Annotated in this window: 57 protein-coding genes and 1 other annotated feature; of the genes, 5 read left to right on the top strand and 52 right to left on the bottom strand. The window is 34.2% G+C overall.

Going from position 1 to position 57,671, the window contains the following annotated elements; all coding sequences use genetic code 11:
• Positions 1-64: 64 nt before the first annotated feature.
• Both COC46_RS06910 and COC46_RS06905 read right to left on the bottom strand, forming a co-directional pair.
• Positions 65-1,753 carry a DAK2 domain-containing protein gene (locus COC46_RS06910; protein ID WP_098809011.1) on the bottom strand — a complete coding sequence of 563 codons (1,689 nt, stop codon included), beginning with the start codon at positions 1,751-1,753 and terminating at the stop codon, positions 65-67.
• Between the two features lie 22 nt (positions 1,754-1,775).
• Entirely contained in the window at positions 1,776-2,138 is a 363-nt protein-coding gene (locus tag COC46_RS06905) for an Asp23/Gls24 family envelope stress response protein (RefSeq protein WP_098809010.1), read from the bottom strand.
• Positions 2,139-2,487: 349 nt separating this feature from the next.
• Between COC46_RS06905 and rpmB the strand changes: the two genes are divergently transcribed.
• Positions 2,488-2,676, top strand: coding sequence for a 50S ribosomal protein L28 (gene rpmB / locus COC46_RS06900; RefSeq protein ID WP_025568947.1), 189 nt, complete (start codon positions 2,488-2,490; stop codon positions 2,674-2,676).
• 91 nt (positions 2,677-2,767) lie between these two features.
• Here rpmB and spoVM read toward each other — a convergent pair whose 3' ends face one another.
• The 16 genes from spoVM to COC46_RS06820 all read right to left on the bottom strand — a co-directional run bounded on the left by spoVM (position 2,768) and on the right by COC46_RS06820 (position 20,976).
• Complete coding sequence (gene spoVM / locus COC46_RS06895) at positions 2,768-2,851, bottom strand: stage V sporulation protein SpoVM (protein WP_088000358.1); 84 nt, start codon at positions 2,849-2,851, stop codon at positions 2,768-2,770.
• A gap of 94 nt (positions 2,852-2,945) precedes the next feature.
• Positions 2,946-3,587, bottom strand: coding sequence for a thiamine diphosphokinase (locus tag COC46_RS06890; protein ID WP_176545082.1), 642 nt, complete (start codon positions 3,585-3,587; stop codon positions 2,946-2,948).
• Positions 3,588-3,679: 92 nt separating this feature from the next.
• On the bottom strand, positions 3,680-4,324 hold the full coding sequence (gene rpe / locus COC46_RS06885) for a ribulose-phosphate 3-epimerase (RefSeq protein WP_098809008.1): 645 nt from the start codon (positions 4,322-4,324) through the stop codon (positions 3,680-3,682).
• Between the two features lie 2 nt (positions 4,325-4,326).
• Complete coding sequence (rsgA, locus tag COC46_RS06880) at positions 4,327-5,208, bottom strand: ribosome small subunit-dependent GTPase A (protein WP_098809007.1); 882 nt, start codon at positions 5,206-5,208, stop codon at positions 4,327-4,329.
• A 20-nt stretch (positions 5,209-5,228) separates the two neighbouring features.
• Positions 5,229-7,193 carry a Stk1 family PASTA domain-containing Ser/Thr kinase gene (gene pknB, locus COC46_RS06875; protein WP_098809006.1) on the bottom strand — a complete coding sequence of 655 codons (1,965 nt, stop codon included), beginning with the start codon at positions 7,191-7,193 and terminating at the stop codon, positions 5,229-5,231.
• A gap of 8 nt (positions 7,194-7,201) precedes the next feature.
• Positions 7,202-7,954: a Stp1/IreP family PP2C-type Ser/Thr phosphatase gene (locus COC46_RS06870; RefSeq protein ID WP_098809005.1), complete on the bottom strand. Its 753-nt coding sequence runs from the start codon at positions 7,952-7,954 to the stop codon at positions 7,202-7,204.
• Between the two features lie 4 nt (positions 7,955-7,958).
• Positions 7,959-9,026: a dual-specificity RNA methyltransferase RlmN gene (rlmN, locus tag COC46_RS06865; RefSeq protein WP_369700024.1), complete on the bottom strand. Its 1,068-nt coding sequence runs from the start codon at positions 9,024-9,026 to the stop codon at positions 7,959-7,961.
• A gap of 35 nt (positions 9,027-9,061) precedes the next feature.
• Positions 9,062-10,408 carry a 16S rRNA (cytosine(967)-C(5))-methyltransferase RsmB gene (gene rsmB, locus COC46_RS06860; RefSeq protein ID WP_098809003.1) on the bottom strand — a complete coding sequence of 449 codons (1,347 nt, stop codon included), beginning with the start codon at positions 10,406-10,408 and terminating at the stop codon, positions 9,062-9,064.
• A gap of 1 nt (position 10,409) precedes the next feature.
• The gene (gene fmt, locus COC46_RS06855; protein ID WP_098809002.1) at positions 10,410-11,354 is read right to left on the bottom strand and encodes a methionyl-tRNA formyltransferase; all 945 of its coding nucleotides are present in this window, start codon (positions 11,352-11,354) and stop codon (positions 10,410-10,412) included.
• An 8-nt stretch (positions 11,355-11,362) separates the two neighbouring features.
• The gene (gene def, locus COC46_RS06850; RefSeq protein ID WP_098809001.1) at positions 11,363-11,836 is read right to left on the bottom strand and encodes a peptide deformylase; all 474 of its coding nucleotides are present in this window, start codon (positions 11,834-11,836) and stop codon (positions 11,363-11,365) included.
• 489 nt (positions 11,837-12,325) lie between these two features.
• A complete protein-coding gene (gene priA / locus COC46_RS06845) occupies positions 12,326-14,725 on the bottom strand; it encodes a primosomal protein N' (protein WP_098809000.1) in 2,400 nt (799 codons plus the stop codon).
• Positions 14,725-15,927: a bifunctional phosphopantothenoylcysteine decarboxylase/phosphopantothenate--cysteine ligase CoaBC gene (gene coaBC, locus COC46_RS06840; protein ID WP_098808999.1), complete on the bottom strand. Its 1,203-nt coding sequence runs from the start codon at positions 15,925-15,927 to the stop codon at positions 14,725-14,727. The genes priA and coaBC overlap by 1 nt, the downstream gene beginning before the upstream one ends.
• Positions 15,928-16,303: 376 nt before the next feature.
• Complete coding sequence (gene rpoZ / locus COC46_RS06835; protein ID WP_098808998.1) at positions 16,304-16,516, bottom strand: DNA-directed RNA polymerase subunit omega; 213 nt, start codon at positions 16,514-16,516, stop codon at positions 16,304-16,306.
• A 3-nt stretch (positions 16,517-16,519) separates the two neighbouring features.
• Entirely contained in the window at positions 16,520-17,137 is a 618-nt protein-coding gene (gene gmk / locus COC46_RS06830; protein ID WP_098808997.1) for a guanylate kinase, read from the bottom strand.
• Between the two features lie 154 nt (positions 17,138-17,291).
• Positions 17,292-18,161 (bottom strand): YicC/YloC family endoribonuclease, encoded by an 870-nt coding sequence (locus COC46_RS06825; RefSeq protein ID WP_098808996.1) that lies wholly within the window; start codon positions 18,159-18,161, stop codon positions 17,292-17,294.
• A 145-nt stretch (positions 18,162-18,306) separates the two neighbouring features.
• Positions 18,307-20,976 carry a calcium-translocating P-type ATPase, SERCA-type gene (locus COC46_RS06820; protein ID WP_098808995.1) on the bottom strand — a complete coding sequence of 890 codons (2,670 nt, stop codon included), beginning with the start codon at positions 20,974-20,976 and terminating at the stop codon, positions 18,307-18,309.
• Between the two features lie 501 nt (positions 20,977-21,477).
• Between COC46_RS06820 and COC46_RS06815 the strand changes: the two genes are divergently transcribed.
• Positions 21,478-23,175 (top strand): Rqc2 family fibronectin-binding protein, encoded by a 1,698-nt coding sequence (locus tag COC46_RS06815; protein ID WP_098808994.1) that lies wholly within the window; start codon positions 21,478-21,480, stop codon positions 23,173-23,175.
• Positions 23,176-23,474: 299 nt separating this feature from the next.
• Here COC46_RS06815 and COC46_RS06810 read toward each other — a convergent pair whose 3' ends face one another.
• From COC46_RS06810 to COC46_RS06800, 3 genes are all read right to left on the bottom strand, one after another.
• Positions 23,475-23,663, bottom strand: a complete 189-nt coding sequence (locus tag COC46_RS06810) for a hypothetical protein (protein ID WP_098808993.1) — start codon at positions 23,661-23,663, stop codon at positions 23,475-23,477.
• Between the two features lie 124 nt (positions 23,664-23,787).
• Positions 23,788-24,561, bottom strand: a complete 774-nt coding sequence (gene murI / locus COC46_RS06805) for a glutamate racemase (protein WP_098808992.1) — start codon at positions 24,559-24,561, stop codon at positions 23,788-23,790.
• A gap of 190 nt (positions 24,562-24,751) precedes the next feature.
• Complete coding sequence (locus COC46_RS06800; RefSeq protein WP_098808991.1) at positions 24,752-25,270, bottom strand: GNAT family N-acetyltransferase; 519 nt, start codon at positions 25,268-25,270, stop codon at positions 24,752-24,754.
• A 121-nt stretch (positions 25,271-25,391) separates the two neighbouring features.
• On the opposite strand from COC46_RS06800, the gene COC46_RS06795 reads away from it, so the two are divergent.
• The gene (locus COC46_RS06795; RefSeq protein WP_098808990.1) at positions 25,392-26,018 is read left to right on the top strand and encodes an NUDIX hydrolase; all 627 of its coding nucleotides are present in this window, start codon (positions 25,392-25,394) and stop codon (positions 26,016-26,018) included.
• Positions 26,019-26,083: 65 nt separating this feature from the next.
• On the opposite strand, the gene COC46_RS06790 is transcribed toward COC46_RS06795, so the two are convergent.
• The 8 genes from COC46_RS06790 to COC46_RS06755 form a co-directional block, all read right to left on the bottom strand.
• Positions 26,084-26,518 (bottom strand): GNAT family N-acetyltransferase, encoded by a 435-nt coding sequence (locus COC46_RS06790; RefSeq protein WP_098808989.1) that lies wholly within the window; start codon positions 26,516-26,518, stop codon positions 26,084-26,086.
• A gap of 22 nt (positions 26,519-26,540) precedes the next feature.
• Positions 26,541-28,316, bottom strand: coding sequence for an ABC transporter ATP-binding protein (locus COC46_RS06785; RefSeq protein WP_098808988.1), 1,776 nt, complete (start codon positions 28,314-28,316; stop codon positions 26,541-26,543).
• Positions 28,313-30,052 (bottom strand): ABC transporter ATP-binding protein, encoded by a 1,740-nt coding sequence (locus tag COC46_RS06780; protein ID WP_098808987.1) that lies wholly within the window; start codon positions 30,050-30,052, stop codon positions 28,313-28,315. The genes COC46_RS06785 and COC46_RS06780 overlap by 4 nt, the downstream gene beginning before the upstream one ends.
• A 294-nt stretch (positions 30,053-30,346) precedes the next feature.
• Complete coding sequence (locus tag COC46_RS06775) at positions 30,347-30,892, bottom strand: DUF1572 family protein (protein ID WP_098808986.1); 546 nt, start codon at positions 30,890-30,892, stop codon at positions 30,347-30,349.
• Between the two features lie 225 nt (positions 30,893-31,117).
• Complete coding sequence (locus tag COC46_RS06770) at positions 31,118-31,621, bottom strand: SMI1/KNR4 family protein (protein ID WP_098808985.1); 504 nt, start codon at positions 31,619-31,621, stop codon at positions 31,118-31,120.
• A 225-nt stretch (positions 31,622-31,846) separates the two neighbouring features.
• Entirely contained in the window at positions 31,847-32,719 is an 873-nt protein-coding gene (htpX, locus tag COC46_RS06765; protein ID WP_098808984.1) for a protease HtpX, read from the bottom strand.
• A gap of 17 nt (positions 32,720-32,736) precedes the next feature.
• On the bottom strand, positions 32,737-33,183 hold the full coding sequence (locus tag COC46_RS06760; protein WP_255294838.1) for a DUF6376 family protein: 447 nt from the start codon (positions 33,181-33,183) through the stop codon (positions 32,737-32,739).
• A 46-nt stretch (positions 33,184-33,229) separates the two neighbouring features.
• Entirely contained in the window at positions 33,230-33,364 is a 135-nt protein-coding gene (locus COC46_RS06755; protein ID WP_369700023.1) for an FbpB family small basic protein, read from the bottom strand.
• A gap of 244 nt (positions 33,365-33,608) precedes the next feature.
• On the opposite strand from COC46_RS06755, the gene COC46_RS22130 reads away from it, so the two are divergent.
• Positions 33,609-33,752 (top strand): hypothetical protein, encoded by a 144-nt coding sequence (locus COC46_RS22130; RefSeq protein WP_176545081.1) that lies wholly within the window; start codon positions 33,609-33,611, stop codon positions 33,750-33,752.
• Between the two features lie 205 nt (positions 33,753-33,957).
• On the opposite strand, the gene COC46_RS06750 is transcribed toward COC46_RS22130, so the two are convergent.
• Positions 33,958-34,188, bottom strand: a complete 231-nt coding sequence (locus COC46_RS06750; protein ID WP_098808982.1) for a hypothetical protein — start codon at positions 34,186-34,188, stop codon at positions 33,958-33,960.
• Positions 34,189-34,545: 357 nt separating this feature from the next.
• Between COC46_RS06750 and COC46_RS06745 the strand changes: the two genes are divergently transcribed.
• The gene (locus COC46_RS06745; protein ID WP_098808981.1) at positions 34,546-35,031 is read left to right on the top strand and encodes a PaaI family thioesterase; all 486 of its coding nucleotides are present in this window, start codon (positions 34,546-34,548) and stop codon (positions 35,029-35,031) included.
• A gap of 482 nt (positions 35,032-35,513) precedes the next feature.
• Here the strand turns inward: COC46_RS06745 and pyrE are convergent, their stop codons facing one another.
• From pyrE to COC46_RS06635, 22 genes are all read right to left on the bottom strand, one after another.
• Entirely contained in the window at positions 35,514-36,152 is a 639-nt protein-coding gene (gene pyrE, locus COC46_RS06740) for an orotate phosphoribosyltransferase (RefSeq protein WP_098808980.1), read from the bottom strand.
• Complete coding sequence (gene pyrF / locus COC46_RS06735) at positions 36,149-36,859, bottom strand: orotidine-5'-phosphate decarboxylase (RefSeq protein ID WP_098808979.1); 711 nt, start codon at positions 36,857-36,859, stop codon at positions 36,149-36,151. Before pyrF ends, pyrE begins: the two co-directional genes overlap by 4 nt.
• Positions 36,834-37,772 (bottom strand): dihydroorotate dehydrogenase, encoded by a 939-nt coding sequence (locus COC46_RS06730; RefSeq protein WP_098808978.1) that lies wholly within the window; start codon positions 37,770-37,772, stop codon positions 36,834-36,836. Before COC46_RS06730 ends, pyrF begins: the two co-directional genes overlap by 26 nt.
• Positions 37,769-38,539 carry a dihydroorotate dehydrogenase electron transfer subunit gene (locus tag COC46_RS06725; RefSeq protein WP_098808977.1) on the bottom strand — a complete coding sequence of 257 codons (771 nt, stop codon included), beginning with the start codon at positions 38,537-38,539 and terminating at the stop codon, positions 37,769-37,771. Before COC46_RS06725 ends, COC46_RS06730 begins: the two co-directional genes overlap by 4 nt.
• Entirely contained in the window at positions 38,536-41,748 is a 3,213-nt protein-coding gene (gene carB, locus COC46_RS06720; RefSeq protein ID WP_098808976.1) for a carbamoyl-phosphate synthase large subunit, read from the bottom strand. The genes COC46_RS06725 and carB overlap by 4 nt, the downstream gene beginning before the upstream one ends.
• On the bottom strand, positions 41,733-42,833 hold the full coding sequence (locus COC46_RS06715; RefSeq protein WP_098808975.1) for a carbamoyl phosphate synthase small subunit: 1,101 nt from the start codon (positions 42,831-42,833) through the stop codon (positions 41,733-41,735). The genes carB and COC46_RS06715 overlap by 16 nt, the downstream gene beginning before the upstream one ends.
• Complete coding sequence (locus COC46_RS06710; protein ID WP_098808974.1) at positions 42,830-44,116, bottom strand: dihydroorotase; 1,287 nt, start codon at positions 44,114-44,116, stop codon at positions 42,830-42,832. Before COC46_RS06710 ends, COC46_RS06715 begins: the two co-directional genes overlap by 4 nt.
• Positions 44,100-45,011, bottom strand: coding sequence for an aspartate carbamoyltransferase catalytic subunit (locus COC46_RS06705; RefSeq protein ID WP_098808973.1), 912 nt, complete (start codon positions 45,009-45,011; stop codon positions 44,100-44,102). Before COC46_RS06705 ends, COC46_RS06710 begins: the two co-directional genes overlap by 17 nt.
• Before the next feature lie 82 nt (positions 45,012-45,093).
• A complete protein-coding gene (locus COC46_RS06700; RefSeq protein ID WP_098808972.1) occupies positions 45,094-46,401 on the bottom strand; it encodes a solute carrier family 23 protein in 1,308 nt (435 codons plus the stop codon).
• 130 nt (positions 46,402-46,531) lie between these two features.
• Positions 46,532-47,074: a bifunctional pyr operon transcriptional regulator/uracil phosphoribosyltransferase PyrR gene (pyrR, locus tag COC46_RS06695; RefSeq protein WP_098808971.1), complete on the bottom strand. Its 543-nt coding sequence runs from the start codon at positions 47,072-47,074 to the stop codon at positions 46,532-46,534.
• A gap of 186 nt (positions 47,075-47,260) precedes the next feature.
• Positions 47,261-48,169, bottom strand: coding sequence for an RluA family pseudouridine synthase (locus COC46_RS06690; protein ID WP_098808970.1), 909 nt, complete (start codon positions 48,167-48,169; stop codon positions 47,261-47,263).
• The gene (gene lspA, locus COC46_RS06685; RefSeq protein ID WP_098808969.1) at positions 48,166-48,624 is read right to left on the bottom strand and encodes a signal peptidase II; all 459 of its coding nucleotides are present in this window, start codon (positions 48,622-48,624) and stop codon (positions 48,166-48,168) included. Before lspA ends, COC46_RS06690 begins: the two co-directional genes overlap by 4 nt.
• Before the next feature lie 71 nt (positions 48,625-48,695).
• Positions 48,696-49,019, bottom strand: coding sequence for a TraR/DksA family transcriptional regulator (locus COC46_RS06680; RefSeq protein WP_098808968.1), 324 nt, complete (start codon positions 49,017-49,019; stop codon positions 48,696-48,698).
• 236 nt (positions 49,020-49,255) lie between these two features.
• A complete protein-coding gene (locus tag COC46_RS06675) occupies positions 49,256-49,720 on the bottom strand; it encodes a DUF2269 family protein (protein ID WP_098808967.1) in 465 nt (154 codons plus the stop codon).
• Positions 49,721-49,937: 217 nt separating this feature from the next.
• Complete coding sequence (ileS, locus tag COC46_RS06670; RefSeq protein WP_098808966.1) at positions 49,938-52,694, bottom strand: isoleucine--tRNA ligase; 2,757 nt, start codon at positions 52,692-52,694, stop codon at positions 49,938-49,940.
• 256 nt (positions 52,695-52,950) lie between these two features.
• Positions 52,951-53,173, bottom strand: a binding site (T-box leader).
• Between the two features lie 55 nt (positions 53,174-53,228).
• Positions 53,229-53,717, bottom strand: coding sequence for a DivIVA domain-containing protein (locus COC46_RS06665; RefSeq protein ID WP_098808965.1), 489 nt, complete (start codon positions 53,715-53,717; stop codon positions 53,229-53,231).
• Positions 53,718-53,802: 85 nt separating this feature from the next.
• Positions 53,803-54,576 carry a YlmH family RNA-binding protein gene (locus COC46_RS06660; RefSeq protein WP_098808964.1) on the bottom strand — a complete coding sequence of 258 codons (774 nt, stop codon included), beginning with the start codon at positions 54,574-54,576 and terminating at the stop codon, positions 53,803-53,805.
• A gap of 68 nt (positions 54,577-54,644) precedes the next feature.
• A complete protein-coding gene (locus tag COC46_RS06655) occupies positions 54,645-54,905 on the bottom strand; it encodes a YggT family protein (RefSeq protein WP_098808963.1) in 261 nt (86 codons plus the stop codon).
• A gap of 4 nt (positions 54,906-54,909) precedes the next feature.
• Positions 54,910-55,401, bottom strand: a complete 492-nt coding sequence (locus COC46_RS06650; RefSeq protein WP_098808962.1) for a cell division protein SepF — start codon at positions 55,399-55,401, stop codon at positions 54,910-54,912.
• A gap of 5 nt (positions 55,402-55,406) precedes the next feature.
• Positions 55,407-56,081, bottom strand: a complete 675-nt coding sequence (locus tag COC46_RS06645) for a YggS family pyridoxal phosphate-dependent enzyme (protein WP_098808961.1) — start codon at positions 56,079-56,081, stop codon at positions 55,407-55,409.
• Positions 56,082-56,085: 4 nt separating this feature from the next.
• Entirely contained in the window at positions 56,086-56,910 is an 825-nt protein-coding gene (gene pgeF, locus COC46_RS06640; RefSeq protein ID WP_098808960.1) for a peptidoglycan editing factor PgeF, read from the bottom strand.
• A 120-nt stretch (positions 56,911-57,030) separates the two neighbouring features.
• Positions 57,031-57,312 carry a YlmC/YmxH family sporulation protein gene (locus tag COC46_RS06635; RefSeq protein WP_098808959.1) on the bottom strand — a complete coding sequence of 94 codons (282 nt, stop codon included), beginning with the start codon at positions 57,310-57,312 and terminating at the stop codon, positions 57,031-57,033.
• Positions 57,313-57,671 lie beyond the last annotated feature (359 nt).

Below are 57,671 nucleotides of genomic sequence, written 5' to 3'. Positions count from 1 at the left end.
TACAATAGTCTTCAATAATTTAACACAAAAAAGAAGAAGTGAAGGTCACTTCTCCTTAACGAACTTATTCAATTGAAAAAATGTATGAATATAACGGTTGATTTCCGTTATGAACTTCAATTTCTAAATGATCAAAGCTCTCCTCTGCAAATTCAACTAATTTTGCAATTTCTTCATCTGATACATCTTGACCATATAAGATTGTTAAAATTTCAGAATCTTCATCAACCATATCTTGTAATAATTTTTTTGCAGCCTCTAACTGACTTGCATCCGTCGTAACAATTTTACTTTCCAGGATACCCATGAAGTGATTTTTTGTTATTTCTACACCATCAATTTCAGTATCTCTAACTGCATATGTTATTTGACCAGTTTTCACTGTCTTTAAAGCGTCTTGCATGCCTACTTTATTTTCATCTAATGTAGCAGTAGGATTAAATGATAATAAAGCTGTCATACCTTGAGGTACCGTTTTAGACGTCACTACAGCTACATTGCATTCTGCAACAGATGCAGCTTGTTCAGCAGCCATGACAATATTTCCGTTGTTAGGAAGTACAATTACATTTTCAGCGTTGCATTGTTCAATCGCTTTTACTATGTCTTCCGTACTTGGATTCATTGTTTGACCGCCTTCGATTACAACAGATGCCCCAATACTTTCAAATAGTGCCTTAATTCCAGATCCCATAGCTACCGTCACGATACCAAACTCTTGTTTTTCAATTGATTGTACAGACTCATTTTTAGAAGGAGTATTATTTGTAACCTCTTCATGTAGTAAGTTAGTATGTTGTTCTCGCATGTTTTCGGCTTTTAATTTCAGAAAGCTTCCAAATCGTTGACCTAAATTAAATACTTCTCCAGGGTATTCAGCGTGAATATGAACTTTCACAATTTCATCATCAGCAACTACTAACAATGAATCGCCCCATGCACTTAGCTCTTTACGGAAAGTATCAATGTCGAACGGATGTTTTTTTAATTTTTCTTTTTCAAATCGCACCATAAACTCTGTACAGTATCCATAAACAATGTCTTCTGTATTTAACATACTTTGTACATTTCGATGTTCTGCTTCTACAAGTTCCTCAAGTGAAAGTGTCGCTTCAGCACCTTCTAAAGAAATTTCTTCACCTTTTAAAGATGCTAAGAACCCTTCATATACAAGTACTAAACCTTGACCACCACTATCAACTACACCAACTTGCTTTAATACAGGTAGTAAATCTGGTGTACGATTTAATGATGCGTTTGCTTCAACAATTGTTTCCTCAAGAAATGGAATAAACTCTTCTTGTGTTTTTGCAATTACAACTGCTTTTTTAGCGGTTTCTCTTGCAACTGTTAAAATTGTACCTTCTATAGGCTTCATAACAGCTTTATATGCAGTCTCTACACCTGCTTCTAATGCTAAAGCAAAATCAGCTGTTGAAATTGTTTCCTTTGCTTCAATTGATTTAGAAAAACCTCTAAATAATTGAGATAGGATGACACCAGAATTTCCACGCGCGCCCATCAATAAACCCTTTGCAAAGCTTTGACCAACTTTCCCTACATGACTATTCGGTTTTTCTTTTACTTCTTTCGATCCCGAAGTAATTGAAAGATTCATATTTGTTCCCGTATCACCATCTGGTACTGGAAATACATTTAATGAATCTACAAATTTTACATTTTTCGTTAAGTTATTTGCACCTTGAATCACCATATCTGCAAATAATTTACCGTCAATACGTTTTATCGACACAAATTCTCCTCCTTAATGCGTCTTACAGGTTTGCTACTTTCACACCTTGAACAAAAATATTAACTGAGTCAACTGACAAGCCTAATGTTTGATCAAGAGTATACTTCACTTTATTTTGTACGTTATTAGCAACTTCAGAAATCTTCGTACCATAGCTTACGATTATGTACATGTCGATATTAACGTCTTCACCTATTTGGCGTACAATAACACCTTTTGTAAAGTTATCTTTTTTTAGGATTTCAGTAAGACCATCCTTAATTTGTTTCTTAGAAGCCATTCCTACAATACCATAACAATCAATGGCAGCTCCACCAGCAATTGTAGCGATCACATCTGTTCCAATCTCGATTGTTCCATATTGAGTTTTCATTTCTAATGACATAATTTGGTCCCCCTTATTGGATAATCCAAGTATAGTTAGTTATACTACTTACTTATTATTGTATACCTTTTTCCAAAATAATTCTATTGACTCACTTTTATTATTAGCTTTTCAATAATATTAATGGCTAATTATAGAAAATACAATTTTTATTGAATTTCTTGTTCAATAAGACAAAGGTCCCTAATTAATATATTGTCTATCATACAATTCGATGTCAAGGTTTTTTTCTTGAACAACTTACCAATAACTGTTGCATTAAGTAGAGCGGTATGATAAATTATAGTAGTGTTTCTTAATGAAAATAATCATTGAAATGTTATTCCGGTTTTTGTAAGGAGGGAAATAGATGGCTCGTGTTTGTGTAATCACAGGAAGAAAATCTCGTTCTGGTAACAGTCGCTCTCACGCTATGAATGCTTCAAAACGTACTTGGGGTGCTAACCTTCAAAAAGTTCGTATTTTAGTAAACGGTAAACCAAAGCGTGTTTACGTTTCAGCGAGAGCATTAAAATCAGGTAAAATTGAGCGCGTTTAATTTATTAACGTACTAAAAAGCATAGCGATCCGCTATGCTTTTTTACTTTTTTATGATTCCTATTGCTTCTAATCAAAAAACCCTACTACAATTACACGTCTTTTTTAAATGTACTCAGCATGGCGCGAACAAGTCCGCCAAGAAATTTAGGTAATTTAATCGTATAAAATCTCATGCTTTCCCTCCTACAAGCTTTCTAGCATTTTTAAGGAAAAGATTAATCCTATTACATTCTACTTGCGATGAGCGAAAACTATGACATGAAATTGTTAATCTTTGCTCCTTACTACTAATGCTATGCCTTTTGTAAATGAAATAGACCCTTCATCCTCTAGCAGTTCATTACTCACACATAGTGACGATCCAATTTCCAATAAGTGATTTGTAAGCGGGTATTTAAACCCTTTTAACGTTAAATTTTCTACTGATGCACCTAATGAAAAAAATGATACATATTTGAACTGATTCTGCTTGCTAATTAAATGCATACCTTCATCTATGACATATATTTCGTTATATTCATCAACGATTTTAATTGGAATTTCCGAATTCATAAACTTTATTAATAAAGTTATACTTCCAAATTCATGATCTAAACGTTTTCCAGTTACACAATGAATGATTATTTTTTCAGGTTGCTGCTTAATCGCCCATTGAATGGCAAGTTCTAAATCTGTTTCATCTTTTTCAGGAGGGTAAATAAATACATTTGGTACAAGTCTTTTTATATTTTCTAAATTTTCAACGGTTAAAGAATCAAAATCACCGAATATTGCTTCTGGAATTAGCCCTTCTTCAATTAAGTAATGGGCTCCATTATCTACTCCAATTACCATTGAATCCTCGTCATTTTGTGGTAAGTTTGTAATTGTATTCGTTTTTGGCCCTGCACCTACTATATGTATAATCAACTCTTTTGCCACCTTTAAAAAAAATGCAATCGAATCGATTGCATTTTTTGTTTCATATTTAGATTTTTTAATGTAATTTGAAAATAATTATATTATCCTCTAATTTTTGCGATTGCTTCTTTTCTGTCTTCTTTATTATAAACTGCTGAGCCTGCAACTAATACAGTAGCACCTGCTTCTTTACACAGTAAAGCTGTATGTTCGTCTACGCCACCGTCTATTTCGATTTCAACTGATAAATTGCGTTCTTTAATTAAATTAGCAACTTGTTTGATTTTCGGAACAACTGAGTGAATAAACTTCTGTCCTCCAAAACCTGGATTAACAGTCATTAAAAGGACCATATCGATATCATCAATGATCTGTTCAATAGTTGAAACCGGAGTTGCTGGATTAAGAACTACTCCTGCTTTAACACCGTATGATTTAATATTTTGAATCGTACGGTGTAAATGAGTGCATGCTTCAACGTGAACTGTAATAATGTCCGCTCCCGCTTTTGCAAATTGTTCTATGTATTGATCAGGTTTTTCAATCATTAAATGTACATCAAGTGGAAGTTTCGTCACTGGTCTAATCGCTTCAACAATTAGTGGACCAATTGTAATATTTGGTACAAAATGACCATCCATTACGTCGACATGAATATAATCTGCTCCTCCACGTTCTACATCTAAGATTTCTTCTCCAAGTTTAGCAAAATTCGCTGAAAGGATTGATGGTGCAATTTTAACCATGATTAATACCTCGGCTTTCTGTCTCTTATTTCTTCCATGAAAGAGACATAATGATCGTATCTCTTAGGAGAAATTTCCCCACTTTCAACCGCAGCTTTTACAGCGCATTTTGGTTCTTTTAAGTGGATACAACCTCTAAACTTACATTCTTGACTTTTTTCTCGCATTTCTACAAAACAAAACGATAAATCTTCTGCTTCGATTCCAATAAATTCTAACGAACTAAAACCAGGAGTATCTGCAACTAGTCCTTGGCCAATTTTAATTAATTCAACATGTCTAGTTGTATGTTTTCCTCTTCCTAAATGGGAGGAAATAATACCTGTTTTTAAATCTAACTCTGGATTAATCGCATTCAGTAAAGTTGACTTACCAACGCCAGATTGTCCCGCAAATACAGATATTTTATTAGACATATGAGGAAGTACTTTTTCTAATCCTTCCTCAGTTTTTGAAGAAGTTAAACATACTTCATATCCAATTTGGCGATAATAAGAAACATATTCATAAACTAATTTTAATTGCGTTTCTGAACACAAATCGATTTTGGTTATTACAATTAACGGTTTAATTTCATTAAACTCAATTAATACAAGAAACCGGTCTAATAAGATTGGAGAAAAATCAGGCTCTACTGCCGAAAAAACTAATATTGCTTGATCAACATTTGCAATCGGTGGTCTTACTAGTTCATTTTTTCGTTCTTTTATTTCTAGTAGATAACCTTCTCCACTTTTTTCAATATGGTATTCTACCTCGTCACCAACTAAAGGTGTAATTTTCTTATTACGAAAATTACCTCTGCCACGACAAGCAACAACAGCCTCATCAGTTTCGACATAATAGAATCCACTCAACGCTTTTATGATTTTGCCTTCTGGCATATACTCACTCCTACAGCTCTTTAATTCGATGGATAAGGTACATCTCTTTCTGCAATCACTTGACCATCTTTAACAATTTTATAGGAAGCAGTTTGTCCAGGATCAATTGTCACTTCTACTGGAATCGTAGTCGTTTCTGTGATTGATTTTGAAATTGCAGGTTTCTCACCATTATTATTTTTATCCCTAATATATACCTCAATTAGCTGAGGAGTACTAGGATTAGTTGGTGTATATGGTACTTGAACATTGATTGTCACTTTTTTCGTCTTTTCTTTTGGTTTTCCTGATGAAATAACAACATGTAATGTTTCGCCTTCTCTTAACGCCATTGTAGCTGCAGGTGCTTGAGAAATAACATGATTTTCTGGAACTTTATCAGAATCGTCCTTCGTTACATCTAGCTTTAAGTTATTATCTGCAGCATAGTCTTCAACATCTTTTCGAGACAAACCACTTAGGTCGCGCAGAATAATTGTAGACGAACCTTTACTGATCCATACATTTAAGTCTGTTTCTGATGGGACCACTTCAGCACCAACAATTGGAGATTGGTCAGTTATTTCACCTTCAGGCTCATCACTTTCAATGAAATGTGTATTAACAGAACGATAATCGTCTTCTAAACGAGATTTTATTGTGTTATATTTGAAACCTTTTAGGTTTTCCATCTCACTACTTTTTTTACCCTCTGATTTATAAATCGTTATCGAAGAATTTTCTTTAACTGTTTCTCCGATATTAGGAGAAGTTTTCACAACTTTTCCTTCAGCAATTTCATCATCAAAAATTTCTTTAGGATCATCTATTTTTAACCCTTTTGAAGCAAGCAATGTAACGGCACTTTCATATGTCATATTCCTAACATCTGGAATTTCTACGTCCTCAGGTAAAAATAAAGCAGGTATTAATGTGATAGCTAATAAACCACCAATTATAAGAGCAATAAACGTACCAATTATAAATTTTGCGAAGGAATTTTTCTTCTTTCGCTTTAATTTATCTGGTTCTTTTTTGTCAGGCTCTTTCACTTTGTTTACTTTTTTATTTGTTGGTACAACAACAGTATCATCATTTGTTGATACTGGAATATCCTTTATGATCGGAATAACCTTCGTTTCGTCATCGTTTACAGGTATGACAAAAGGTTTTTCATTTAATCGATCACTATCTAAAGCAGTTTGTAAATCTAGTTTCAACTCATCTGCTGTATCATATCGATAAAAGATATCTTTAGCAGTTGCTTTTAAAACGATATTTTCAACGCTTTGTGGTATTTCTGGATTAAATTTTGTAGGTGGTGGAACTTCACTTTGTAAATGCTTTAATGCAATCGCAACTGCACTCTCACCCGAAAATGGTAGTTTTCCAGTTAACAGCTCAAACATAACAATTCCTAAAGAATAGATATCTGATTTTTTATTCGCTACCCCACCTCTTGCTTGTTCAGGTGATAGATAATGAACAGACCCAAGCACTGAATTAGTTTGAGTAATTGTTGCTGCTGTCGAAGCAGTAGCAATACCAAAATCAGTTACTTTTACGTTACCATCTTTATTAATTAATATATTTTGCGGTTTTACATCTCTATGAACGATTTGAAAATGATGTGCATGTGCTAAAGCTGAGGATAATTGTTCCATAATCCTCAAGACTTCTTTCGGTTTAATCGGTGTATGATGTTGGATATACTCTTTTAAAGTCTCACCTTCAACATATTCCATTACAATATACTGTAATCCATCTTCTTCGCCAACGTCATATGAACTGACGATATTTGGATGGGATAGTGAGGTAACAGAATATGCTTCTCGTTGAAATCTTCTTAAGAAATCCGGATCGTTCGAAAAATCAGCTTTTAACATTTTCACTGCAACATCTCGATCCAATATCATATCACGGGCTAAATAAACGTTTGCCATACCGCCAGTACCAATTAATTTTAAGATCTTATACCGGTCGTTTAGGCGTCTACCAATAATCACGCTCACCATCACCCTTTCTCAATATTTCTAGGCTCGTATTTAATAATGGCAAGCGTGATGTTATCTTCTCCACCAAAATCGTTTGCGAGTGAAATTAACTGGTTTCCGAGAATTTCAATTGGTAGATTTTCTTTTAATTTTTCATTAAAAAGTTCATTTGATATTTTATTCGATAAACCATCTGAACATAAAATGATTAAGTCATCTTCTTCCCAAGTTAAAGTTTTAATATCAACATCAACTGTATCTTCTGTACCAAGTGCTCGCGTAATTACATTTTTACGAGGATGAATTTCTGCATCCTCCCTAGAAATTTGACCAAATTTAACGAGTTCAGCGACAAATGTATGATCTTCAGTTATTTGTTTAAATCCTTCATCATTATTCAAATAACTTCGACTATCACCTATATGTGCAATCGTAAAAAACAATGGCGTACAAATTATCGCTTCAAGAGTAGTACCCATCCCTTTGCACTCATCATTTTGTTCCGAGTGAACCAATAAGTTTGTGTTTAATTGTTCTACTATGTTCTTTAGCCATGATTCGGCCTCAATCGGTGTTTCAAAATTACTAGTATTTTTCCATTCTGCTTCGAGGAAATTGATTGCCATCATACTAGCAACTTCACCTGCTAAATGACCGCCCATTCCATCTGCAACTACAGCTAATACGATTCCTAAATCGTTCGTAAATATACCAACGCTATCTTCATTATGTGCACGAACTTTCCCCGTATCAGTTTGAAAAAAAGTTTGCATTGTTTCACCTCGTCTCCTCTTTACGCTCCTTTGCACGCAACTGTCCACAAGCTGCATCTATATCATGACCTTGTTCACGACGAATTGTAACATTAATATTATTATTTTTTAGAACTTTTTCAAATGCAAAAATTTGTTCCTTAGGAGTTCTAACGTAATTTCTTTCAGGTACATAGTTTACTGGAATTAAATTCACATGACATTTAACGCCTTTAAGTAATTTGGAAAGTTCTTCAGCATGCTCAACTTGATCATTTTCACCACCGAACAAACCATATTCAAACGTTACACGTCTACCTGTTTTTTCAACATAGTAACGAACGGCATCCATTAAATCCGGTAATTTATATGCACGATTAATTGGCATTAATTTAGAACGCAACTCACTGTTAGGAGCATGTAATGAAATCGCAAAATTAATTTGAAGTCCTTCATCTGCAAAGTTATAGATTTTCGGAATGATTCCACTCGTTGATACTGTAATATGTCTTGCACCAATGTTAAGACCTTTATCAGAATTAACAATTCTTAAGAAATCCATTAAACCATTATAGTTATCAAATGGTTCACCTATACCCATAACAACGATTGAGCTTACTCTTTCTTCAACTTCATCAATTGCACGTTGTACTTCTAATACTTGAGCAACGATTTCACCAGCTTCAAGATTTCGTTTTAAACCGCCAAGAGTTGATGCACAAAAAGTACATCCAATTCGACAACCTACTTGTGTCGTTACACATACAGAATTGCCATAATTATGTCTCATTAAAACAGTTTCAATCGAATATCCATCATATAATTCAAATAAAAATTTCATTGTACCATCTGAAGAGGTTTGTTTAACTAACGTTTTTAATGTCGTTATGGTAAAATTCTCTTCAAGTAAATCACGTAAATCTTTCGGGATATTTTGCATTTCTCCAAAGCTTTCAACTCGTTGTACATATAGCCAATTATAAATTTGCTTTGCACGGAAAGCCTGTTGCTTTTGCGCCTTTAACCAATCCTCTAAATCACTCACCTTTAACGAGTAAATTGATGGCTTTTGAGCTTTTTGAGTTTTTTCTATTTTGACTGAATTTGTAGTATTTTCTAATTTCAACGTTACACCTTCTTCCTTAATCTTGCAATAAAAAATCCATCCGTTCCAAAATAATGTGGCAGAAGCTGTACATACCCATTTTGAATCGATTTATTTTCATTTAATTTTTCCGGAACATGATCAACTAATGAGTGATCTAATTCATATTCATCATGTTCTTCTAAAAACGCTTCAACAACATCTATATTTTCTTCATGTCCCACTGTACAAGTACTATATACTAATGTTCCACCAGGTTTAACTAGTTTAGATGCTTCGTTTAATATCGAACTTTGAACTCTTTGTAAATTGGACACATCAGCCGCATTCTTTTTTAATAAAATATCTGGCTTACGACGAATTACACCTAATCCAGAACATGGAGCATCGACTAATACTTTATCAAACAATCTACCTTCTAACTCTTCAGGTGCTTTTCTTGCATCTAATGCTTTTGTTTCGATATTATTTAAACCTAATCGATTAGCCTGTTCTTTTATTAGCTTTACTTTATGTTTGTGTAAATCTAATGAAGTAACTGATCCAGTACCGGCTAATAACTCGGCAATATGTGTTGACTTTCCTCCAGGTGCTGCGCACGTATCAAGTATATCGTCACCTTGGCTAACACCAAGTGCTTGCGCAACTAACATCGAACTCTCATCTTGAATAGAAAGAAACCCTTCTTTAAATGCATTCGTATGAGCAACATTCCCTTTTTGAATTTCAATGGCAAATGGTGACAGTTTTCCTTCCTTGGCCTGTACACCCTCATCTTCAAGGATTTTAAGAACTTCTTCTCTTGTTGCTTTCATTGTATTAACCCTTGCAGTTTGAAATGGTGGTAGGATGTTTTCCTCACACATTTTTTTCGTTTCTTCTTCACCAAATTCTTTTACCCATTGTTCAATTAACCAATTTGGATGATTTGTTTCAATTGAAAGTTTTTCGGTAGGATCTTTAACTTCATCGATAGATCTCAAACCATTTCTTTGAATATTTCTTAGAACCCCATTCACTAAAGAAGCGATTCCTTTATGCCCTCGCTTTTTAGCAATATTAACAGCTTCATTTAAAACGGCATGTGGAGGTATACGATCTAAAAAATGCATTTGATACAAAGAAAGCTTGATTAATATATAAACCCATTCTTCTAATTTTTTTTGATTTTTTATGAATGGATCTAAATAAAAGTCTAATAATTTATCTCTTTGGATTGTTCCATAGATTATTTCCGTTAATAATCCTGAATCAGCAGAAGTTAAATCATTCTTTTGAATATAGTTATTTACTAACAAATTACTATACGATTGATTTTTATAAACTGAAAGAAGTGCCTCTAAGGCAATCTCTCGTACATTTTTACTCATCTTATTCTCCTAACTTCATTCCACGTTCAATAAAAGCACCCGCGCCATTAATATATTGCTTAGCTTCCATTCTCTTTTTACCAGCAGGCTGTATATCAGTCAATTTGATTGCAGTTTGATTACCTGTCGCTACTAAAATGCCATCGTTTAAAACCTCAATTATTTCACCTGGTGTTGACGTATGATCCGTATTAGCTTTTTCACCCCACCAAACTTTTAAAACTTCTCCGTTTAATGTAGTATAAGCTACTGGCCAAGGGTGTAAACCTCTTATGTGATTATAAATCTCTTCACCAGTTTTTGACCAATTTATTCGTTCTTCTTCACGCTTAATATTTTTGGCAAAGCTTACCTTACTTTCATCTTGTTTCTCTGCTGTAAGCTCACCTTTTAATAATGATGGAATTGTTTCCGAAAGCAAGTTCGCACCCGCAATACTTAATTTGTCATGAAGTGTTCCAACATGATCTTTTTCCTCAATTGGTACAACGACTCTCGATAACATATCACCAGCATCTAATTTTTCAACCATATACATAATCGTTACACCAGTTTCACTCTTACCTTGAATAATTGAATAGTGAATTGGAGCCCCGCCTCTTAATTCTGGAAGCAATGAAGCATGTACATTGATACAGCCAAACTTAGGAGCTTCAAGGATGTCTGTAGGAAGAATTTGTCCAAAAGCTGCAGTTACGATTAAATCTGGCTTCAGTGCCAATACTTTTTCAGTTTCTTCAGGAAGTCGTATTTTCTCAGGTTGTAAAACTGGAATGTTATGTTTTAGAGCCTCTACTTTAACAGGAGGTGGAGTTAGTACTCTTTTGCGACCAACAGGACGATCCGGCTGAGTTACAACACCTACTACTTCATAGCCATCTTCAATTAATCTTCTTAAAACAGGAACAGAAAAATCCGGTGTCCCCATAAAAACGATCTTTGTCATTTCTTTGCCTACCCTTCTAATTCACTTTCTTCATAGTATTTTGAGACTTTAGAAGTGAATAAAACTCCATTTAAATGATCAATTTCATGTAAAAGTGCACGAGCTAAAAATCCACGAGCTTCTATTATAAAATATTTTCCACGTTTATTTTGCGCCTTAATTTTTGCATAGTTAGGTCTTGTTACATCGCCATATAAGTTAGGAAAACTCAGGCAACCTTCTACGTCAGTTTGCTCGCCTTTTGTTTCCATTACGATTGGATTGATTAAATCAATTCGTCCATTATCATCTTCAACATCAACAACAGCAACTTGTTGCAGAATACCCACTTGTGGAGCTGCAAGTCCAACGCCGTCCGCTGCAAGCATTGTCTCATACATATTGTTTAAAAGTTTTACTAAATTTTTATCAAATGTTGTTACTTTTTCACACGGTGTTTCAAGTACTTCATTTGGAAATTCTACTATTTTTAATAAAGTCAAATTCACTACTCCTCTTGTTAGTTTGTTTAAATTTATTTTCATTTTTATCTTATTTAGTTGAAGAAACTCATGTAGTAACTATATTTTTATATTGTTTAGATTCACATTCACAAGTTAGCTCTTAGATCATATTTCTCCTTTTAGAGCTGGGCAAACTTTTTCCACTTTTTCAAGGTAAAAACCTACCTTAAACCCACACTAAGTGAATTACTGAGAACTTTTATTTGAGTTTATTATGGTGTCTAGTTCCGCAAGTTAGCTCTTCGGTTATATTCCATCCATCTTCGAAGTGGGAAAACCACCACTTCTTCAGCTGAATGGAGATATTCCCTTTTAGAGCTGGGCAAACTTGCTCCACTTTTCTAGATTGTCTAGTTCCGGCTCCTAGCCCCTCGAGGTCATAAGCCAAATTCCAATAAAGGTAAAAACCAACCTTTATCGGACTTTGTCTTATGCTTGTCGGGTCTAACCAGTCGCCTCCACTTTTCTTTACATAAACATAGTAGGTTGAAAGTCGATTGTTAGTTGTAATCTGGCTTTGTCTGTTTCGTCTTGATAGTATTGTTGAATTCGGTTTAGTACGTCGTATAGAGCAGGTTCAGATTTGTATTTTATCACACATTGATAACGAAAATGGTCTTTTATTTTTGCGATTGGTGATGCAACTGGACCGAGTACGATCGATCCTTCTGATAAATGCTCTCTTAAATAGCTTGCTATTTGTTCGCTTACTTTTACTGTTTTTATTAAATCATTATGAGCGATTGATATTAATACTAAGTAATAAAAAGGTGGATATCGAAATGAGCGTCTTATTTTCATTTCTTCTTCATAAAACGCAACATAGTTTTGTGTTTTAGCTAATTCAATACTATAATGCTCTGGAGAATATGTTTGTATAACTACTTCACCTGGTTTTTCATGTCGACCAGCTCTTCCACTTACTTGTGTTAATAAACTAAAAGTTCGTTCACTTGATCTGAAATCTGGTAGGTGAAGTGAACTATCTGCTGCTAAAACACCAACTAATGTAACATTCGGAAAATCAAGCCCTTTTGCAATCATCTGTGTGCCAAGTAATATATCAGCCTCACCATTACCAAATTGCTTAAGCATTTTTTCATGGGCACCTTTACGACTAGTTGTATCATTATCCATTCTAATAACTCGTGCTTCTGGATAAGTTTTTGTAATAGCTTCCTCTACTTTTTGCGTCCCGGTTCCAAAAAAACGAATATGTTCACTTTGGCACGATGGGCATTGCTTTGGCATATAGGTTTCATATCCGCAATAATGGCATTTTAAATGATGATTATGTTTATGATAAGTTAAGGAAACCTCACAATGGGGGCACTGAATTGTGTAACCACAATCTCTACACATTACAAACGAAGAATAGCCTCGACGGTTTAAAAATAAGATGATTTGTTCCTTTTTCTCTAAACGATCAATTATCTTTTCATGTAAAGCTGTTGAAAACATCGTACGATTACCAATTCTTAACTGTTCTCTCATATCGACTATTTCCACTTCAGGTAATGGGCCTTGATTAACCCTTTTAGACATCGTATTTAACTCGTAAACACCTTTGCCTGCTCTAGCAAAGGATTCCAGTGTAGGTGTTGCACTTCCTAAAACGACAGGACAATGATGATATTCCCCTCTCCAAATGGCTATATCTCTTGCATGGTATCTTGGATGCTCATCCTGTTTATACGTCGTTTCATGTTCTTCATCAATGATGATCATTCCAATATTATCAAATGGAGCAAAAATAGCTGACCGGGCACCAACTACTACCTTTACTTCTTTTCTTTGAATTTTTCTCCATTCATCGTATTTCTCTCCAATTGATAATCCGCTATGTAGAACTGCCACGTCATTACCAAATCTACTTTTAAAACGACCTACAATTTGTGGGGTAAGTGAAATTTCTGGTACTAATACGATTGCTTCCTTACCTTTAGAAAGGACCTCTTGGATTGATTGCAAATAAACTTCCGTCTTTCCACTACCTGTTACACCATGTAACAGATGAATCTTATTTTCCCTTTTATTAAATGAGGAAACAATTTGTTCATATGCAATTTGTTGTTCTTCTATTAATGGTAACGGCATTGATCGCTCAATTTCCCTTCCCACATATGGATCACGATAAACTTCAATCATTGTGATTGATACTACCTCATTTTTCTCTAACGTCTTTATCGGTGAATCAGTGATTCCAAGACATTCTTTTAACTCTTTCACGCTCGTTTGACCATTCATACGTAAATATTCAATGATGTCTCTTTGTTGAGGTGAAGAGATTGTTTGTAATTCTTCATCTAATACTTTTAAAAGTGAAACAACACGTTCAGTTTTTTTATTTGCTTTATTTTTCACTTCATACTCAATTTCAAGCAAACCTTCTTTAATTGCTCGTTGGACTAGTGAAATTTTACTAACAAGAGTTTCTACTTCAGACCATTCTCTTCTTTTTACGACAGAGAATAATCTGATTAGTTCAGGCACTAGTTTATCGAATGCTTCTTCTGATCTAACTTGAACATGCTTTTTATATACAGCTTTTATTGCAGTAGGAAGCATTGCTTGATATGCAGAAATTAAAAAACATAGTGTTTTCTCTGATATATAAGAACCTAAAAGAAGAAGTTCTTCAGTTAAAACTGGCATGACATCAAGAACTTCCTCAATTTCTTTAACCTTTTCTAAATTAGTTGTTTCTTTAATTGACAATACGAATCCTTGTACTTTCCTTGGACCAAATGGAACAATTACACGCATTCCAGGCTGTATTGCATCTTGCCAACTAGTTGGAACTTTATAATCAAAAGGACGGTCTGTCTGTCTGACTGATACATCAACTAAAACTGATGCGTATGTCATCATTCTACCTCATTTAACAAATCATGTACTTCTAGTAGTATTTCTTTTGCTACTTCTTTTTTACTCATTTTAGGAAGCGGCTTAACTTCACCATTTTGCTTAAAAATCGTTACAATATTCGTATCAGATCCAAATCCAGCCCCTACTTTTGTTACATCATTTGCAACAATCATATCAGCATTTTTCTTTAAAAGTTTACTTTTAGCATACTCATCAACTTGGTCTGTTTCTGCAGCAAAACCTACTAAAATTTGATGCGTTTTATTTTGGCCAAGTGTTAGAAGAATATCTTTCGTACGCTTAAAATCAATTGATAGATCACCTTCAGCTTTTTTTACTTTTTGGTCATAAGTAGTCGAAGGTGTATAATCCGCAACCGCTGCTGTTTTAATAACGACATCAGCTTCCTCATAATGTGACCAAATCGCCTCAAACATTTGCTCAGCAGACTCAATTTGGATAAATTTACATCCTTTTGGAGGTGTTAAATTAGTTGGACCGGAAACTAATATTACTTCTGCACCTAACGAAACAGCAACTTCAGCAATACTATATCCCATCTTACCTGTTGAATGATTTGATACAAAACGAACTGGATCAATTTTTTCAACTGTCGGACCAGCAGATATAATAATCTTTTTCCCATTTAATAATCCAACTTCTCTTTGAAAATGTTCATTTACAAATTGGACGATTTCTTCAGGCTCAGCTAGCCTACCTTTACCTACATAACCACATGCTAAATATCCTTCATTCGGTTCAATAAATCGATGACCGATCTCTTTTAATGTGTTCATATTCTTTTGAACAATCGGATGGTTATACATATTAACATTCATCGCTGGTGCAATCCAAACTGGTTTTGTAGCAGCAAGTAATGTTGCTTGAATCATTTCGTCTCCAAGACCATTCGCTAATTTACCAATTGTATTAGCAGTAGCTGGAGCAACTATAATTAAATCTGGCCAATCACCTAAATCGATGTGCGCAATTTTCGAACTATCTTTTTCATCAAAAGTATCTATATAAACATCATTTCTTGATAAAGCTTGAAACGTTAAAGGTGTCACAAAGTTAGTTGCAGAAGGGCTCATCATTACTTTAACGTTATATCCTGCTTGTACTAGTTTACTTGTAAGTGCTGCTGCTTTATAGACTGCTATTCCACCTGTAACACATAGGAGAATCTTTTTATGTTCCACTCACCTTCACCCTTTCAAATCTTATTCTTTCTATGTAATATGTCAAAAAATAGGTCTTTTGGATGTTCTATGTCTAAGATACCACAAATATGTTTGAAATAAATATTATAGGCTCATCAAAAGAAAGCCCGCCAACTGGCGAGCCTTATCATCAAAGTCAGAAGCCTAGTTGCACTTTATACTTTATTTCTAGAATTGGCGTCATTTTCTTGAGTTAATGACTCACCGCTATTATTACTTTAAAACGTAAAAATAAGACTGCCCCCAATCACTAACCACCACGAAACTTCAAGGAGGTGTTAAACACCACGTTGTCCTTTTTAGTCATATGGAAATTAGCAAATGTTTTGGGACAGCCTCGTCACACAGTTAAATATTAATCTTCTTTAACTTCTTCAAGTTTTCGATAAGATAATAATCCAGCATTTATTTCTTCTAATGCTTTACCTACAAATTTGTCAGACACTGGTTTTTCAACACGAATATCTTTATTAACTTGCATTTCACGAGCACGCTTTGAAGCAACTGTTACTAGCGTGTATTTTGAGTCTAATTTTGTTAATAAACGGTCAATCGAAGGATATAACATAGTTTATTCTGCCTCCATCATTCTTTTATAATAATTTGCAACTCGCTCACGTTTTAAATGTTCACTTAAAATAATTGCTTTAATACGATCACAAGCTAAATCAACTTGATCATTTTCAACTACATAATCGTATGCATCCATCATTTCAATTTCTTCTTTGGCTGCATTCATACGATTCATAATGACATCTTCAGTTTCTGTACCTCTAGTTACAATTCTATTTTGTAATTCTCTCATGCTTGGAGGGGCTAAGAAAATAAAGATTCCTTCAGGAAAAGCTTTTTTCACCTGCAGGGCACCTTGAACTTCAATTTCCAGGAAAATATCTTTCCCTTCACTTAATGTTTTTTCAACATAGTCGATTGGAGTTCCGTAGTAATTACCAACAAACTCTGCCCACTCAAGGAATTTATTTTCATTAATTTTTTGTTTGAAATCTTCTTTTGATGTAAAGAAATAATCGACTCCATGCACTTCACCTTCACGAGGATTTCTTGTCGTCATTGAAATACTGTATTGAAGATCTAAATCCTTATTATCAAAAATAGCTTTACGCACCGTACCTTTACCTACTCCAGATGGACCCGAAAGTACGATTAATAAGCCTCTTTCATGCCTCATTTATGACCCTACCCTTCTACTTCTTAGACAGTTTAAATTATTAAAGGTCAATCTATTGATTCATTCTTTGTGTCAGAGTCAATTAATCAAAATTAATTAGTCTTCTATTTCACATTGTTACCGGACCTTTGCAACTATAAACAAATCTTTTACATTATTCAATATTTTGAACTTGCTCTCTAATTTTTTCAAGATTATTTTTAATTTCAACAACTTGTTTTGAAATATCTAATGAATTTGCTTTCGAACCAATCGTATTCACTTCTCGATTCATTTCTTGAACAATAAAATCTAATTTTCTCCCAATTGATTCCTTTAATTGTAGCGTTTCATTAAATAAGTCTAAATGGCTAGTTAGTCGAACTAATTCTTCAGAGATGTCGCATCGATCTGCAAAGAGCATAATTTCTGTTAATAATCTTTGCTCATCCACCGCTGTTAATTCAACTTCAGCTAATTTAGATTGAATTTTTTCACGATATGATATCAAAACGAGTGGAGAATACTTAGCAATCAGCTTTTTGCATGCTTCAATTGCTGTTAATCTTTCTAATAAATCTTTTTTTAGTTGTCCACCTTCTTTGCACTTAACATCAAAAAATTGTTTACATGCATTTTTGGTAGTCGTTAATAATAATTCTTCAAAATTATCATTAATTTGTTCTACTTCACTTACAGTTGTTACTTCAGGTAGCTTTAATAAATCGATTGGATTATATATGGATTTATTATGATTTTCTCCTGAAAGATTCTCAATTGCTTTTTTATATTGTTGAATCAAGCTTTCATCTATTTGTAATGTACGTTGTAACAAGCCTTCAATTGTAACAAAAACCTCTACTCGACCTCGGCTAGTATACTCAGCTACAATTTTCTTAATTGCATCTTCATATGCTAATAGTTGCCTCGGCATTCGAACGATTGTTTCTAAGTATCGATGATTCACTGCTTTCATTTCAATATGTATTTTGTACTGTTCATTTGACAAAATGGCTTTACCATACCCTGTCATACTTACAACCATTGTTTCACTTCCAATACACTAATTTTCTCTCTAATTATTACCAATTTCCATTCATTATGTAAAAGAGAAAAGGTAATAGAGCGTACCTCTACTACCTTAAGGAATTATAACATATTTTAATTTGGTTATCCATTTTGTTCGTAAATTATTTTTTCTTTGAAAATAAAGCTCCTACAAGCATAAACGTTGGGATCGAAGATAGACCTCCTATTAAGAACCAATCTCTTGGCACGATAGGTACCGTTTTAAAAATAGGTTGTAAAGGTGGGTAGTAAATGACAACTAGCATTAATAGCATTGAAACAATTACGGCACCAATTAAATATAAATTTCCAAACAAATTTCGATGGAAAATAGACCGTTCACTTCTACAATCAAATACATGAATTAATTGGGCTAAAACTAAAGTCGAAAATGCCACAGTTTGTGCATATTCTAATTGATTTGGATGCTGATTATAAGAAATAATGAATGCCAAGAGTGTTACGAATCCAATTAAAAACCCTCTTGAAATAATTTTCCATCCTAAACCTCTTGCAAAAATTCCTTCAGATAGAGAACGAGGACTTCGTTTCATTACATCATCCTCAGCTGAATCCACGCCTAGTGCCATGGCAGGTAATCCATCCGTTACAAGATTCACCCACAGAATTTGAACTGGAACAAGAGGTAATGGTAAAGCTAATAACATCGCAAACAACATCACTAAAATTTCACCTACGTTTGAAGCTAATAAGTAACGAATAAATTTACGAATATTACTATAAATATTGCGTCCTTCTTTAATTGCAGACTTGATTGTTGCAAAATTATCATCCAGTAAAACTAATGACGAAGCCTCCTTTGCAACATCCGTACCGGTAATCCCCATCGAAATCCCAATATCCGCTGCTTTGATCGCTGGAGCATCATTTACACCGTCACCAGTCATCGCTACAATATGTCCATTCGCTTGAAGTGCTTTCACAATTTTTAATTTATGTTCAGGTGAAACTCGGGCAAAAACTGCAGCATCTTCAACGAATTCCTGAATTTGCTCTATCGAAAGTGCATCTAATTCTTTTCCTTCTACTACTCTACCATTATCTCTTAATATCCCTAGTTTTCTAGCGATACTAGAAGCAGTTAATTTATGATCACCAGTAATCATAATCGTCTTAATCCCTGCTTCTTTACATTCTTGAACAGCTTGTGCAACTTCTGCTCTTGGAGGGTCAATCATCCCTTGTAATCCTATAAACGTTAAATTATTTTCAAGCTCTCTTTCATCAATAATTGTTGATTTTAATGGTTTAAAAGCAATCGCAATCGTACGAAGAGCATTATTTGCATATGTTTCAATTATACTTTCAACAGCGTTTTGTCTAAACGTATTTAATTGCTCTTCTCTTTCATGCCATAAAATTGTCTTACATTTAGAAAGTAATACGTCTGGAGCACCTTTCGTAATAACAAACTGCTCACCTGAACGATTTTTTACAACTACCGTCATCATTTTCCTTGTACTATCAAATGGGACCTCATGTACTCTAGTAAAATTCGAATTTACATATTCTCGGTCGATCCCTGCTTTATAACCTGCAACAACGAGCGCACCTTCAGTTGGGTCCCCATCTAAGACGATTTCTTTTTTCTTTTGAATTAACTCAGCATCACTACAAATCGATCCGAATACAAGTGTTTGAAATAATTGTTTATTTAATGTCGGGTTGATTGTTCGTTCTTTACTAGTAAACTCTCCATTAATTGCATATCCGTTTCCAGATACTTCATAACTCGATCCACCCGACCAAATATTTGTAACAGTCATTTTATTTTCTGTCATTGTCCCCGTTTTATCTGAACAAATGACTGAAGCACAACCTAATGTTTCAACCGCTTGAAGCTTACGTACAATCGCTTTCTTTTTAATCATCCGTTGCACACCGAGCGATAAAGCAACCGTAACAATTGCTGGCAAGCCTTCTGGTATCGCTGCAACTGCTAATGATACACCTGCTAAAAACATATGATATAATTCATTCCCTTGATAAACCCCAATAAATACAACTAAAGCTGTTAAAAATAATGCAAGAATAATTAATATTTTACCTAATTGTTCTAATCGTCTTTGTAATGGTGTAACGATTGTTTCTGTATTTTGAAGCAAATTCGCAATTTGGCCCATCGCTGTTTTCATTCCTGTTGAAACAACAACACCTTTACCATTCCCACGCGTAACAAGCGTTCCCATAAAGCCCATATTATCTTGATCACCAATACCAATATCATCTGACTGAATTGACTCAAATCTTTTCTGAACTGGTACCGATTCACCTGTTAGCGCTGATTCCTCTATGTATAAACTTGATGCTTCGATTATGCGAATATCAGCACCAATCCGATCACCACTTGAAAACTTAATAATATCTCCTACAACTAGGTCTCTAGATGGTAGCTTAACAAATAGCCCATTTCGCAAAACATTTACTTGTGGAGCAGCTAATTCTTTTAAAGCTTCTAATGATTTCTCTGCCTTAGCTTCCTGAAAATATCCTAATATCCCATTAATTAGTACAATTGCCATAATTGCAACTGCATCAACAACTTCTTTTAAAAAGATTGATATAATTGTTGCGCCTAATAATACAAAGACCATAAAATCATTAAACTGATTTAAAAATAAAACGAGTTTGGAAGTTTTCTCTGACTCCTTTAATTCATTTGCCCCAAAAGTTTCTCGCCTTTTTCTTACCTCCTCATCAGTTAAACCGGAGGAAACATTTGTATTCGTTACTTCTACGACTTCTTCCGCTCTCATCCGATAAAAATTCATACTTTGTTCACCCCTAATTAAACATTAGGTAAGTTGTCCCCCTTACCTCTCATAAAAGCATATTCAGACTCGTCCAAATAAATGATATAATGATGAAAATAAATCTTGCTTTTAACCTTAACAATGAGAACAAATACAAAAAGAGAGCCAACCTAAAAAAGAAGTACGTTGATTTCCACTACAGGATGCTCGCTTTCCATTTGGCGAGATTCTTGAGCCTCCTTTGCATCGCCTGCGGGGTCTTTAGCCTTCCAGCGTTTCCCATAGGAGTCGAGCACCCTTCCGTTCCAATCAACTTCTCTAACTAAGCTCAAAATTTTAATCAATTTATTTAATAAATTGATTAAATAATGAGCCTAGATAAGAAAAGTTGACCTGAGTCTCTAAGTGGGTGATTATTAGAGTTGATTACAAGAGCAGCAAACTATTTAGCATAGTTTAAAAATACAAAACAAAAACATAAATAATATTTAATGTTTATTAGAGTAGGACGTGATACATATGTCTTTTGACGGACTTTTTACAGGAGCTATGACGAATGAAATAGCTTCTAAACTAACAACTGGTAGAATATCAAAAATTGTACAACCAAGTAACTTTGAAGTACTCCTTACCGTAAGAGCGAACGGTGCAAATTACAAACTAATCCTAAGTGCTCATCCTAGCTACGCAAGATTCCATTTTACAAATCAAAACTATGATACTCCATCAGAACCATCAATGTTTACAATGCTTTTAAGAAAACATTTAAACGGTGGATTCATTGAAAGCATTACACAGCTAGATCATGAACGTATTGTTCACATTAAAGTTCGTAGTCGAAATGAAATTGGTGATGAACAATATCGAACTTTGATTATCGAACTAATGGGTAGACATAGTAATATCATTTTAATTGATGAAGAAAGACAAATAATTTTGGATAGTATTAAACATGTACCGATGGCTGTTAATCGTCATCGAATTATACAACCCGGTGCTACTTATATTTCTCCTCCTAAACAAGAAAAACATGATCCATTTCACATTTCAAAAGAGGAGTTTAATCAAATTATCCACCAAAGTGAGGAATCACCATCGCAAGCGATTGTTCAACATTTTTCTGGAATCTCTCCATTACTTGCAAGTGAAATTGTCTATAATGGTAAAGAAAATATGTATGATGCGTTTAAAACAATCATGAATGAAATACAATTCGAACAGGTGACCCCTTCACTTTTCCGATTAGAATCAAGAGAATTATTTTATTTCATAAATTTACCTTACTTACAAGCTGAACAAACTGTTTTCTCTAGTTTAAGTGAGCTTTTAGATGTTTATTACTTTGGTAAAGCCGAGCGCGACCGAGTGAAGCAACAAAGCGGAGATTTAGAAAAATTATTACAAAATGAACTAACAAAGAACAAGAAAAAAATTAAAAAGTTACGAAAAAGTCTTGAAGATACTGATAAAGCAGATAAAATTCAGTTACAAGGCGAATTACTTACAGCAAATATGTTTGCACTACAAAAAGGGATGAAAGAAATCGAAGTAGTTAATTATTATGACGAAAATGGTGGCACAATGGTCATTCCTTTATCGCCATTAAAAACACCTTCTGAAAATGCACAAACTTATTTCACAAAATATACTAAGCTTAAAAATTCAGTTGCACATATCGAAGAACAAATTAAATTAACTACTGAAGAAAATGTCTATTTAGAAACAGTTATTCAGCAAATCGAATCCGCCTCCCCACGTGATTTAGAAGAAATCCGTGAAGAACTAGCTGAGACAGGTTATATAAGAAAGAAAAAATCGAAAAAAGCACAAAAGTCGAACAAACAAAAAGTTACATTAGATGAATACATCTCTTCTACGGGTGAACAATTATTAGTCGGTAAAAATAATAAACAAAATGATTATTTGACGAACAAACTTGCTAGTAGAGACGAACTTTGGTTTCACACAAAAGATATCCCTGGGTCGCATGTTGTGATTCGTGCCAAGAATCCGAGTGAAACTGCCATTAAAGAAGCAGCTATTATCGCTGCATATTTTAGTAAAGCACGCCAATCAAGCTCAGTCCCAGTTGATTACACAGAAATTCGCCACGTAAAAAAACCAAATGGTTCCAAACCTGGTTTTGTCATATACGAGCAAAACAATACGGTTTATGTTACACCTGATGAAGAGCTTGTTTTAAAATTGAAGAAATAAAAAAATGGTGCCTACACAAAAGGGCACCTTTTTTATCAGAATGTTGAAATATAAACTATCAATAGTTAAAACCTACATTAATCGAAACATTTGACGATACTTTGTAATTGATTGATGATTGGGATGAAAGGATTCTCAACTCCTATTGGAAATGCAGGAAGGCTCAAGAATCTCGCCCCATGGAAAGTGAGTAACCTGTAGCCGAAATCAACATCATACAGCTTCTTTTAAATTGAAAAAAATTGTTGATTAATTGACAAGTCCTTTTTTCAACAGCAAAAAAAATATGCTAATTCAATTCACTTTTCCTTTCTTCCATTTTTCCCTATTCGTAATGATCCTAAAAATAGGACAAGACCAACACAAAAACCAATCATTAAGTTAGTATAAATTTCATCTTCCCTTATATATTTAATGATAAAATAAACAGCAAAAAACAGCATTGTCATTACACCGAAATAAATTAATACATCTTTTATTTTTACCATTTAGTCATATTCACTCCTCTTCAATTAGTAAAAAGATAGATTTTAACAAATATTCGTTAGTTATCAACAGTAGTCTTGTATTTTAAAAAACAATCTATCAAAAAAAAGATAAGCTAATTAAAGCTTATCTTTCATTTTGTAAATAATTTAATGCCTTTTGTGTCTTTTCAATATAGTCTTGATCATTGTTTGAACACATAAATTTAATATTTATTTGACCAGTTTCGTTTAATTGGTCTTTTTCACCAAGCAGTTGAATTAATCTTTTTACTGTACCATTACTTCCATCAACGATTTGAATGTCTTTTGGTAAAATCTTTTTTAATATGTTTTTATAAAATGGGTAATGAGTACAGCCTAAAACGATTGTTCCATACTGCTCGATATTAAATAATGAAAGTTTACTTTTAAAATAATCAATCATTAAATCTTCATCAAAATTTAATTCCTCGCAATAACGAACAAGCTCAGGTAAAGGCAATGAGTCTACAATACTAAGGTCGTCCACTCTAGAAATAAGCTCATTATATTTTGTTTGTTTTAACGTTAGTGGAGTAGCAAATACTAATACTCTTTTACCTGTTGTTCTGTTCATTTCAACTGCTGGTTTTACTGCCGGTTCCATACCGATAATCGGAAAATCATACATTTTTCTTAATTCATTTACTGCAATACTAGTTGCAGTATTACATGCAATCACTAGTGCCTTCACATCTTCTTTAATAATCATTTCAACAGATTTTTTTACAAATGCACTTACTTCTTCCTTCGACTTAGTACCATAAGGAACGTGAAGAGTATCTGCAAAATATAAAAAATCTTCATTTGGTAATTTTTTCAGTGCCTCATTTAAGACAGTTAACCCACCAATTCCTGAGTCAAAAAAAGCTATTCTCATTTCAATTCACCTAATAATTTTTATTTAATGAAGTTACTTGTGAAAGTGTCCACAAAAAAAATTTACAATACTTGGACGCTCTTTCACAAATATATAATACTAAATTAACCTAATTATGGATGAATGTAAACTTTTCAGAAAATAATTAACTCGACTCCATATCCCGTTTACCTATAATTCCTATTATTGTCTATACATTCGAAAATGCATCTGGGTACTTTACAATTCCATTAACATTTTCTAAAGCGTGTTCTTTTACTTCATATACCATAAACACATCATCACTTACATTAAAAGGCGGTCTTATTCCTTTACTTACTGCAGGCACAAAGCCAAATTTCGGATAAAAAGATGGATGACCTAAAACAATTACTGAAGTGTATCCTAATTTTCCACTAACTTGCAAGCCTTCTTTTACTAGAGATGATCCGATACCTTTATTTTGAAACTTAAGCTTTACTGCCATTGGAGCTAATGCTAGTGAAACAATCGGACCATTGACCGTTTCAATCGTAACTTTACTAAATAATATGTGTCCAACAATTTCTTTTTTATTTGTTTCTGCTACTAATGATAATTCTTTTATAAAATATGTAGAATTACGAATCGCTTCGATTAAATTGGCTTCATTTTCCATACCGAAAGCTTCATTATTTAATTCTCTAATAGCTTCGTAATCTTGTGGATTTTCTGTTCTTATCGTAATCAATTAAATTTCTCCCTTCATTACTTCTTATTGTCTATTTTGAATAAAAACATTTCAATCCTACTAAAATTATCTTTATAATAATGTACATAGTTCATAGATCAAATACAAGGTGGTTAATTAAATGCAAGATGAATTACTTAAAATTTTTGATGAATCTGGTAAACATATTGGAGTGGCATCTCGTAGTGAAGTACATAAAAAGGGATTATGGCACGAAACATTTCATTGTTGGTTACTTAGTATAGAAAATGAAAAAGCTTCAATCTATTTTCAAATTCGTAGTCATCATAAAAAAGATTATCCGAACTTATTTGATATTACGGCTGCTGGACATTTATTATCTAGTGAAACAGTTGAAGATGGATTAAGAGAAGTTAAAGAAGAGCTAGGAATTGAAGTAAAAATGGATGATGTAATCTCTCTTGGCATTATAAAAAATTCAATCATTTTAGAAACAATTATCGATCATGAATTGAGTCATGTATTCTTACTAAAAAGCGATAAACCATTTACTAATTTCAATCTACAAAAAGAAGAAGTTTCCGGTATCGTTAAAGCTGATTTTAATCAATTTTATCAATTCGCTCATGGTTTAAGAGATACAATTGAGGTTGAAGGTTTTCAAGTAACTGAAACAAATGAACAAATTCCAGTTCGAAAAAACGTAGATAAAAATCAGTTTGTTTCACACGAAAGTAATTATATTGTGAATGTTGTTGAAATGATAAAAAAACACTTACATAATTGAATAACCATTTTTGACTTCATTACTTAAAGCAAAAAAACCCTAAATATAATTAGGGTTTTTTATGCTTATTCAATAGTTTTACTAAAAGAATAAGAAAGCTTTTTATAGTCCATTTTATGTTCATAAAAACGATGTGCGTTAATTCTTTGGACACCCGATTGCAATGTTACTAATTTGCATCCGTTTCGTTTACCATAATCAGAAATAAAATCTAGTAATTTCTTACCGTAACCATTTGAGCGTTTATTTTCATCAGTTACTAAATCATATACAAATACATGTCTACCATTATAGAAATTTGTTAAAATGCTAATTCCAGCAACAGCAACAGTTACGCCATTTTCCTCTAATCCATACAATTGAAATCCTTCTTTTTTCATTTCTCCATACAAATTAAAAAACGATTCCTCATTCAAGTGAGTGCGAAGTTGCTTCAATACTTCAAAACCTTTGGATAACTCTTCTTTTGACTCGTAGAGTTTTATTGAAATATTAGACATTTGACCACTCCTAGAAATATTTTTAAGAAACACTAATTACATTTTCTCCAGTTTCAGCTTCTCTTTTAAACAATCTTGCATATACGCCATCAATTTCTAATAGTGAATGATGCGTACCTTCTTCGACTACTTTCCCGTTTTCTAAAACAACTATTCTGTCCGCTGTTAATACTGTAGATAATCGATGTGAAATTACAATGACAGATTGTTTCGATTTTCGTTTTTGAATTGCTTCATTTATTTGTAATTCTGTAATTGGATCTAACGCTGAACTTGCTTCATCTAAAATAAGTATAGGTGAGTTTTTAACTAATGCCCTTGCTAATGATAATCTTTGTTTTTGGCCACCAGATAAAAGTGCTCCTCGTTCACCTATTGACGATTCAAGGCCATTTGGTAAAGAATTAAGATAGTCAGATAATCCACTGTCCTTTAAAGCCTCAATCATTTCTTCATTTGATGCTAATTCATTACCGATTCGAATATTATCAGCTAAGCTTCCATTTCGAAGCTGAACATCCTGAGAAACAAATGAGATTGAATCTCTGATCCACTTTGCATTTGCTTTTTCAATTGGTAAACCATCTACTTCTATTGTTCCACCATTTAAAGGATAAAACCCTAATAATAAATCTACAATCGTTGATTTCCCTGCACCACTTGGTCCTACTACAGCAACTGCTTCACCCGGTTTCACATGAAATGATAATCCATTTAAAACAAACTCTTCCTTCGTTGGATATCCAAATTTAACATCTTTAAATTCAATAAGCCCTTCGATAGAATTTAATTTTTCTCCTTCTTGCACCTCAAATTCTGAAACTTCTTCTGCTAATAATTTTTCAGACCGATCTAATGCAGGACCTGTTCTCCTTACTGATAACCAGTTTCGTAACATTCTTTGAATCTCGTTAGCCGCAATTGTTACAAGGCCCCCGGCTGTATACATTTGACCTGTTGAAATTTGATCGTTTGATATAAGTAGAACACTTATAAAATAGACTGCTGCTAAAGCAAAACCATTATAGCTACCAATTACAACAATTGACTGCATTCTTGCTTTTAATTCAACAATTGATTCCTTAATAAATGATTTACGAATATCGGCAACACTTTGAATTTCATATTCTGTAGCTCCAAGAATTCTTGAAAGCTGAATCCCTGTCACAGACTCTCGTAATCTTTCTAAATAACGTGACGCTTCATTTCTCGCTTTAGCAGAAGCAATTCTAGTACGAGCTCCTACTTTATTTGAAGTCCAGTAAAATAGCACACCTAAAACAACACTAGTAATCATTAAATAAGGATTAATCCAAAGTAAGACAATACTGTATATAAAAACTCCTTGTACAGAAGCCATAAAAGTAGAGCCTTCCCATGCTAAAAAGTTATGAAGTGTATCTGGATCATCTGAAACTCGTGCTAATAATTCTCCAGATTTTGATTGATGAAAATAGGAATAAGGCAAAATTTGCAAATGCTTAAATAAACGTAGTTTTTGCCAGTTTGTAACAGACTTAGCGATATGATGACAAAAATACTCGTCAATAACCATTAAAATTAAATCAAGAATCGCAGCAATAACAAGTAACCACATTAAGCCCCAAAGAAGTGCATTTTCGTGATTCGGAATAATATGATCAATTAACCAACCAGTTCCTAAAGTTGGTATTAATGCTGCACATACCTGACTTAAAGCAATAACGAATGAATCTGCAAATACCCATTTTTTATGAGGTTTAAGAAAGTTAATAACTCGCTTTCCATCACCTATTTTTTTAGTATTTTTCTGCATCATACAGCACTCTCCCTTTCTAGCTCACTGTATTGTGCCATATATAATTGGTAGTACTGACCTTTTAGAGATAGTAGTTCTTCATGAGTACCTAGTTCAGCGATACAACCTCGATCTAATAATAAAATGCAATCAGCATCTTTAACTGTAACTAGTCGGTGTGCGATTGTAATTGTTGTACGACCCGGTATTAATTTTTCGAGTGATGATTGGACTTTTTCTTCCGTCTCTCCATCTAATGATGAAGTAGCCTCATCGAAAATTAAAACTGGAGGATGACGGAGTATTGCCCTTGCAAGAGCTACTCGTTGCCTTTGACCACCAGATAATTTTAATCCTCTCTCACCGACAATCGTTTCAAAACCATCCTGTAATGATTCTACTAAATCAGATAAGTCCGCTGCTTCAACAGCAAGCTTAAGCTCCTCATCAGTTGCATTAGGTTTGGCATATAGTAAATTTTGCTTTAATGTACTATTTAAAAGGAATGTCTCCTGAGAAACAACTCCAATGTTTTGTCGTAAGGATTGATAATCATGTGATGATAAATCTTTCCGATCAACTGAAATGCTACCTGAAGACGGCTGGTATAATCCAAGTAACAACTGTATGAGAGTACTTTTTCCTCCTCCACTAGAGCCAACAATTCCAATATGTTGACCAGCTTTAATAGAAAATGTAACACCCTTTAATACTTCTTCAGTAGAATTAGGATAAGTAAATCGGACATCTTTAACATCGATATCACCTTTCACCTCTTTAAATTTCGGTAAATCATCAGGCTGTTCTGCAGGTAAATCAAAATATTCATAAATCCTTTGAAGTGCAGGAATTGCTTGTTGAATTGTCAAAGCATTCTCAGCTAACGAACGAATAGGCATAAACATTGTTGGGATAAAACCTAGAACAGCAATTAATGTACCAACTGTAATTTCGTGCTGCCATATAGAATAACCACCAATTAACATAATGACCCCTGGAGCACCATTATTAAACACATTCCCTAAACGCCAATTAACCTTACCGATCAACGCTAAACGAATTGCAAACCTTTTCCAAACAGACAATTTATCCTCTAATTTTTTATTTTCCTTTTCCTGTGTTTGAAATGTTCGAACTAAACGAACTGATTCAATGCTTTCTTGAGTATGATTATATAGATCAGCACTCATATCACGAGCAATAGCCCCCATTTTCCTAACCTTTTTACCAATCATAAAAGACGGAATTAAATAAATAGCAAATACAATAAGCATGACCACAGCTGCAGGCCAATACAACGGAAACACCGCAATAAAAGCTGCAATTGCTGCTATTACTTGTTGAAGAAAACGTGGAATGACTGTATTATTCAAATTTTGAACAGACTCTACATCGTGCGTTAATCGATATAGCATATCTCCACGAGGCGTTGTTGAAAAAAAAGACATTGGAGCTCTTTGAAGCTTTTTAAAAGCACGTAATTGCATATCTGTAATTACATCTAGACCAATTTTCACTTGAATAAATTCTTGTAAAGATTCAAAACCGACCTTAAACAAGAAAGAAAGCATAATCCCTAAAATTAAATAAAAAATAATTTTAGAATCTGCTCCACCAATAATCTCATCGACTACCTTACCAGTTAAAATCGGCGGAATAATGGCAAATGCCCCAGCAATTAATGAACAAACAAACGCAACAAGGAATACTTTCCAATACGGTTTAAAATGATTAAGTGTTTCGATTAATATTTTCATTTATTGCCCCCCTAACCTGTAACATTTTACATTATTTTCTAACTATTTTCACTATTAAAATTTTTACCAGAATTAAAGTAATGCATTTCTAAAAGGATAGGATTAGATTTTTATCGATTAGTAAGAATTTCAAGGACGTTTCTCCTAGCAATAGTACCCTACCTTAGTAGTTTTCTATGCTCTTATTTTTACCTGACCCTATATCCATTCTAATCTTTCAATTCATCTATTTCTTCATTATATCGACTGAATCTTCGTACTCTTTAAGCTTATAAACATAAAAAAATCTACAACTTAAGTCGTAGATTTTTTCGCTTCAATTAACTTTAATTCTAAAAATTGTTGAGATTTTCCTTTTGGAATACTCAAACTAGTGAAGCTTTCATTTTTTATTTGCTTTGAAATATATACTATTTGACCAATATGGTATCCATAATGACTTATTTGTCTATGTATTGCCTGTAATACGGTATGCTCTTCCCCACGTATTTTAACCGTTTTTAACACATCGTCTTCTTTTAAATTCTCTATTGTATTAAAAACAACATTCCATCCTTTATTCCAATCAGTTAATAGCTCATCCTTTGATTTGTAATCCCCCTCAAATTCAACATCACGATTTCTCCATGCTTTTTCACCATCCGTCGTTAGAAAATCTGTAAATCTCGAAATCATATTTCCACTTAGATGCCTTACAATACTGGAAATATGATTCGATTCACTAGATGGTTGCCAATGAAGTTCTTCGTTATTCAACTGTTCCATCGAACGATCACCAAGTTTTTTTATGCCTTGAAATTCTTTTAAACTATTCGATAGAAATTGTTTTGCGATTGACATATTTGACCCTCCAATACTAAAAAATCATTCTATTCAATTGTATGAAAAGGAAACAATTATTTTGATTTGTAACTTTCAATTTATTTTAGATAAGTTATATGGGGTGAAAATTTACTTATTTTAGTTCGATATTGTTGAAAGTTTGTCAATTCAGATGTTCAATAGAAGTTGATGAAGGAATAGATAATTTTTTATCTAAATTGAATTCGAAAAGTTCTTAACCATCTATTTCGTAGGTCTACTATAAGTGGTTTTTAACTTTTTTGGATTTAAAGATGGAACTTGAAATAATTTAGTTAAAAAAGTATCAAAATCAGAAGCAATTTCTACACTATCCCACTTCACTTCATCTTCTGTATAATCTTCAAAAAGATAAATGATAGATGGTATTGCCTTATCTCTATAGTCAAACGCAATCCAATAATGATAGTCACCTTCCAACAGAATTATGTTATTTGGTAACTCGTACTCGGAAATAATATTTTGACTAAAAAACATATTAGAATTATCAAAACAGATTCCTTCCAATTCGTACAATCCATACCTTTCTTTACTATTACCTATAAAAAAATAAGGAAACTCTAATGAACCTCCATTATTTTCTCTTAATAAGTTTAGAAAGGAAATTGGAAGTGAAACGCCTAATAGTTTCTCAGCTTTCATTATCTCAACTTCTGAAACTGGTTCATTACCTTTCTTCCAAAAATTTTTCCCTTTATAAAATTCCATATCATCACCTTCATGTTTGATCGATACTTCAACAACACTCTTTATTTGGTTAATTTCAGTCTTTAACTAATCTGCCATTTTTGTTAATTAAGAAATAGCTACCGTTCCAGCCTAAAGGTTACTCAACAAGCGCATGCCTTAGTTGAACAAATAAATGATTACAATGCACTTAAATCTTATAAAAAAGGATATCTACACCCATAATCGTAGACATCCTTTTATATATTATAATGATTTTAAACATTCGATACGCTTTTCTAAAGGTGGGTGTGTAGAGAATAACTTAGTAAATTTCTCTTTACCACTAATTTTAAAAGCTGCAATAGATTTTTGTCTATCATCTACTCGGTTAACATTGTGTTGTAGGGATTTCAAAGCGTGGATCATGTTATCTTTCCCACCAAGTTCGGCACCTAACTTGTCTGCTTTATACTCTCTTCTTCTAGAATACCAGAATATAATTGGACTACTTAAAATGCTAAAAATAATTTCAAATATTATCGAACAAATGAAGTAAACAACTGACGCTAACTCTTCTCGAACAAAATTTGATACAATTTTAGCAACTATACGTGAAAAGAAAATAACAAATGTATTAATTACCCCTTGTAATAATGTTGTGGTAACCATATCACCATTTTTTATATGAGCAATTTCGTGAGCAATAACCCCACTAATTGCGTTACGATCCATTGATTGTAACATTCCGCTTGAAACCGCAACTAATGAACGATTTTTGCTTGGTCCAGTAGCAAAAGCGTTAACTTCTGCAGAATGATATATACCTACTTGTGGCATCTTTTTTAACCCTGCAATTCTTGCTAAACGGTAAGTTTCTTCTAATATAAACAATTCTTGTTCACCTTGTGGTGATCGTTCGTCAATTAATTGAACATTCATTAACCATTTTGCCATCATACGAGATATTAATAAAGAAATAATCGCACCACTAAAACCTGCAATTAAACTAAAGGCAATTAGAAACAGGTATTCACCACTCATTAGATAACTTTGAATACCTAATAATGATGTTATTATAGTAATTGTAATACCTACTAAAATATTAATAAAAATAAATAAAGAAATACGTTTAAACAAAAAAGTCCCTCCTCGTTTTACTTTCCTAATTGTTTTATTTGATCAATGATACCGGCTATTTCCTGAATGGACTTAAACATTTCCGTATTCTCCACAATGGCAGGATCTAGCTTGCCATCTTCCATATTCTTTAAATACAAATCAATCCCATCTAACACTTTATTATTTTGTTCGACCAATTGCTGATGCAGATCCGCAGCCATGTCCGGCGATTGAAGTACATTAAATTCTTCAATATCTTTTTTCATCTCTTCCAGCTTTGTCTCCAATTCTTTTGCCGCTTGCAAATTACTAACAGCTTGTTCTGCAAGGGAAGGAACTTCGTCTGCAAAAGTAATAGCTTCATTTACATAATCAGTTGCTTCATTTGCGTAAGTTAACGTGTTATTTACACTCTCGAATGAAGAACACCCCGTAAGGAGCAAAAATGGGACTGTAGAAAAAATAACCATCCATTTTTTCATTGTGATTACCTCCGTCTTCGTATGATTGCCTCTACATTTCTATTTGTCATTTAGAAGCTTTTGAATACTTGTCTTCAATTTTCTTCTCTATTTTCTCCATTTCCTCCTTATTGCTCATAAGTTCCTTTTTGTTTTCCAACACCAACTGTTTAAATGACTGTTTAATGGTTTTTCTCATCATTGATCACCTTCTTTTAATTAATTTCTTATTAGGTAGCTAAAACCTCTTTTTTCCTTTTCTTTTTCTAAATTCAGACATGATGATAGGAATCAGTCTTTTTTTTGCCATTTTTATTCCTTTTTTCAATACAGCGCTTTTTAGTATTTTGAAAAGTTTAGACATGGTCGTGCTCCCTTCTGTTACAGACTTTCCTGAAACTTAGGAATCCTCCATTGGAATAAATAACGAATAATTTTTTTCAAAAATGAAAAAACACCTTTACCAATTAGCTGGTAAAGGTGTTAAACATAAAAGACCTTTACCAACTACATTGGCAAAGGTCTCGCTTACAATCGCAATTGCCAACAAAGCCGAGGATTTAAATCCCGTAATGACGACTTTGCTGTAATAGCTACTCCCCTTTGGAGAAATCACGTTTCATTTAATTAAACTCATCTTAACCCGGAACAGACTGATACGTCAAGTAAAAATTCTTAATAGAAATATACGTAACTAGTATTAACAGTTTTTGATGTTAGGTGTTAATGTCAATGTTAACCGTACAGCATCAGATAGTTTAAGTGTAATTCTTCACAATTTTTATATTCGCCATTTCACTTTTTTTTAGCACTAAAAATACTAATACCAGATATTACACACAGCAATAACAGTAATAATAATCTTAACCAATCCATTGTAAGCCAAAAGTCACCGCCATTAACAATATTAGGGCTTAAACCAAACTCATCAACAAAATTACCTAAATTCCAAAATAACTTAAGAGAAATAAGTAATGAAAAAAGACTTAATAAAAATACTGTAATCGATAATTTCTGTTTTCCCATTATAAAACCCCCTTTTTTGAAAATTTTATTTACTAAAACCCATCTAATTTTACCATAAAATACCATAATTCTTATTCAACCTAAACTACTATTTAAAAATCAATTTTTCAACCGACCCTGTTGTTCGACTAAAGCAATGCGTTATTAAATAATCAAAAAAATTATATAAAGCAAACTATTAATCATTAATTATCTGAAACAAACCTTAAAGTTCTAATAGTATCGTTAATATTAACAGAATTATCAGGAAACCGTTGTGTATTAGAAAGACCTTATATATAGTTAAAGTACAATTTGACAAAACACTCACTCATATTAGTTTGGATTAACTGAATGCATTACTAGGGAGGATTAATAATGGAAGAAATAATTGACAAAGCAATACAAGATGTCTACCCCGATGATTTCGCTTGGTGTTATGGGTGCGGTCGATTAAATAAAGATGGTCACCATCTAAGAACTGGTTGGCAAGGTGATAAAACCGTTACTATCTTTACACCTGATTCAAAGTACATAGGAATTCCTGGTTTTATTTATGGTGGATTAATAGCATCGTTAATGGATTGCCACGGATCAGGGTCTGCCGCACTTGCATTACACCGTAAAAATGGGAATGAAATTGGTGATGGGTCAGTGCCACCTAGGTTTGTTACTGCTACTCTCAATGTGGAATTCCTGGCACCAACTCCGCAAGATGTGCCACTAAAAGCAATTGGAACTGTTGAAGAAATCCATCCTAAAAGATGGAAAGTTCATACAGAACTATTTGCAAATGATATTCTTTGTGCTCGTGGAGAAGTAGTACTTGTTGTAATGCCTAGTACATTTATCAAAAAAACATAACTACTTCGTTTCAAAACTAAAATATGACCAAGATGGGTGCCCAATAGTCAAAGGACTTTTGAGCACTCTTTTTTAGTTTGATAGCACGGAAGTCGAACACTTTGTGAACTTCGCTTAAATAATGGGGAAACCGGCTCAATTAATGTTGAAACCGGCAATTAATGTTTGATTCCGCTTAAATAATTCAGAAACCTACACAATTAGTGCAGTAACTGATTGGAATCAAATTTAGAGAGTAGCAATCAGTCCAGAATTTCGTAAATCAGAAGAGAAATGGCTAAATTTAGCGTAAAAAACATAAAAAACTGCCTCAAAATGTTGTCATTCAACGACCTTTTGAGACAGCCTCTTTTTGATTAGTATTAAATGAGGAACTCACCAATAGAAAACAAAATAACTCCAATAAATCCCCAGGTTACTCCCCTTCTCTAGATCAAAACAAAAAAGATGACCCCAATGGGTCATCTTTCCTATCCTAAGTATTAAACTTCAACAGTCATCCAACTTGCGTCTTGTGGATTTTTTCTCCATGCTGTTAGTTTTGCTACGTGTTCTTCTTCGATTGAGCCTTGTTCTTTTGCTACTTCAACTAGTGTGTCATAGTCAGTTAGTGAGTCATAAGTTACGTCATTTGCACTGAATTTTTCAACTGCTGCTGGAAGATTGTAAGTGAAGATTGATACTACTCCAAGTACTTCACAGCCTGCTTCGCGTAGAGCATCAACACATGTTATTACGCTGCCGCCTGTTGAGATTAAGTCTTCTACAACTACTACTTTTTGTCCAGCTTTGATTGGGCCTTCGATTTGATTTCCTTTGCCGTGTCCTTTTGCAGAGCTACGTACATATACCATTGGTAATTCCATTAGGTCACTTGTCCATGCTGCATGTGGAATTCCTGCAGTTGCAGTTCCTGCGATCACATCTACGTTTCCAAATTTTGTTTGAATTAGTTCTACTAGGCCATTTGCGATGTTTTTACGAATTTCAGGATAGCCAAGAGTTAGGCGATTATCACAATAGATTGGAGATTTGATTCCTGATGCCCAAGTAAATGGATTTTCAGGTTGAAGGCTTACTGCCCCAATGCTTAGTAAGTTTGCTGCGATATTTTTTTTCATATTGTTACGCCCTCCCATTGTGCTAATATTTCTGTATATGCTTCTACTGGATTTTCACTTTTTGTAATACTGCGTCCTACTACAATATAGCTACTTCCTAATTGTCTAGCTTTCGCTGGAGTTGTTACACGTACTTGATCATCTACACTATTATCGGCTAGACGGATGCCAGGTGTTACAGTTATAAAGTTATCACCTTCAACTGCTGCTTTCACTAACTCTACATCAAGTGGAGAGCAGACTACGCCATCTAGTCCACTTTCTTCTGTAATAGCAGCATAAAGCTTAATTGAATCCTTTAAGGATGAAAGTCCTTGTTCGTGGATTACTTGCTCTTCTGATGTGCTTGTTAGTTGCGTTACAGCAATTAGTTGAGGTCTTTTTTTACCGGCTGGCGTGCCTTCTTCTAGTCCTTCTAATGCTGCTTTCATCATTTTCGTTCCACCAGCTGCATGTACATTTACCATGTCTACTTCTAAAGAGGCGATGTTTTTCATTGCATGTTTTACTGTATTTGGAATATCATGAAGCTTTAAATCTAGGAAGATTTGATGTCCTAATTCTTTTAACTCCTTAATGATTGCTGGACCCTCTTTGTAAAATAGCTCCATCCCTACCTTTACATATAGAGACTGTTGAAATTTTTTTACAAAATTCATTACTTCATCTTTTGATGAAAAATCAAGCGCGATGACCACTTGTGACATGTTGTTTCCAGCTCCTTCCAATACATTCTTCAATCGACTGATATCCATATTTGTGTAGTACTTCTGGTAGTTCTTCAATAATAGTTGGACAAGCAAATGGATCAACAAAGTTTGCCGTTCCTACACCGATTGCACTTGCTCCTGCTAGGAAAAATTCGAGTGCATCTTCTGCGTTCATTACGCCACCCATTCCGATAATCGGGATGTTTACTACTTGACTTACATCATGGATCATTCGTATCGCTACTGGTTTAATGGCAGGACCAGATAGCCCTCCAGTTTTATTTGCAAGAATCGGTTTTCCCGTTCTTAAATCTAGTCTCATACCAAGTAATGTATTGATCATTGTTAAACCATCTGCACCTGCATTTTCAATTGCTTTTGCGATTTCAACAATGTTCGTTACATTAGGTGATAATTTTACGTAAAGTGGAACTTCGCTTACTTCCTTAACTTTCTTTGTCACTTCTGCTGCAGTTGCTGCATCAGTACCAAATGCAATCCCACCACATTTTACATTTGGGCATGAGATGTTTAATTCTAATGCTTTTACATTACTTACTTTTGATATTTCTTTTGCAACTGTTACATAGTCTTCAATCGTAGATCCAGCAATATTTGCAACGATCGGTACATCATAGTTAGATAACCATTTTAATTCTTCGTTAATTACTTTTTCTAAGCCAGGGTTTTGTAGGCCAATTGCATTTAACATCCCCGCCCCAGTTTCTGCTACACGAGGTGTTTCATTTCCGTATCTTGTTTCAACTGTTGTTGCTTTTATCATTATAGCTCCAAGAATGCTTAGATCGTATAGATTTGCAAACTCTCTACCAAATCCAAAGCAACCAGAAGCTGGCATAATAGGATTTTTTAAATCTAAGCCAGGAAGTTTTGTTTGTAATGAAATCATAGTACTACCTCCTCAGCTTGGAATACTGGTCCATCGCTACAAATTTTACGATATGAACCGTCTTCAGTATGGCATACACATGCAAAACAAGCTCCGATTCCACAGCCCATGCGTTCTTCAAGTGATATATAGCCATCCTTCATACCTTTATATTGCTGCTGTAATGCCTTTAACATTACTGTTGGACCACATGCGAAGTATTGATCAAATTGAAGTCCTTTTTCACGAATTACATCTGTAACGAATCCTTTTGTACCTAAAGTCCCATCTACTGTTGCCATATAAGTTGGGCCTAATTCTGAAAATTCTTTTTCATAAAAAGCCACATTGCTTGATGCAAATCCTAGTACATGAATGACATTCACACCACGTGCTTTAAATTGCTTAGAAAGTTCATACATCGGAGGTACTCCAATTCCACCACCAACAAGTAGAGCCGTATCCCCTTCTGAAAGAGTTTCAACATCATATCCTTGACCTAGAGGACCTAATACATCAACCTGTTGTCCAACGCTTGCTTCTTTTAAAAGCTTTGTTCCTTCACCTTCTGCGCGGAATATCATCGTGAACTCACTTTTCTCTTTGTCGATCGAACATATACTGATTGGTCTTCTTAATAGTGGTGTTAGTCCACCAGTCACTTTTATATGGACGAACTGCCCAGGAGAGTGCATCTCCTGAACAAGTTCACCTTTTAATGTCATTTCGACAATTTGATGGGCAATTTCTCTGTTTGAGACAATTGTCATGAGTTCTTTTTTTATCATACTAATACGCCAGCCTTCATTTCTTTGTTTGGTAGAGCAGAAGTTGAGAATGTTAAACTTTCAATTACTGACAGAATCGCAGTTGCTGTATCTAGTGAAGTTAAGCAAACTACTCCGTTTTCAACTGATTCACGACGAATTCTGAAACCATCACGAGCTGGTTTTTTACCTTTTGTTAAAGTGTTGATAACAAATTGTGCATCTCCGCGCTTAATCATATCTAACATATTATCTTCATGCTCGTTAATTTTGTTTACCGCTTTTACTGGTACGCCTTGGTTTTCTAAATGATTTTTAGTTCCTTCTGTACCGAATACTGTAAATCCAATTTCATGGAAGCGTTTTGCGATATTTACTACTTCTTCTTTATCTTTATCAGCTACTGTAATGATGACTGATCCGTGAGTTGGGATTTGCATTCCAGAAGCTACTAGAGCTTTGTATAATGCTTTTTGAAGACTTACATCTTTCCCCATTACTTCTCCAGTTGATTTCATTTCAGGGCCTAATGTTATATCTACTGAGCGTAGTTTAGCGAATGAGAATACTGGTGCTTTTACATAAACTTCATTTCCTTCTGGATGGTAACCTGTTGCATATCCGAATGAAGCTAATGTTTGACCAAGGATTACTTTTGTTGCAATATTCGCCATTGGTACATTTGTAATTTTACTTAAGAAAGGTACTGTACGGCTTGACCTTGGGTTTACTTCTAGTACAAATACTTCATCTTTATCTGTTACAACAAACTGGATGTTTAGTAAACCTTTAATATTTAAGCCTTTTGCTAGTTTGATTGTGTAATCGATTAATTTTTGTTTCGCAGCATCTGATACATTTTGTGTTGGATATACTGCGATCGAATCTCCAGAGTGAACTCCAGCTCGCTCGATATGCTCCATAATACCTGGGATGTATACATCGATTCCGTCAGAAATTGCATCTACTTCAATTTCTTTACCAGTTAGGTAACGGTCAACTAGTACTGGGTGTTCTGGATTGATTTTTACTGCATTTTGCATGTAGTGAAGAATCTCTTCACGGCGGTATACAATCTCCATAGCGCGTCCACCTAGTACATAAGATGGTCTTACTAATACTGGGTAACCTATTTCATCAGCGATTGCCGCTGCTTCTTCAGGCGTCATTGCTGTTTTACCTAGTGGTTGTGGTACACCTAATTGTTGAAGTGCTTCTTCAAACTTGTCACGGTCTTCTGCACGATCTAGATCTTCTAGTGAAGTTCCAAGAATTTTCACACCGCGTTCTACTAATTTGCTTGCTAAGTTAATTGCTGTTTGACCACCGAATTGAACAACTACACCCATCGGTTTTTCTAAATCGATAATGTGCATTACGTCTTCGATTGTTAAAGGTTCGAAATAAAGTTTGTCAGAGATACTGAAATCAGTTGAAACTGTTTCTGGGTTGTTGTTGATGATGATTGCTTCGTATCCAGCTTCTTTAATCGCTCTTACACAATGTACTGTTGCATAGTCAAACTCAATACCTTGACCGATTCGAATTGGACCAGATCCAAGTACGACTACACTCGTTTTATCCGTCACAATTGATTCATTTTCGATTTCATATGTGCCGTAGAAGTATGGAGTTGTAGATTCAAACTCAGCAGAACATGTATCAACCATTTTATAAACTGGAATGATTTGATTTTGTTTTCTAAATTCGTAAATTTCTTTATTTGTTGCATTCCATTTCTCTGCAATATAATCATCACTGAAGCCCATTTTCTTAGCTTTTAAAAGTACATCTAGTTCAAAATGGTTTTCTTCAATTTGTTTTTCCATTTTAATGATATTTTCAATTTTGTGTAAGAAGAAGAAATCAATTTTTGTAATTGAGTGTATTTCTTCTAATGTCATACCCATTCTCATTGCTTCAGCAACAATGTATAGTCTTTCATCGTCAGCTTTTGCCATGCGAGCAATCATTTGTTCTTTAGACAGGTCTTTTACTGCGTTAAGTTCGATGTGATTTACGCCTAATTCTAGGGAGCGAACCGCTTTTAATAATGACTCTTCAAGTGTTCTACCGATCGCCATTACTTCTCCAGTTGCTTTCATTTGTGTTCCTAACTGACGGTTTGCAGTTTCGAACTTATCAAATGGCCAACGTGGAATTTTTGATACGATATAGTCTAATGCTGGCTCGAAGCAAGCATAAGTTTTCTTAGTAACTGGGTTAATCATTTCATCTAGTGTTAAGCCTACTGCGATTTTCGCTGCTAATTTTGCAATCGGGTAACCTGTAGCTTTTGAAGCTAACGCACTTGAACGTGATACACGTGGGTTTACTTCGATTACATAGTATTGGAAGCTATCCGCATCTAGTGCAAGCTGTACGTTACATCCACCTTCGATTCCTAATGCACGAATGATTTTTAATGATACATTTCGTAGCATTTGATATTCACGATCACTTAATGTTTGAGAAGGAGCTACTACGATTGAATCTCCTGTATGAACTCCAACTGGGTCGATGTTTTCCATGTTACATACTACAATCGCATGGTCATTTGCATCACGCATTACTTCATACTCGATTTCTTTATAACCAGCGATACTTTTTTCTAATAAACATTGTGTTACTGGGCTATTTTTTAATCCGCTTGCTACGATTTCTTTTAAATCTTCTTCATTACTACAAATTCCTCCACCTGTTCCCCCTAGAGTAAAGGCAGGTCTAACGATAACTGGGTAGCCAATTTCTGCTACGAAGTCAAATGCTTCTTCTAAAGTATGAATGATTGCACTTTCTGGTACTGGCTCGTTTAAGTCGTTCATTAATGTTCTGAATAAATCGCGGTCTTCTGCGCGGTTAATCGCTTCTAGAGTAGTTCCTAAAATTTTTACTCCACACTCTTTTAACACGCCAGATTTATCTAATTCTACCGCTAGGTTAAGTCCTGTTTGACCTCCTAATGTTGGTAAAAGTGCATCTGGACGTTCTTTACGAATAATTCGACTAACGAAATCTACTGTTAGTGGCTCGATGTATACTTTATCTGCTGTTTGTACATCTGTCATAATTGTTGCAGGGTTTGAGTTTACAAGAATTACTTTGTATCCTTCTTCTTTCAATGCCTGACAAGCCTGTGTTCCAGCATAGTCAAATTCTGCTGCTTGACCGATTATGATTGGTCCTGATCCGATTACTAAGATTGTTTCAATGTCTACGCGTTTTGGCATTGTAAGTTCCCCTCTCTTTTCTGTGCTTCCATCATGCTAATAAATTCGTCAAATAAGTAGTTTGCATCTTCTGGTCCAGGTGATGCTTCTGGGTGATATTGTACTGTGAAAGCTGGGTATTTCTTATGTTTAAGTCCTTCTACTGTTCCATCATTTAATGCAACATGTGTTACTTCTAAGTCAGTTCCTTCAATTGACTCAGTTTCTACAGCATAACCGTGATTTTGTGAAGTAATTGCTACTTTTCCTGTTTCTAAATGCTTAACTGGATGGTTCGCACCACGATGTCCGAATTTAAGTTTTGAAGTATTTCCTCCATTTGCTAAAGCGAATAATTGGTGACCTAAGCAAATTCCGAATAATGGTACTTTACCTACTACTTCTTTAATCATTTCGATTGCTACTTGAACATCTTTTGGATCTCCAGGTCCATTACTTAACATAATTCCATCTGGAGCTAGTAAGAATATTTCTTTTGCCGATACGTTATAAGGCACAACTGTAACGTCGCATTTACGATTTGTTAATTCTCTTAGAATACCGTGTTTCATACCGAAATCTACTAAAACCACTCGGTGTCCTCTACCTGGACTTCTATATGGCTTTTGTGTAGAAACACGCTCAACATGATTTGTGAATAACGGTGTGTTTGCTAATTCTGCAACTACTTCATCAACATTTGCTTCCATGTTGCAGAACTTTCCTTTCATTGTTCCAACTTCACGTAACTTTTTAGTTAACATACGTGTATCGATTCCTGCTAAACCTGGGATTCCTTTGTCTTTACAGTATTGATCTAAGCTCATTTTGTTTCGGAAATTTGATGGGTGCTCAGCATATTCTTTTACAATTAAGCCGTGAACTGCTGGTACGATACTTTCAAAATCCTCTAAATTGATTCCGTAGTTACCTACTAATGGGTAAGTGAATGTTACGATTTGTCCACAGTAAGATGGGTCAGTTAATACTTCTTGATATCCTGTCATACCTGTTGTAAATACTATTTCTCCTGTTGTTTCAACTTCGCTACCAAATCCTTCTCCTACAAAAACTGTACCGTCTTCTAATATTAATTGACGCATCATACTGTTAGTTCCTCTCTTTCATATACTAATTTGCCATTTACCATTGTCATTACCGGCCAACCTTTACATTTCCAGCCATCGAATGGTGTATTTTTACCTTTTGAAAGGAATGTTGTTGAATCGATTTCCTCTTCTAATTCTAAGTCGATTACAGTTAAGTCTGCCACCGCTCCAACTTCAATTTTCCCTCTATTTAAGTTAAAAACTTCAGCAGGCTTAGTTGTTAAAAAGTTGATTATTTGCTGTAAAGTCATTTTCTTTGTTTCTACAAAGTGCGTGTTTAATAGTGGAAATGCGGTTTCTAATCCTACAATTCCAAATGGTGCTAATTGCATACCTTGTGCTTTTTCCTCAGCTGTATGAGGTGCATGATCTGTTGCAATCATGTCGATTGTTCCATCAAGTAATCCTTCGATTAAAGCTTCACGATCGATTGCACTTCTTAAAGGTGGATTCATTTTGAAATTTGTATCTAAGCCTGGGATATCATCTTCACAAAGAATTAAATGGTGTGGAGATACTTCCGCAGTTACATTTATTCCAGCTCGTTTTGCATCGCGTACTACTCTTACTGATTCCTTTGTACTAATATGGCAAACATGATAATGACAACCTGTAGCTTCAGCTAATAAAACATCTCTAGCAATTTGAACACTTTCGCAAATTGAAGGTATTCCATTTAAACCATGTTCTTTCGAAAACTTGCCTTCGTGAACACATCCTTTTTGAATTAGCGTGTTTTCTTCACAATGTGCAACGATCGAGACATTTAGTTCAGCTGCTTTTTGCATTGCTTTGTACATCATCTCAGCAGATTGAACTCCAACACCATCATCTGTGAAGGCAAATGCTCCATTCTCTTTTAAAGCTTCAAAGTCTGTTTGTTCTTCACCAGCTTGTCGTATTGTAATTGATGCATATGGTAATACGTTTACAACTGCTGTTTCTTCTATTTTTTTATTTAAGGCTGTTAGGTGTTCGATTGTATCTGGTACTGGACGAGTATTTGGCATTGCACAAATTGATGTAAATCCACCTCTTGCTGCTGCTTTTGTACCTGTTTCGATTGTCTCCTTATGTTCACCACCTGGCTCACGAAGATGAACATGAACATCTATTAAACCTGCTGAAAGTAATTTGCCGTTTAATTCGATTTGTACCGCATCTTCATCAACAATTGTTTCAGCGATTACTGAAATTTTTCCTTTGACTACTAATACGTCTTTATTTAGAAGTTCACCATTTTCTTGTAAGATGACACCGTTTTTAAACAAGTACTTCATTTTTCATCTCTCCCCATACTGTTGGTAAGGCTCTTTTTAGAACAGCCATTCGTACATATACACCATTTTCCATTTGCTTAAAGATTCTTGATCGCTCGCACTCTACTAGGTCACTCGCAATTTCAACATCTCGATTAAATGGAGCTGGATGCATGATAATGCTATTAGGTTTCATTTTTGCTTCTCTTTCAACTGTTAGACCATGCTTTTGTAAGTAATTTTCCATTATGTGATTAGTCTTTGCGTCATGTCTTTCATGCTGTACTCTTAGGAGCATCATCACATCAACTTCTTCAACTAATTCATCTAAATTTTTGTATGTTCCATAAGTATTTTTATCGTCTTTCCATTCATCTGGACTTGCGAAATATACTTCAGCTCCAAGTCTTATTAGTGCTTCAGCATTAGAGCGAGCTACTCTTGAATGTCTTAAGTCTCCTACAATTGCTACTTTTAATCCTTCAAAGCTACCAAATTCTTGTTTAATCGTTAGTAAGTCAAGTAAGCATTGTGTTGGGTGATTTCCACATCCATCGCCGGCATTCAGGATTGGCATTCCTGCATCTTTAATTTCTTGAAAATACTCGTCGTCAGTATGACGTATTACGACTGCCTCAACTCCAATTGCTTGAAGTGTTTTAACTGTGTCATATAAAGTTTCACCCTTTTGGATACTTGAGCTTTCAACTGCTAAGTTAATAACTTCAAGTCCCAGCTTCTTCTGGGCTACTTCAAAGCTGAAGCGAGTTCTCGTACTATTCTCAAAAAATAAATTTGCAACAAATGTCTGACGCTTCAGGCTACTTATTTCTCCATTTGCAAAGTTTTGTGCTTGGTTTAGCAAATCTTGAATTTCTTCAATTGTTAAATCAGACATGGTTAATAAATGATTCATCCGTCATCCCCCTAAATGAATTTCATCCGTTTTATTTCTGGAGCATTCTATTTATTGTAAGAATGCCCCACTTAATTGTCATTTATGAAGCTAAGCTATTCTCTTCTTTATCATTTTCGATCATACGATCTCCACCAATTTTTTCTGGAAGGACTAAATTTAGGACTACTCCGATTAGAGCTGATAATGCCATTCCTTCTAGTGCGAATGTCTTACCAATGTGTATTGCCGCTCCACCAATTCCAAGTACTAAGATTACTGAAGCGATGATTAAGTTACGTTGTTTAGAGAAATCTGTCTTGTTTTCTACTAGTACTCGTAATCCGCTTGAAGCGATGATTCCGAATAGTAGGATTGAGATACCACCCATTACAGGTGTTGGGATTGAGCTAATCACTGCTGATATTTTTCCGATGAATCCAAATACCATAGCGAAGATTGCAGCACCAATGAACAGGTATACGCTGTAAGCTCTTGTAATTGCTAGTACTCCGATGTTTTCACCGTAAGTTGTTGTTGTAGGTCCACCGATTAGCCCTGCAATCATTGTTGAAACTGCGTCTCCAAATAATGACTTATCTAATCCAGGATCTTTAATTAAGTCTTTATTTACAACATTTCCAAGTACTACTTGGTGACCTATATGTTCTGAGATTGTCACGATTGCTACTGGTACAAAGATGATTAGTAGCTGTAATGTGACATGCGGTGTGTAATTTACAAATGGTACTGAGAAATCTGGTACTGCTAACCAATGTGCTTTAGCAATTCCTGTGAAATCTACTACTCCAAAGAAGATTGAAGTAATGTAACCACCGATAATCCCTACTAAAATTGGTATAACTGATAAGAAACCTTTTGTGAATAATGCTGTTATGATTGTGATCGCTAGTGTAATTAGCGCGATTGTAATTGATGTTGAGCTGTATTTACCATCAGCTCCGTTCATTGCCATTCCAACTGCCACCGAAGATAAACTTAATCCGATTACGATGATTACCGGCCCAACAACGATTGGTGGTAATACTTTGAATAACCATTTTACGCCTACTTTGTTTATAATCAGTGAGATAATCGCATAAATAATACCTGTGATGAAAACTCCTACGAACGCTGCACCTGGTTCTAAATTTGTTTTCGCATAAATCATTGGAGCTATGAAAGCGAATGACGACCCTAGGTATGATGGCACCTTACCTCTAGTGATTAGGACGAATACGATCGTTCCAATTCCACTTGATATTAATGCGATTGAAGGATTAATCCCGATTAAGATTGGAGCTAATACTGTAGCTCCAAACATTGCGAATAAATGCTGTAAACTCAGGAAAAACCATTGACCTAAATTCGGTTTTTCATTTATCTCAAGTACAGGTTTTTGTTTTAGCATGTTGATTCCTCCATTTTCCCAATAAAAAAACTCTTTGTGATGATACACAAAGAGTCCAATACGTTGCTTAGAAGGCAGCAACTAACTAGACCCTTTGTTAGCCTCTCTGGACCAAATTTAAAAGGGACTTTTATTTTTCAAATATACTTACTTTATCAAAGTCATCTGTTTCTTTTAAAGCTACGACTACTTTTTCGTTACTCGATGTTGGAATATTCTTACCAACATAGTCTGCTCTTACTGGAAGTTCACGATGTCCTCGATCTACTAATACTGCTAATTGAATTTGGGCCGGTCTACCTAGGTCCATAACTGCGTCCATTGCGGCACGAACTGTTCTACCTGTGTAAAGCACATCATCAACTAAAATTACTTTTTTGTTAGTTAAGTCAACAGGAACATTTGAACCTTTCACTAATGGTTCTTTGTTTTCCGTCTTTGTTGATAAATCGTCTCGATAAAGTGTAATATCTAAATCACCCATGATTACATCTTTACCTTCAATTTGTTTAATTCGTTCAGCAATTCGTTTCGCTAGATAAACACCTCTTGTTTTAATTCCTACTAAAACGATGTTTTCAATACCTTTGTTATTCTCTAGCATTTCATGTGCGATTCTTGTTAGACCACGTCTAATTGCCAGTTCGTCTAAGATGATTGCTTTTTCAGTCATTTACCTTACCTCCTACTATTATAGTGTAGAAGCAAAAAACCCTCTTGCCCGATGGACAAGAGGGTAGCGCAAAAGGATACATTTATCCCTTTTCATTTTTCCGCTTCCTTCTCAACCTCACGGGGTTGTGTTAAAGGTTCATTCAACTGTCCTCATTATGACCTATGTCACGATGATTGTCAACAGTTATCTACGTAATTGTTCAATAATATTTTCTAGTACTTTTGGAATAGGTGATGAAAGCTCCAAATACTCATTTGTTCTTGGATGTTTAAATCCTAAAACAGCTGCATGTAGTGCTTGACCATCAATATCCAATGTTTTTCGTGGTCCATATTTTGGATCTCCAGCTAACGGGTATCCAATGTATTTCATATGAACACGAATTTGATGTGTACGGCCTGTTTCAAGCTGACATTCAACTAATGTAAACTCTTCAAAGCGCTCTAACACTTTAAAATGAGTAACAGCTTCTTTACTATTTTCTTCAGTAACTGTCATACTTTGACGATCACTTTTATCTCGTCCGATTGGTGCATCAATTGTGCCTTCCTCATGTGGAATGACACCATGTACAATTGCAATATATTTGCGTACAGATGTTTTTTCACGTAATTGCTCTGCTAGCTTCTCATGTGCCATATCGTTTTTAGCAACCATTAATAAACCTGATGTATCTTTATCGATTCGATGTACAATACCAGGTCTTAATATGCCATTAATGCCTGATAAATCTTTACAATGATACATTAGAGCGTTTACTAAAGTACCCGTTTCATGACCTAATGCAGGGTGAACTACCATTCCACGTGGTTTATTTACGACAATGACATCAGCATCTTCATAATAAATATCAAGTGGAATATCTTCAGCTATTACTTCTAATGGCTTTGGATCAGGTACTGAAACTGATATTTCATCGCCTTGTTTTACTTTATAATTACGTTTAATTTTATCACCGTTCACTAATACAAACTCTTCTTTTAACCAGATTTGAACTTGAGACCTTGACCACTCATCATTTTGAGCAGCAATAAACGTATCGATTCTTTCTAAATGTTGATCTTCTTGAACTGTAAAAGCAAAAACTGTCATTTCTTAACTCCTCTTTTGTCTTCCAATAAAGTAATAATAAATAATAAAATAACGCCTACACAAAGAGCTGAATCTGCGATATTAAATACAGGGAAATCATAATTAAAAATATAAACATGAATAAAATCAACAACTTCTTTTCTGAAGAAACGATCAATAAAATTACCTATCGCACCACCTAAGACTAAACCTAAAGATACCCCTAGGAATTTGTCCTCTTTTGCGTGCTTTTGAATAAAGTAAATTACTGCGACAACAAAGACTAGTGTAATTATATAAAAGAAGCCCATTTTGCCTTGGAGCATCCCCCAAGCCGCTCCTCTATTACGATGTGATGTTATGTAAAAAATATTTTTAATAATCTCAATATTTTCTCCCAAATACATCTTCTTTAATACTGCAAGTTTTGTCAATTGATCAATTAAAATGACAATCACTGCAATAATATATGCCATATTTATCCCCTACCTTATTAGATATCTCATAAAATTTTAGCATAGGGGGAACTTTTATACAATGAATTGTATTAGTAATGATTTCTTACAAAACTAAAATCCTCCAAAGTTCGACCTGTCGGAAGCACTTTTAATTTTTCAACTGCAATCTGTTGTCCAGTTACTTCACAATAACCGTACAATCCATGTTCTATTTTTTGTAATGCAATCTCAATATCATATAAATCATTTTGCATATCTTCAACGAGGGTATTATGTTTGTTTGTCTCTTCTAAAATTGAATGATTATGCCAAACAACCGAAGAGCTTATTGGTTCAGAAAATAAACGATGCAGCAATTCATTTTTAATTTGTTCGAGCTCTTGTTTAATATGGAAAATTTCATTGCTCCTCATCTTCTTCACTCCCAATTATATTTTGTAAAGATACTTTTCCCTCAAATTGAAGTCGATAATAGGTGAAACTTTTTCCTATTAAGGAAATGAAGAAAGATATTTCCACTAATAATTAAACTGTAATGATTAATTTTATTAAATAACATAAGAAAAACCCGCATATAGGATTCAATTTCCTAATGCAGGTGTTTTAGTTCTAAAATTATTGGTCTGAAAATTGTTGAGTCCAATATTTCTTAATTGAGAACGATTGGCTTTAAAATCATAAAAATAAACAAAACAACTCCCATAAAAGAAGCAAAATAAAATAATTTGTTTACATGATTTTGAGCTTTAACGATATCCTGGTCTAATTCGTTTACATCTTTCTGTTTTTCATCAAACAGCCAATTCTCAATTCTTTTTTGTTTCGGAGCTATTAAACCTATTACAACAATTTGAATCAGAATATATAATACTAATGAGCCTATGAGCCAAAGTTGGGTAAACGAACCATAATTACCTAAAAAGTATAGAGTAAGACCACTGATTACAGCTAAACTTCCTCCGATTTTTGGAAACATCTCTAAATACTTAAAAAAACGATAACTCATCCTTAAATCTTCAACTGTTTGGTTTGACCTCGTTAATACATGACCAAAAAATGTTGGACCTACTCCAATTATTGCAGATAATACATGGATCAGCATTAATATTTTCATCCACCCACTCCTTTCATTTAACATTAAAAATATATGAAAAAGACAAGAAAAAAGAGCCGAAAGTTTTTAACTTTCGACTCAGTGTGTAGACAAAGTCNNAAACGGTAATGAGCACCGCAAGCAGGCGAAGCAACGAAGAAAGCGAGCGTTTGTCAACAGTCTGAGCCGAAAGTTTTTAACTTTCGACTCTTCCTTCAAGTGCTTTACCACTTCTTCATTAAATATCTTTTACAACACTTGCACAACGTAAGCAAAGTGTTGGGTGCTCATCATCTTTACCAACTTCTTCTGTTACAACCCAGCAACGTTCACAAGTTTCACCTGTAGCAGGCGTTACTTCGATACTTAATGTATCAAATTTTTGAGCTGTTTTTGGAGCCTGCTCATTGCTACTTGCGACTTCTACTTGTGAAACAATTAATAATTGTTTGAAGTCTTCATGAATCGAATTTAATAACTCAGCAACTTCTGCATTTGGATAGATTTTCACTGCTGCAGTTAGTGATTTACCGATAACTTTTTCATTACGAGCCACTTCAAGTGCTTTTAATACGTCATCACGTAAATCCATGAATTTTTCCCACTTAGCTTCTAAGCTTTGAGTATCACCAAAATCTTTAACGTCTGGCATTTCTGTTAAGAAAATACTTTCAACTGAAGTTCCTGCCATATGAGACCAAACTTCTTCAGCTGTATGAGGTAAAATTGGTGCAACTAAACGAGTTAGTGCTTGTAATGACTCATGTAACACTGTTTGAATTGCTAAACGATCTTTATTCGTTTTAGGCTCAATATATAAAACATCTTTTGATAAATCAAAATAGAATGAACTTAATTCTGTTGTACAGAAATTTTGAATTGTGTGGTAAACATTTGCAAATTCATATTTCTCATATGATTCACGAACAGTTTTAACAACATTGTTTAATTTCACTAACATATATTGATCTAATTCGCGTAGCTCTTCATATTTTAAAGCGTCAACTTCAGCGTTAAATCCATCTAAATTTCCTAATAAGAAACGGAATGTATTACGGATTTTACGGTATACTTCAGCAACTTGCTTCATTAATGCATCAGAAATACGTACATCTGATTGATAGTCTACAGAAGCTACCCATAAACGTAAAATATCCGAACCGTATTGATTCATAATTTTTGATGGTAGGACGATGTTGCCGATTGATTTACTCATTTTACGACCTTCACCATCTAAAACGAAACCATGACTTACTACTGCTTTATATGGAGCTTGGCCTGTTACAGCAACACTAGTACTTAAAGATGAGTTAAACCAACCACGGTATTGGTCAGAACCTTCTAAGTAAATATCTGCAGGGAAAGATAATTCTTCACGAGTATTTAAAACAGCTTGATGTGATGAACCGCTGTCGAACCAAACATCCATAATATCTTTTTCTTTAGTGAATTTACCATTTGGTGAACCAGGATGTGTAAATCCAGCAGGCAATAGTTCTTTCGCTTCTTTTTCAAACCAAATATTTGAGCCATGCACTTTAAATAAGTTCGAAACGTGTTCAATCGTTTCTTCAGTAATAATTGCTTCTCCGTCTTCAGCATAAAATACTGGAATTGGTACTCCCCATACTCGTTGACGTGAAATACACCAATCTCCACGATCACGAACCATGTTAAATAGACGAGTCTCTCCCCAAGCTGGGAACCACTTAGTATCTTGAACAGCTTGCATTAATTGATCACGAATTGCTTCGATTGATGCAAACCATTGTGCAGTTGCACGGAAGATAATTGGTTTTTTTGTTCTCCAGTCATGTGGATAAGAGTGTGTGATAAATTGTAATTTTAATAAAGCACCTTTTTCTTCTAGTGCCTTCGTAATTTCTTTATTAGCTTCATCATAGAATAATCCTTCAAAACCAGGAGCTTCTTTTGTAAGAACACCTTTTTCATCTACTGGACAAAGTACTTCTAATCCGTATTGTTGGCCAACACGGAAGTCATCCTCACCATGACCAGGAGCAGTGTGTACACAACCAGTTCCAGCGTCAGTTGTAACATGGTCACTTAAAACAACAACCGAATCACGATCGTATAATGGGTGCTTACAAACGATTCCTTCAAGAACAGATCCGTTGAATGTCTTTTCTACTACTACATCTTCCCAACCTAATTCCTTTGTAACAGCTTCTCTTAACTCAGTTGCAACTACAAACTTGTCACCATTTACAGCAACTACATCATAGCTTAAGTCAGGATGTAAACATACAGCTAAGTTAGCTGGGATCGTCCAAGGAGTTGTTGTCCAAATGATGAATTTCTCTCCACCATTTAACACATCTTTACCATTTTCAACCGCAAATGCAACATAGATTGATGCAGAACGTTTATCTTGGTACTCGATTTCAGCTTCCGCAAGTGCAGATTCACTTGAAGGTGACCAATATACTGGTTTAAGCCCTTTGTAAATTAATCCCTTAGTAGCCATTTTGCCGAAAACTTTAATTTGTTCAGCTTCATATTCTTTTTCAAGAGTGATGTATGGTCTGTCCCAATCACCTAATATTCCTAAACGTTTAAATTGTTCTTTTTGACGCTCTACTTGTTCGTAAGCATATTCTTCACATCGTTTACGGAATTCTGCTACTGACATTTCTTTACGATTTACTTTTTTGTTTGCTAATGCTTGTTCAATTGGTAAACCATGAGTATCCCAACCTGGAACGTAAGGAGAACGATATCCATTCATATTGTAAAAACGAACAATGAAATCCTTTAATACTTTATTAAGTGCATGTCCCATATGAAGGTCACCGTTCGCGTATGGTGGTCCATCATGTAAAATAAATGAAGGTTTTCCTTCGTTATGTTTTTGAACAGTTGTATAAATGTCTTTTTTGTTCCACTCTTCTTGAATTTGCGGTTCACGTTGAGGTAGGTTTCCTCTCATAGGAAATTCAGTTTTTGGCATAAGTAACGTATCTTTGTACTCCATTTGCTTTCCTCCATTTTTAAACTTTTCAAGTTTGATCTAAAGCTAACTAAACTGTAATGCCAGCTTACTTTCCAATTTTAAATTCCACATTAACGCATTGTATCCATCTTACAAGCCTTTTATTAGTGCAATGTCTATTTATGAATACTTAAAACAGAAAGTTATGAATAAAATTTATAACTTTCGTTTTAATTGGATGGAAATAAAATATGTATAATAAATCGTTGAACAACGCAAAAAACCTTCCTCATCCCAAAAAAGGGACGAGAAAGGTTCCCGTGGTACCACCCTAATTGACAATAAATCCGAAAAATCCATTGTCCACTTAGCATTCGTAACGTGAATGAAACGTCTTTTCTTACTTTTGTTCAGAAAAGCACTCTAGGGTGATTTTCCTTCTATTTTCTATATCAAGCTTACACTATCCTTGACTCGCTACCTAGTTTTATAGAAGTACTCTTCCCTGTCACCGATTTACTATTAATATCTAATAAATTATATGTAAAACTTTACAAATCGTCAAGGCTTATACGATTAGTTTGCAATTTCTTCGGTTTCTTTATCATCTAAAATATGATCCCAATCTTCATGACCTAACATTTCTAATTGTGTCTCAATTGCCATTCTTAAACGAGTGCGGAAAACTTTTGATTGCTTCTTAAGTTCTTCAAATTCCATTGTAACTTTTCTAGATTTAATTAAAGCTTCATTAATAATACGGTCAGCATTTTTCTCTGCTTCCTTAATGATTAGCTTAGCTTCTTTTTGAGCACTACCTTTTACATCTTCAGCAGCTTCTTGCGCAATTAAAATTGACTTATTTAAAGTTTCTTCTATAGTAGAAAAATGCTTTAATCTTTCTTTCATATCAAGAATTTGTTCTTCTAATTGTTTTTTCTCACGAATAACTAATTCATAATCTTTAATGACTTGATCTAAAAACTCGTTTACTTCGTCCTCGTCATAACCACGAAAACTTTTTCCAAATTCTTTATTATGAATATCAAGTGGTGTTAAAGGCAATTAAGCCACCTCCGTGTAAGTTCTATATTAATAGGTTATAATAAATTTTCGACAGTTTCTACGTTTTTCCTTCTACAATTTCTGACTATTTTTTAACACCGTAGTGGATCCGCCATTTTTCTTTTTTCGATAAACCGTCAATTGACCTTAACATTCCTCTTCCAAAACCTTTGACAGAAAATAAATCTCCTTCTTCACATACAAAAGATGTAGAGTCAATTATACGTTGGTTTACTTTAACGTGTTCGGCTTTAATTAAGCTTTGAGCTTTTTGTCGAGATATATTATAGAATTCACTTAATAAAACATCTAAACGTAATGATGACACAGTCCCATTACTAGTTTGCCAATCATCTTCAGATTCAAACAATTCATTAAATGAAATTCTCTTTAATTTAATCGGCGATTTTCCTACAGAGTTTAAGTTATTTTCAACAAAACTTGCTATTTCGTCTGCAACAATCAGTTGGATTTTATCATCTTTAATTAGAATATCACCATATTTTCCTCTTGTAATGCCTAGAGACATTAATGTGCCTAGTACTTGGCGGTGCGATAAAGTATGAAATTTAGTTGCATAATCTAAGTCAAACGCTACTAAAGAATAGTCTTCATCGTTTGGGGTGAAGAAGCTCGGATAAATAATTGCACGCTTTCGTTCACAATCCTGTCTCCCACCAAAAAAAGCGACAAAACACTCTCCTTGATTACCAATAATTGATTGCATAATCATTTGTTCCCTTAAATCAAGAAAATCCGTCAACTTAATCGAATACCGTTCAATTGTTTGTTCCTTCCAACTTATAACCTTTTCTATGAAAACATGTTCTTCTTTACGAAAATGATCATATATACTCATTGATGCAATCCTCTTTTTCATCGAACTAGAAATATTAATTAAAAAAGAGAACCTGTTAGATTCTCTTTTTAGAAGAAACGAGAAATACTTTGAATTCCAATACCAGCAAATTCTAATGCAAATAATGCGACAATTGGTGAAAAATCAAACATACCGATTGATGGAACGATTCGACGGAATGGCTCTAAATACGGTTCTGAAATTGATCCTATTATGCGACCAAAACCTGACTGTCTGATTTGTGGGAACCAGGATAAAATGATATGAATAATGATGATGATTTTATATAAACCGATTAATTGTACTAATAAATTAAAAATAAAATCCATTTAATTACCACCTTTTAATGGAATTGTCTTCCTCAAATAACATATCTGTAATCGTTCCAGAAATATCGACAGTATCCGGTGTACAAATAAACGTATTTGTTCCTATTTTTTTGATATCACCACTTATTGCATATACTGTACCACTTAAGAAATCGACAAAGCGTTTAGCTTGATCGATTTGCATTTGTTGTAGATTAATGACTACTGCTTTTTTAGATTTCAAATGGTCTGCAACATCTTGTGCTTCTGCATATTCACGCGGCTGCGCTAATACAACTTTTGACGTCAATGAAGCTCCTCCTGGTAAACTTACTAATTTTTGCTTTGAAGCATTTCGGTCATAGTTAATTTCTTCATGTGCCTGTTTAGACATTTGTTGTTGTTGTTGTTGTTTGTTTTGGTTTTCATGCTGTTTTTGTTGCTCTTCATATTCATAATCGTCTTCATACTCATCTTCCATTGCAAAAAAGTTTCTTACTTTTCCAATAATACTCATCTTCTCTACCTTCCCTTTCCTACTAAATCAGTACCAATTCTTATGAATGTAGCACCTTCTTCTATAGCGATTTCAAAATCATTTGACATACCCATTGATAATTCAGAGCATGGAATATTTGCAATATGTAAATCTCTTACTTTTTCTTGTAATTCCTTTAATCCTTTGAAACTATTTCGAATAATCGTTACATCTTCGGTAAATGGCGCCATGGTCATTAGCCCAACAACTTGTACTTTATCAAATTCTGAAAGCTGTCTAGCAAATTCAATCACTTCATTAGGTTTTATACCATGCTTTGATTCTTCTCCAGATACATTAACCTGTAAAAAGCACTTTAAGGTTTTAGTTGCTCTTTTTTGAATCTCTTCTGCTAAAGATAGTCGATCTAAGGAATGTAAGTAATCAATACTATGTATGACGTCTTTTACTTTTCTAGTTTGAAGTGAACCAATAAAGTGCCAAACGACTTCACTTTGAATTTGTTCTTGTTTATCCTTCAAACCTTCAATACGGTTTTCACCTAATTGGTCAATCCCTTCAGCTATAGCTTCTTTAGCAACTTCTGCAGATACTTGTTTCGTTACAGCAATTAATGTGACTTCATCATTTCGATTTGCTCTTATTTTTGCTGCATTTATTTGTTCACTAATTCGTTCGTAATTTTGTTTGACTGTCATGTTGTTATTTCCTCCAACCAATATAACTCATCATTCTTCCTGTTTTCCCACCATCTCTACGGTGTGAAAAAAAGACGTCCGGGTTACAGCTTGTACAATAATTTGTCATTATTATATTTTCCTCACTAATGCCCGATTTAATGAGTAATTGTTTGTTTGCTTCTTTTAAATTCAATTTAAATTTCCCGTTTGGTAAAGTAGTCAAAATATTATTTGGAATCTTGTGTTCAAATGCATCACTTACTTTATTCATTACAAAATCATCCACTTCATAACAACAATCACCAATCGATGGACCGATTGCAACTTGGATATTTTTTAGTTGTAAATTTTCTTTTGTTATCCATTTTTCGATTAGACGTCCGCCAATGTTTTGAACTGTACCTTTCCAACCTGCATGAGCTAAGCCAATATATTTACTTGTTGGTTCAATAAAATATAATGGAACACAATCTGCATAACAAGAAGTTAATAATACATCTTCCTCATTCGTATAAAATCCATCTGTTATTGCAATGCTGCTTTCGTAATCTGTAACACCTTTGCCACAATCATTTTTAGTTACTTTTACAACATTATTTCCATGAACTTGTTCTGAACAAATCCATTTTGTCTTTGAAAATTTCAGTTTACTCGCAAGGATTTCTCTATTTTTAACTACTACATCCTTTGAGTCATTTACATGTAATCCAAGATTAAAAGAAGTGAAACAACCTTGGCTAACTCCATCATTTTTGGTTGTAAATCCTGCAACTAAATGTTTATATGAGTCTTCCCAAGGTTGAATCATAAAAGTACTTTCAGTCGATTGAATGAAGCTCTCTTTCATATTTATAAGACCTCACAAAAACTAATTTAGTAAATATATATGTAAACCAGTAAATGGTTTCCTATATTTTACCATAGATTTCACATTTATGATTATTTTTGACAAAAGACAATTACTTTTTTATGTGAATTTTACTGGACTTGCTTGGTTTTCCTCAAAATCTACACTAGAACGGTATTTTACTAAAATGACATCTTCTCCGATCTTCACAATATCATTCCAATAAATTGTCATTTCTTCCTCTTTACTAAAAAAATTCAAGCCTTTTCCTGGTTTTGTTAAAATGATCGACGAAATTTTTCCGTTTGACTGATCAATATCTAAATCAACTATATTCCCTAATTTCTTACCATCAGCAACATTTACAACGTCTTTAACTTGAAAATCTGAAATTCTGGCCATTAAACTTCACCATCCTTTTAATAAAATATATGAAGGAAGGTCCAAACATCATGATAAAATTCAAATAAAAATGTGTTAGACAACGATGTTCTATGCTCATCCTTTGTCTAACACATTAATATCGTATTTTCATTCTTCCATTTTAACTAATTATTAGTTATTGGATTATTTAGTCTTTACAATTATTTGTAAATGAATTTAATTGATATTTTTAAGCTAATTATTATTCAAGTATGTACGATGTCTAGCTCCGGCTCCTAGCCTCTCGAGGTCATAAGTCAATTTCCGGTAAAGGTTAAAAAGCAAACCTTTTCCGGAAATCGTCTTATACTTGTCGGGGCTGAACAGTCGCCTCCGCT

The sequence above is a fragment of the Bacillus sp. AFS041924 genome (genome assembly GCF_002577195.1).
Classification (GTDB): domain Bacteria; phylum Bacillota; class Bacilli; order Bacillales; family Bacillaceae_G; genus Gottfriedia.
The sequence above is the reverse complement of the archived record's forward strand: the minus strand, read 5'-3'. Positions and strand labels throughout refer to the sequence as shown.

Bases quoted from the DNA above. Each gene is read 5' to 3' on its own strand.
- COC46_RS06905 (WP_098809010.1), bottom strand. From the start codon at position 2,138: ATGTCATTAGAAATGAAAACTCAATATGGAACAATCGAGATTGGAACA.
- rpmB (WP_025568947.1), top strand. From the start codon at position 2,488: ATGGCTCGTGTTTGTGTAATCACAGGAAGAAAATCTCGTTCTGGTAAC.
- spoVM (WP_088000358.1), bottom strand. From the start codon at position 2,851: ATGAGATTTTATACGATTAAATTACCTAAATTTCTTGGCGGACTTGTT.
- rpe (WP_098809008.1), bottom strand. From the start codon at position 4,324: ATGGTTAAAATTGCACCATCAATCCTTTCAGCGAATTTTGCTAAACTT.
- rsgA (WP_098809007.1), bottom strand. From the start codon at position 5,208: ATGCCAGAAGGCAAAATCATAAAAGCGTTGAGTGGATTCTATTATGTC.
- COC46_RS06870 (WP_098809005.1), bottom strand. From the start codon at position 7,954: ATGCAAACTTTTTTTCAAACTGATACGGGGAAAGTTCGTGCACATAAT.
- rsmB (WP_098809003.1), bottom strand. From the start codon at position 10,408: ATGAGTAAAAATGTACGAGAGATTGCCTTAGAGGCACTTCTTTCAGTT.
- fmt (WP_098809002.1), bottom strand. From the start codon at position 11,354: ATGACAAAGATCGTTTTTATGGGGACACCGGATTTTTCTGTTCCTGTT.
- priA (WP_098809000.1), bottom strand. From the start codon at position 14,725: ATGACATACGCATCAGTTTTAGTTGATGTATCAGTCAGACAGACAGAC.
- rpoZ (WP_098808998.1), bottom strand. From the start codon at position 16,516: ATGTTATATCCTTCGATTGACCGTTTATTAACAAAATTAGACTCAAAA.
- gmk (WP_098808997.1), bottom strand. From the start codon at position 17,137: ATGAGGCATGAAAGAGGCTTATTAATCGTACTTTCGGGTCCATCTGGA.
- COC46_RS06825 (WP_098808996.1), bottom strand. From the start codon at position 18,161: ATGGTTGTAAGTATGACAGGGTATGGTAAAGCCATTTTGTCAAATGAA.
- COC46_RS06820 (WP_098808995.1), bottom strand. From the start codon at position 20,976: ATGAATTTTTATCGGATGAGAGCGGAAGAAGTCGTAGAAGTAACGAAT.
- COC46_RS06815 (WP_098808994.1), top strand. From the start codon at position 21,478: ATGTCTTTTGACGGACTTTTTACAGGAGCTATGACGAATGAAATAGCT.
- COC46_RS06810 (WP_098808993.1), bottom strand. From the start codon at position 23,663: ATGGTAAAAATAAAAGATGTATTAATTTATTTCGGTGTAATGACAATG.
- murI (WP_098808992.1), bottom strand. From the start codon at position 24,561: ATGAGAATAGCTTTTTTTGACTCAGGAATTGGTGGGTTAACTGTCTTA.
- COC46_RS06795 (WP_098808990.1), top strand. From the start codon at position 25,392: ATGCAAGATGAATTACTTAAAATTTTTGATGAATCTGGTAAACATATT.
- COC46_RS06790 (WP_098808989.1), bottom strand. From the start codon at position 26,518: ATGTCTAATATTTCAATAAAACTCTACGAGTCAAAAGAAGAGTTATCC.
- COC46_RS06785 (WP_098808988.1), bottom strand. From the start codon at position 28,316: ATGATGCAGAAAAATACTAAAAAAATAGGTGATGGAAAGCGAGTTATT.
- COC46_RS06780 (WP_098808987.1), bottom strand. From the start codon at position 30,052: ATGAAAATATTAATCGAAACACTTAATCATTTTAAACCGTATTGGAAA.
- COC46_RS06775 (WP_098808986.1), bottom strand. From the start codon at position 30,892: ATGTCAATCGCAAAACAATTTCTATCGAATAGTTTAAAAGAATTTCAA.
- COC46_RS06770 (WP_098808985.1), bottom strand. From the start codon at position 31,621: ATGGAATTTTATAAAGGGAAAAATTTTTGGAAGAAAGGTAATGAACCA.
- COC46_RS06760 (WP_255294838.1), bottom strand. From the start codon at position 33,183: ATGAAAAAATGGATGGTTATTTTTTCTACAGTCCCATTTTTGCTCCTT.
- COC46_RS06755 (WP_369700023.1), bottom strand. From the start codon at position 33,364: ATGATGAGAAAAACCATTAAACAGTCATTTAAACAGTTGGTGTTGGAA.
- COC46_RS22130 (WP_176545081.1), top strand. From the start codon at position 33,609: ATGAAAAAACACCTTTACCAATTAGCTGGTAAAGGTGTTAAACATAAA.
- COC46_RS06750 (WP_098808982.1), bottom strand. From the start codon at position 34,188: ATGGGAAAACAGAAATTATCGATTACAGTATTTTTATTAAGTCTTTTT.
- COC46_RS06745 (WP_098808981.1), top strand. From the start codon at position 34,546: ATGGAAGAAATAATTGACAAAGCAATACAAGATGTCTACCCCGATGAT.
- pyrE (WP_098808980.1), bottom strand. From the start codon at position 36,152: ATGAAAAAAAATATCGCAGCAAACTTACTAAGCATTGGGGCAGTAAGC.
- pyrF (WP_098808979.1), bottom strand. From the start codon at position 36,859: ATGTCACAAGTGGTCATCGCGCTTGATTTTTCATCAAAAGATGAAGTA.
- COC46_RS06730 (WP_098808978.1), bottom strand. From the start codon at position 37,772: ATGATTTCATTACAAACAAAACTTCCTGGCTTAGATTTAAAAAATCCT.
- COC46_RS06725 (WP_098808977.1), bottom strand. From the start codon at position 38,539: ATGATAAAAAAAGAACTCATGACAATTGTCTCAAACAGAGAAATTGCC.
- carB (WP_098808976.1), bottom strand. From the start codon at position 41,748: ATGCCAAAACGCGTAGACATTGAAACAATCTTAGTAATCGGATCAGGA.
- COC46_RS06715 (WP_098808975.1), bottom strand. From the start codon at position 42,833: ATGATGCGTCAATTAATATTAGAAGACGGTACAGTTTTTGTAGGAGAA.
- COC46_RS06710 (WP_098808974.1), bottom strand. From the start codon at position 44,116: ATGAAGTACTTGTTTAAAAACGGTGTCATCTTACAAGAAAATGGTGAA.
- COC46_RS06705 (WP_098808973.1), bottom strand. From the start codon at position 45,011: ATGAATCATTTATTAACCATGTCTGATTTAACAATTGAAGAAATTCAA.
- COC46_RS06700 (WP_098808972.1), bottom strand. From the start codon at position 46,401: ATGCTAAAACAAAAACCTGTACTTGAGATAAATGAAAAACCGAATTTA.
- pyrR (WP_098808971.1), bottom strand. From the start codon at position 47,074: ATGACTGAAAAAGCAATCATCTTAGACGAACTGGCAATTAGACGTGGT.
- COC46_RS06690 (WP_098808970.1), bottom strand. From the start codon at position 48,169: ATGACAGTTTTTGCTTTTACAGTTCAAGAAGATCAACATTTAGAAAGA.
- lspA (WP_098808969.1), bottom strand. From the start codon at position 48,624: ATGGCATATATTATTGCAGTGATTGTCATTTTAATTGATCAATTGACA.
- COC46_RS06680 (WP_098808968.1), bottom strand. From the start codon at position 49,019: ATGAGGAGCAATGAAATTTTCCATATTAAACAAGAGCTCGAACAAATT.
- COC46_RS06675 (WP_098808967.1), bottom strand. From the start codon at position 49,720: ATGAAAATATTAATGCTGATCCATGTATTATCTGCAATAATTGGAGTA.
- ileS (WP_098808966.1), bottom strand. From the start codon at position 52,694: ATGGAGTACAAAGATACGTTACTTATGCCAAAAACTGAATTTCCTATG.
- COC46_RS06660 (WP_098808964.1), bottom strand. From the start codon at position 54,576: ATGAGTATATATGATCATTTTCGTAAAGAAGAACATGTTTTCATAGAA.
- COC46_RS06655 (WP_098808963.1), bottom strand. From the start codon at position 54,905: ATGGATTTTATTTTTAATTTATTAGTACAATTAATCGGTTTATATAAA.
- COC46_RS06650 (WP_098808962.1), bottom strand. From the start codon at position 55,401: ATGAGTATTATTGGAAAAGTAAGAAACTTTTTTGCAATGGAAGATGAG.
- COC46_RS06645 (WP_098808961.1), bottom strand. From the start codon at position 56,081: ATGACAGTCAAACAAAATTACGAACGAATTAGTGAACAAATAAATGCA.
- pgeF (WP_098808960.1), bottom strand. From the start codon at position 56,910: ATGAAAGAGAGCTTCATTCAATCGACTGAAAGTACTTTTATGATTCAA.
- COC46_RS06635 (WP_098808959.1), bottom strand. From the start codon at position 57,312: ATGGCCAGAATTTCAGATTTTCAAGTTAAAGACGTTGTAAATGTTGCT.